51 protein-coding genes (2 of these 51 only partly in view) are annotated in these 55,296 nt (G+C 67.4%); 24 read left to right on the top strand and 27 right to left on the bottom strand.

The annotated features are described in order from the left end of the window. Together ACXAD2_RS10560 and ACXAD2_RS10555 are read right to left on the bottom strand one after the other, a co-directional pair. Positions 1-767, bottom strand: partial view of an NAD-dependent epimerase/dehydratase family protein gene (locus tag ACXAD2_RS10560; protein WP_475169663.1) — the 5' portion only. Its footprint begins 232 nt before the window's first position; 767 of the gene's 999 nt are visible here — the first part of the coding sequence; its start codon is at positions 765-767; its stop codon lies off the left edge, out of view. Beyond that, the gene (locus ACXAD2_RS10555; RefSeq protein WP_475169659.1) at positions 755-1,882 is read right to left on the bottom strand and encodes a Gfo/Idh/MocA family protein; all 1,128 of its coding nucleotides are present in this window, start codon (positions 1,880-1,882) and stop codon (positions 755-757) included. Before ACXAD2_RS10555 ends, ACXAD2_RS10560 begins: the two co-directional genes overlap by 13 nt. A gap of 337 nt (positions 1,883-2,219) precedes the next feature. Here ACXAD2_RS10555 and ACXAD2_RS10550 point away from each other — a divergent pair, with 337 nt between their 5' ends. Further along, on the top strand, positions 2,220-2,984 hold the full coding sequence (locus tag ACXAD2_RS10550) for a WecB/TagA/CpsF family glycosyltransferase (protein ID WP_224901940.1): 765 nt from the start codon (positions 2,220-2,222) through the stop codon (positions 2,982-2,984). Here the strand turns inward: ACXAD2_RS10550 and ACXAD2_RS10545 are convergent. From ACXAD2_RS10545 to ACXAD2_RS10535, 3 genes are read right to left on the bottom strand one after another with little or no spacing between them, the layout of a single operon-like run. Further along, a complete protein-coding gene (locus ACXAD2_RS10545) occupies positions 2,981-3,754 on the bottom strand; it encodes an SDR family oxidoreductase (RefSeq protein ID WP_475169656.1) in 774 nt (257 codons plus the stop codon). The genes ACXAD2_RS10550 and ACXAD2_RS10545 overlap by 4 nt on opposite strands. Beyond that, positions 3,751-5,319, bottom strand: a complete 1,569-nt coding sequence (locus ACXAD2_RS10540) for a GMC oxidoreductase (RefSeq protein WP_475169654.1) — start codon at positions 5,317-5,319, stop codon at positions 3,751-3,753. Before ACXAD2_RS10540 ends, ACXAD2_RS10545 begins: the two co-directional genes overlap by 4 nt. Beyond that, positions 5,316-7,322, bottom strand: a complete 2,007-nt coding sequence (locus ACXAD2_RS10535) for an acyltransferase family protein (RefSeq protein ID WP_475169650.1) — start codon at positions 7,320-7,322, stop codon at positions 5,316-5,318. The genes ACXAD2_RS10540 and ACXAD2_RS10535 overlap by 4 nt, the downstream gene beginning before the upstream one ends. Positions 7,323-7,611: 289 nt before the next feature. Between ACXAD2_RS10535 and ACXAD2_RS10530 the strand changes: the two genes are divergently transcribed. Continuing rightward, the gene (locus tag ACXAD2_RS10530; RefSeq protein WP_475169648.1) at positions 7,612-8,199 is read left to right on the top strand and encodes a serine O-acetyltransferase; all 588 of its coding nucleotides are present in this window, start codon (positions 7,612-7,614) and stop codon (positions 8,197-8,199) included. On the opposite strand, the gene ACXAD2_RS10525 is transcribed toward ACXAD2_RS10530, so the two are convergent. Then, positions 8,111-9,406: a glycosyltransferase family 4 protein gene (locus ACXAD2_RS10525; protein WP_475169646.1), complete on the bottom strand. Its 1,296-nt coding sequence runs from the start codon at positions 9,404-9,406 to the stop codon at positions 8,111-8,113. The two genes, ACXAD2_RS10530 and ACXAD2_RS10525, sit on opposite strands and share 89 nt — an antisense overlap. A gap of 22 nt (positions 9,407-9,428) precedes the next feature. Further along, a complete protein-coding gene (locus tag ACXAD2_RS10520) occupies positions 9,429-10,823 on the bottom strand; it encodes a hypothetical protein (RefSeq protein ID WP_475169644.1) in 1,395 nt (464 codons plus the stop codon). Between the two features lie 308 nt (positions 10,824-11,131). Here ACXAD2_RS10520 and ACXAD2_RS10515 point away from each other — a divergent pair, with 308 nt between their 5' ends. From ACXAD2_RS10515 to ACXAD2_RS10495, 5 genes are all read left to right on the top strand, one after another. After that, positions 11,132-12,352 (top strand): glycosyltransferase family 4 protein, encoded by a 1,221-nt coding sequence (locus ACXAD2_RS10515; protein ID WP_475169642.1) that lies wholly within the window; start codon positions 11,132-11,134, stop codon positions 12,350-12,352. Between the two features lie 119 nt (positions 12,353-12,471). Then, a complete protein-coding gene (locus ACXAD2_RS10510) occupies positions 12,472-15,258 on the top strand; it encodes a molybdopterin oxidoreductase family protein (protein ID WP_475169640.1) in 2,787 nt (928 codons plus the stop codon). 82 nt (positions 15,259-15,340) lie between these two features. Next, positions 15,341-16,090, top strand: coding sequence for a 4Fe-4S dicluster domain-containing protein (locus ACXAD2_RS10505; RefSeq protein WP_475169638.1), 750 nt, complete (start codon positions 15,341-15,343; stop codon positions 16,088-16,090). 2 nt (positions 16,091-16,092) lie between these two features. Further along, the gene (locus tag ACXAD2_RS10500; RefSeq protein ID WP_224901911.1) at positions 16,093-16,986 is read left to right on the top strand and encodes a dimethyl sulfoxide reductase anchor subunit family protein; all 894 of its coding nucleotides are present in this window, start codon (positions 16,093-16,095) and stop codon (positions 16,984-16,986) included. 2 nt (positions 16,987-16,988) lie between these two features. After that, positions 16,989-17,939 carry a nuclear transport factor 2 family protein gene (locus tag ACXAD2_RS10495; protein ID WP_475169636.1) on the top strand — a complete coding sequence of 317 codons (951 nt, stop codon included), beginning with the start codon at positions 16,989-16,991 and terminating at the stop codon, positions 17,937-17,939. A gap of 34 nt (positions 17,940-17,973) precedes the next feature. Here the strand turns inward: ACXAD2_RS10495 and ACXAD2_RS10490 are convergent, their stop codons facing one another. The 4 genes from ACXAD2_RS10490 to ACXAD2_RS10475 all read right to left on the bottom strand — a co-directional run bounded on the left by ACXAD2_RS10490 (position 17,974) and on the right by ACXAD2_RS10475 (position 22,464). Next, a complete protein-coding gene (locus tag ACXAD2_RS10490; protein WP_224901905.1) occupies positions 17,974-18,399 on the bottom strand; it encodes a DUF805 domain-containing protein in 426 nt (141 codons plus the stop codon). 97 nt (positions 18,400-18,496) lie between these two features. After that, a complete protein-coding gene (locus ACXAD2_RS10485) occupies positions 18,497-19,123 on the bottom strand; it encodes a DUF1523 family protein (protein ID WP_066103165.1) in 627 nt (208 codons plus the stop codon). Between the two features lie 204 nt (positions 19,124-19,327). Next, positions 19,328-20,548 (bottom strand): aminopeptidase P family protein, encoded by a 1,221-nt coding sequence (locus tag ACXAD2_RS10480; RefSeq protein ID WP_475169633.1) that lies wholly within the window; start codon positions 20,546-20,548, stop codon positions 19,328-19,330. 440 nt (positions 20,549-20,988) lie between these two features. Then, on the bottom strand, positions 20,989-22,464 hold the full coding sequence (locus ACXAD2_RS10475) for an NAD-dependent succinate-semialdehyde dehydrogenase (RefSeq protein ID WP_475169631.1): 1,476 nt from the start codon (positions 22,462-22,464) through the stop codon (positions 20,989-20,991). A gap of 99 nt (positions 22,465-22,563) precedes the next feature. Between ACXAD2_RS10475 and ACXAD2_RS10470 the strand changes: the two genes are divergently transcribed. Beyond that, the gene (locus ACXAD2_RS10470) at positions 22,564-23,361 is read left to right on the top strand and encodes an alpha/beta hydrolase (RefSeq protein ID WP_475169629.1); all 798 of its coding nucleotides are present in this window, start codon (positions 22,564-22,566) and stop codon (positions 23,359-23,361) included. 42 nt (positions 23,362-23,403) lie between these two features. On the opposite strand, the gene ACXAD2_RS10465 is transcribed toward ACXAD2_RS10470, so the two are convergent. Further along, positions 23,404-23,952 (bottom strand): putative pterin-binding protein, encoded by a 549-nt coding sequence (locus ACXAD2_RS10465; RefSeq protein ID WP_475169627.1) that lies wholly within the window; start codon positions 23,950-23,952, stop codon positions 23,404-23,406. Between the two features lie 269 nt (positions 23,953-24,221). Here ACXAD2_RS10465 and ACXAD2_RS10460 point away from each other — a divergent pair, with 269 nt between their 5' ends. Continuing rightward, positions 24,222-26,381, top strand: a complete 2,160-nt coding sequence (locus ACXAD2_RS10460; RefSeq protein WP_475169624.1) for an esterase-like activity of phytase family protein — start codon at positions 24,222-24,224, stop codon at positions 26,379-26,381. 115 nt (positions 26,382-26,496) lie between these two features. On the opposite strand, the gene ACXAD2_RS10455 is transcribed toward ACXAD2_RS10460, so the two are convergent. Then, a complete protein-coding gene (locus ACXAD2_RS10455) occupies positions 26,497-27,396 on the bottom strand; it encodes a LysR family transcriptional regulator (protein WP_475169622.1) in 900 nt (299 codons plus the stop codon). 109 nt (positions 27,397-27,505) lie between these two features. On the opposite strand from ACXAD2_RS10455, the gene ACXAD2_RS10450 reads away from it, so the two are divergent. After that, positions 27,506-28,537 carry an NAD(P)-dependent alcohol dehydrogenase gene (locus tag ACXAD2_RS10450; RefSeq protein ID WP_475169620.1) on the top strand — a complete coding sequence of 344 codons (1,032 nt, stop codon included), beginning with the start codon at positions 27,506-27,508 and terminating at the stop codon, positions 28,535-28,537. Positions 28,538-28,577: 40 nt separating this feature from the next. After that, entirely contained in the window at positions 28,578-29,621 is a 1,044-nt protein-coding gene (locus ACXAD2_RS10445; protein WP_475169617.1) for an endonuclease/exonuclease/phosphatase family protein, read from the top strand. 85 nt (positions 29,622-29,706) lie between these two features. On the opposite strand, the gene ACXAD2_RS10440 is transcribed toward ACXAD2_RS10445, so the two are convergent. From ACXAD2_RS10440 to ACXAD2_RS10415, 6 genes are all read right to left on the bottom strand, one after another. Further along, positions 29,707-30,183, bottom strand: a complete 477-nt coding sequence (locus ACXAD2_RS10440) for an Hsp20 family protein (RefSeq protein ID WP_066103139.1) — start codon at positions 30,181-30,183, stop codon at positions 29,707-29,709. A 158-nt stretch (positions 30,184-30,341) separates the two neighbouring features. Beyond that, positions 30,342-31,172, bottom strand: a complete 831-nt coding sequence (locus ACXAD2_RS10435; RefSeq protein ID WP_475169613.1) for a trypsin-like serine peptidase — start codon at positions 31,170-31,172, stop codon at positions 30,342-30,344. After that, positions 31,169-31,912 carry a trypsin-like serine peptidase gene (locus ACXAD2_RS10430; RefSeq protein ID WP_066106814.1) on the bottom strand — a complete coding sequence of 248 codons (744 nt, stop codon included), beginning with the start codon at positions 31,910-31,912 and terminating at the stop codon, positions 31,169-31,171. Before ACXAD2_RS10430 ends, ACXAD2_RS10435 begins: the two co-directional genes overlap by 4 nt. Positions 31,913-32,041: 129 nt before the next feature. After that, entirely contained in the window at positions 32,042-33,346 is a 1,305-nt protein-coding gene (gene glcF / locus ACXAD2_RS10425) for a glycolate oxidase subunit GlcF (RefSeq protein WP_475169611.1), read from the bottom strand. Between the two features lie 14 nt (positions 33,347-33,360). Next, positions 33,361-34,449: an FAD-binding protein gene (locus tag ACXAD2_RS10420; protein WP_475169608.1), complete on the bottom strand. Its 1,089-nt coding sequence runs from the start codon at positions 34,447-34,449 to the stop codon at positions 33,361-33,363. Positions 34,450-34,523: 74 nt separating this feature from the next. Next, on the bottom strand, positions 34,524-35,972 hold the full coding sequence (locus ACXAD2_RS10415; protein ID WP_164178663.1) for an FAD-linked oxidase C-terminal domain-containing protein: 1,449 nt from the start codon (positions 35,970-35,972) through the stop codon (positions 34,524-34,526). A gap of 131 nt (positions 35,973-36,103) precedes the next feature. On the opposite strand from ACXAD2_RS10415, the gene ACXAD2_RS10410 reads away from it, so the two are divergent. The 3 genes from ACXAD2_RS10410 to ACXAD2_RS10400 all read left to right on the top strand — a co-directional run bounded on the left by ACXAD2_RS10410 (position 36,104) and on the right by ACXAD2_RS10400 (position 37,636). Beyond that, on the top strand, positions 36,104-36,514 hold the full coding sequence (locus ACXAD2_RS10410) for a CopD family protein (protein WP_475169603.1): 411 nt from the start codon (positions 36,104-36,106) through the stop codon (positions 36,512-36,514). A 2-nt stretch (positions 36,515-36,516) separates the two neighbouring features. Then, the gene (locus ACXAD2_RS10405) at positions 36,517-37,221 is read left to right on the top strand and encodes a DUF599 domain-containing protein (protein WP_164178665.1); all 705 of its coding nucleotides are present in this window, start codon (positions 36,517-36,519) and stop codon (positions 37,219-37,221) included. Positions 37,222-37,282: 61 nt separating this feature from the next. After that, on the top strand, positions 37,283-37,636 hold the full coding sequence (locus ACXAD2_RS10400) for a hypothetical protein (RefSeq protein ID WP_475169600.1): 354 nt from the start codon (positions 37,283-37,285) through the stop codon (positions 37,634-37,636). Here ACXAD2_RS10400 and ACXAD2_RS10395 read toward each other — a convergent pair whose 3' ends face one another. From ACXAD2_RS10395 to ACXAD2_RS10380, 4 genes are read right to left on the bottom strand one after another with little or no spacing between them, the layout of a single operon-like run. Further along, positions 37,637-39,679, bottom strand: a complete 2,043-nt coding sequence (locus ACXAD2_RS10395; RefSeq protein WP_475169598.1) for a glutamine amidotransferase — start codon at positions 39,677-39,679, stop codon at positions 37,637-37,639. It lies immediately after the preceding gene. Between the two features lie 37 nt (positions 39,680-39,716). Beyond that, positions 39,717-42,518, bottom strand: a complete 2,802-nt coding sequence (locus ACXAD2_RS10390) for a DUF4159 domain-containing protein (protein WP_475169595.1) — start codon at positions 42,516-42,518, stop codon at positions 39,717-39,719. Next, positions 42,515-43,390, bottom strand: coding sequence for a DUF58 domain-containing protein (locus ACXAD2_RS10385; RefSeq protein WP_475174818.1), 876 nt, complete (start codon positions 43,388-43,390; stop codon positions 42,515-42,517). Before ACXAD2_RS10385 ends, ACXAD2_RS10390 begins: the two co-directional genes overlap by 4 nt. Continuing rightward, positions 43,390-44,391 carry an AAA family ATPase gene (locus tag ACXAD2_RS10380; protein WP_066103111.1) on the bottom strand — a complete coding sequence of 334 codons (1,002 nt, stop codon included), beginning with the start codon at positions 44,389-44,391 and terminating at the stop codon, positions 43,390-43,392. Before ACXAD2_RS10380 ends, ACXAD2_RS10385 begins: the two co-directional genes overlap by 1 nt. A 69-nt stretch (positions 44,392-44,460) precedes the next feature. Here ACXAD2_RS10380 and ACXAD2_RS10375 point away from each other — a divergent pair, with 69 nt between their 5' ends. Then, on the top strand, positions 44,461-45,051 hold the full coding sequence (locus ACXAD2_RS10375; RefSeq protein ID WP_475169592.1) for a DUF1285 domain-containing protein: 591 nt from the start codon (positions 44,461-44,463) through the stop codon (positions 45,049-45,051). Positions 45,052-45,054: 3 nt separating this feature from the next. Here ACXAD2_RS10375 and ACXAD2_RS10370 read toward each other — a convergent pair whose 3' ends face one another. Further along, entirely contained in the window at positions 45,055-45,810 is a 756-nt protein-coding gene (locus ACXAD2_RS10370) for an SDR family oxidoreductase (protein WP_475169590.1), read from the bottom strand. A gap of 77 nt (positions 45,811-45,887) precedes the next feature. Here ACXAD2_RS10370 and ACXAD2_RS10365 point away from each other — a divergent pair, with 77 nt between their 5' ends. Next, complete coding sequence (locus tag ACXAD2_RS10365; RefSeq protein ID WP_475169588.1) at positions 45,888-46,532, top strand: TetR/AcrR family transcriptional regulator; 645 nt, start codon at positions 45,888-45,890, stop codon at positions 46,530-46,532. Between the two features lie 3 nt (positions 46,533-46,535). On the opposite strand, the gene ACXAD2_RS10360 is transcribed toward ACXAD2_RS10365, so the two are convergent. Continuing rightward, the gene (locus tag ACXAD2_RS10360; protein ID WP_475169587.1) at positions 46,536-47,354 is read right to left on the bottom strand and encodes a sulfotransferase family protein; all 819 of its coding nucleotides are present in this window, start codon (positions 47,352-47,354) and stop codon (positions 46,536-46,538) included. Between the two features lie 136 nt (positions 47,355-47,490). Between ACXAD2_RS10360 and ACXAD2_RS10355 the strand changes: the two genes are divergently transcribed. Together ACXAD2_RS10355 and ACXAD2_RS10350 are read left to right on the top strand one after the other, a co-directional pair. Further along, on the top strand, positions 47,491-49,068 hold the full coding sequence (locus ACXAD2_RS10355) for a DUF5928 domain-containing protein (RefSeq protein ID WP_475169585.1): 1,578 nt from the start codon (positions 47,491-47,493) through the stop codon (positions 49,066-49,068). 20 nt (positions 49,069-49,088) lie between these two features. After that, entirely contained in the window at positions 49,089-49,457 is a 369-nt protein-coding gene (locus ACXAD2_RS10350) for a histidine triad nucleotide-binding protein (RefSeq protein WP_164178694.1), read from the top strand. Positions 49,458-49,674: 217 nt separating this feature from the next. On the opposite strand, the gene ACXAD2_RS10345 is transcribed toward ACXAD2_RS10350, so the two are convergent. Beyond that, the gene (locus ACXAD2_RS10345; protein ID WP_066103089.1) at positions 49,675-50,601 is read right to left on the bottom strand and encodes an ABC transporter ATP-binding protein; all 927 of its coding nucleotides are present in this window, start codon (positions 50,599-50,601) and stop codon (positions 49,675-49,677) included. 71 nt (positions 50,602-50,672) lie between these two features. Between ACXAD2_RS10345 and ACXAD2_RS10340 the strand changes: the two genes are divergently transcribed. The 6 genes from ACXAD2_RS10340 to ACXAD2_RS10315 all read left to right on the top strand — a co-directional run bounded on the left by ACXAD2_RS10340 (position 50,673) and on the right by ACXAD2_RS10315 (position 54,734). Beyond that, positions 50,673-50,852 (top strand): zinc-finger domain-containing protein, encoded by a 180-nt coding sequence (locus ACXAD2_RS10340; RefSeq protein WP_066103086.1) that lies wholly within the window; start codon positions 50,673-50,675, stop codon positions 50,850-50,852. A 29-nt stretch (positions 50,853-50,881) separates the two neighbouring features. After that, positions 50,882-51,808 carry an AEC family transporter gene (locus tag ACXAD2_RS10335; RefSeq protein WP_475169580.1) on the top strand — a complete coding sequence of 309 codons (927 nt, stop codon included), beginning with the start codon at positions 50,882-50,884 and terminating at the stop codon, positions 51,806-51,808. Positions 51,809-51,895: 87 nt separating this feature from the next. Then, positions 51,896-52,726 carry an S-formylglutathione hydrolase gene (fghA, locus tag ACXAD2_RS10330; protein ID WP_475169577.1) on the top strand — a complete coding sequence of 277 codons (831 nt, stop codon included), beginning with the start codon at positions 51,896-51,898 and terminating at the stop codon, positions 52,724-52,726. After that, positions 52,723-53,172 (top strand): YaiI/YqxD family protein, encoded by a 450-nt coding sequence (locus tag ACXAD2_RS10325; protein ID WP_224901817.1) that lies wholly within the window; start codon positions 52,723-52,725, stop codon positions 53,170-53,172. Before fghA ends, ACXAD2_RS10325 begins: the two co-directional genes overlap by 4 nt. Before the next feature lie 3 nt (positions 53,173-53,175). Further along, a complete protein-coding gene (locus ACXAD2_RS10320) occupies positions 53,176-53,796 on the top strand; it encodes an HAD family hydrolase (RefSeq protein ID WP_475169575.1) in 621 nt (206 codons plus the stop codon). Further along, a complete protein-coding gene (locus ACXAD2_RS10315) occupies positions 53,793-54,734 on the top strand; it encodes an alpha/beta fold hydrolase (protein WP_475169573.1) in 942 nt (313 codons plus the stop codon). The genes ACXAD2_RS10320 and ACXAD2_RS10315 overlap by 4 nt, the downstream gene beginning before the upstream one ends. Positions 54,735-54,762: 28 nt before the next feature. Here the strand turns inward: ACXAD2_RS10315 and ACXAD2_RS10310 are convergent, their stop codons facing one another. Further along, on the bottom strand, positions 54,763-55,296 hold the final stretch of the coding sequence (locus ACXAD2_RS10310; RefSeq protein ID WP_475169572.1) for an MFS transporter. The gene runs 705 nt beyond the window's last position; 534 of the gene's 1,239 nt are visible here — the last part of the coding sequence; its start codon lies off the right edge, out of view — the gene reads right to left on this strand; its stop codon occupies positions 54,763-54,765.

Raw genomic sequence — 55,296 nt, 5'->3', positions numbered from 1 at the left:
GACCCCGCATGGGCGCGTAGAAAGCGGGTGCGGTCGGGACGGTCGGGGTCGACGATATTGAGCACCTGCGTGGCACCGGGCGCGCGGCGCGCCGCCTGCAGCAGTCGCTTGGCCACATGGCCGACATGGGCCAAGGGCAGCTCGCCTTTGGTGCCGACGCGGATCAGCAGCGGCCCCAGCGCCGGGCCAATATGGGCGTTCCACGTGCGCCCCTCGCCAAAGATCGTGCCGGGGCGCAGGATCCACAGCGGCAGACCGGAGGCGCGGCAGAGATCCTCCTGTGCCAGCTTGCCCGCGACATAGGGATCGCGCGCGGTCTGCATGGCCTCGAGCGGCAGCTTCTCGGTCACCGCGTCGCCGGGGGAGAGCCGCGCCGTGTCGTAGACGACGATGGAACTGACCAGCACGAGGTGCAGCGGCAGCCCGTCGAGCGCCTGTAGCAGATGCCGCGTGCCGTCGATGGTGGCTGTCTCGACCGCCTCGGCATCGCCGCCCAGATGCGCGGCGGCATGGATCACCGCGCTGCAGCCCTCGGCGGCCTTGCGCAGCGCCGCAACGCAGGCGGGGTCCGACAGATCGGCGCGGCAGAGCGTGACGCCTTTCATCTGCGCCCAGCCCTCGGGCGGGGCCGCGCGCAGCACCGCGACCACCTCGACCCCCTGCGCGCGCGCCTCGGCCAGCACCGCGCGCCCGACGAAGCCGGTGGCGCCGGTGAGCAGGATGCGCGCGGTGCCCGCGCCCACGCTCTGGCCGCTCAGCGCGCCCATGGCATCGGCTCCAGCGGTGCGCAGCGCGTGGTCATCACCTGCGCGCCCGCGTCTTCGCCGGCATTCTGGATCGCCAGCGTGACCTCGGTCAGATGCAGCGCGAAATCCGACGACAGGCGGCACGGACGGTTCTCGCGCAGCGCGTCCAGCATCTCGGCGGGGCCAAGCATGAAATTCATCGCCGCCGCGCCCCAGCGTTTCACCTTGGGGTGGGTGGGCTGTTTCAGCCGGATGCGACGCGGGAAGGGGCTTTCCACCAGCCGCCGCCGCAGGCTGCCGCGCCTGGCGAATTTCACTTTGGCGGCATTGTCCCACGAGGCATCGCAACTGAGCACGCCGCGGTCGCCGAAGATGCGGATGCCGTGGCCATGGCTGGCGACGATCGAGCAGGTGAGCCGGGTCACCGGGCCGTTCTCGAAGAACAGCGTGGCCACCGAAAGGTCGGGCGCGGTCGGGCCGAGGCCCGCCTTATCGGGCAGCACTTCGGCGGAGGCGGCGACAACCTTGCGCACCGTGCCGAACCAGCCGATCAGCCACGTCAGGTAATAGCCCGCATGTTCCAGCGTGCAGCCGACACGGAACTCGTCCTCATAGGGCCATGGCGCGCCGCTCTCGCTGGTCCAGCCCTGATAGGGCGCCTGTGGGATGAAACCGTCGTCAAGCTCGGCATAGATCGCGCGCGGCGTGCCTGCGGTGCCCTTGCGCAGCGCGTGGCCCAGCGTCTGCGCCGCCTCGCCCAGCACCGAACAGGGCGCCGAGGCCAGCATCACGGCCCGCTCTGCGGCCAATGCGTGCAAGGCGCGCGCCTGTTCGATCTCCATGGCGAGGGGCTTTTCGCAATAGACGTGGTGCCCGGCCTCCAGCAGCCGCCGGTTCAGCGCGTAATGCTCTGCCGGGTTGGTCAGGTTGAGCACGATGCAGTCGGCGGGCAGGGCGCTTATGAAGGCCTGCAGGTCCGGCTCGGCGCGCAGCTGCCAATGGGCGCAGAAACGGCTCAGGCGGGCGGCGTCGCGGTCATGCACCGAGTGCACGGTGATGCCCGCCATCGCCTGCAGCGAGCGCAGGTAGAGATCCGCCACGAAGCCGCAGCCGAGAAGGGCGATCTGTCCCGTCATCGGCACCCTGCCAAGCGGCGGGGCGCACCGGCGCATGGCGCGGGGCGGGGGACGGGAAACAGCATCATTCGGCAACCTGGTTACGGATCATGAAAACGACGTCACGGTCATTCACCAGAGAAATTTGACCGAAATTCGGCGCGTTGCAGGAGAGTTTGCCGCTTTGCCGGGAAATCGGCGGATTTGCTTTGCGGGTGCGGCACGGCGGCCACGGTCGCGGGCAAATTGGCACCGGCAACTAGGATACCCATGCGGCTTGCGGCAGGGTTCGCGCCGGGAGCAGAGGTGAGACCCAAGCCCGGGCCAAAGGGGAAAAGACGCGCCGATGGATCCGCGCATGGAATTCAAGATTGCCGGATACCGGGTGGCGGTCAACGTGCCGACCTGGGCCGCGCTGCAGGCGCGGGTGACCGAAAGGCTCGCCCAGCGTCAGGGCTTTGCGCTGGCGACGATCAACCTCGATCATCTTGTGAAACTGCGCACATCGGCGCCGTTCCGTGCCGCCTATGCGGCGCAGGATTTCGTTGTGGCCGACGGCAATCCCATCGTCTGGATGTCGCGGCTTGCGGGGCGTCCGGTCGAGCTGATCCCGGGCTCGGATGCGATCCTGCCGCTGGCGCGGATCGCCGCGCGGCTGGGCGTCGGCGTGGCGCTTGTCGGCAGCACGCCTGCGGCGCTGTCGCGCGCCAAGAGCTTCCTCGAACGCGAGGTGCGGGACCTGAGCGTCGTCGCAATGATCTCGCCGCCCATGGGATTCGATCCCGAAGGGCCCGAGGCCGAGGCGGTCTTCGATGAGATCACCGCTGCCGGTGCGGGCCTGTGCTTTGTCGCGCTGGGCGCGCCCAAGCAGGAAATCTTTGGCGCGGCGGGACGGCGGCTTGCGCCCGGTGTCGGCTTTGCCGGGATCGGCGCGGGGCTGGATTTCTTTGCCGGAACGCAGGCGCGGGCCCCGGAATGGACCCGGCAGATGGCGCTGGAATGGCTGTGGCGCGCGGCAAGCAATCCGCGGCGGCTGGGCCTGCGTTACCTGCGCTGCCTTGCGATCGTACCGGGGCAGACTGTGCGCGCGCTGCTGCTGCGGCTGTTTTCGAAACAGGCCTAGGGCGTGATCCGGCGCGGGCGGCGCCTTTGAAAACGCAGCGCATCCTTCAGCTTGCCCTTCAGGCCGCGCGGCGGCAGCACTTCGCGGTCCATCTCGAACACAGCGCCGGTCAGCGCCGGATCGGCGTCGAGCGCCAAGGCCACGCCCCAGCGCGCCGCCTGCTCGGGCGCGATCCCATCCGGAATGCCCATCGCCGTGTCCAGCATGCCGGGCATCCAGTCGCCGATAACGATCTGCGGGAAACGGTCCGACAGATCGGCAATCAGCGCGCGGGTGAAGATGCGCGCCGCGCCCTTGGAGACGGAATAGGCCGAGGCCGCGGGCAGCGGCGCGAGATCGGCGAAGGTGGCGACGTTGAGAATGCGTCCGCGCCCGCTCTCCACCATGTCCTGCAGCGCGGCGCGGCTGCAGGCGATGGTGCCGCCAAGGTTGGTGGCGATCGTCTGCATGAAGCTCGTCGCGCTTTCGTCGAGGATATCGCGGCGCGGATAGCTGGCGGCGTTGTTGATCAGCAAGACCACCGGCCCAAGCTCGGCGCGGATGCGGGCGAAGGCCTGATCGACCTCTGACGGGTTCGAGACATCGCAGGCAAAAAGGTGGAACCGCCCCGGCTCGGCACGGGCGCGGGTTTCCTCCAGCGCGGCGCGGCGGCGGCCAAGGCCCGCGACGGTAAAGCCGCGGCGGGTCAGCTCGATCGCCATGGCGCGGCCAAGGCCGGATCCGGCGCCGGTGATCACGGCGATGCCTTCGGAGGGGCGAAGCTGGGTCATCGGCGGGGTTCCTTGAGCAGCGAGTTGGCCACCCGCAGGGCGTTGGCGGCGATGGTCAGCGAGGGGTTCACCCCCATCGAGCTGGGCATGAAAGACGCATCGGCCACGCGCAGGTTGCGCAGCCCATGGGCGCGGCACTCGGCATCCAGCACCGAGCGGGCCGGGTCGGTGCCGAACCGCAGCGTGCCCGAGGGATGCCCGAAGTTCAGCTCTGGCGAGACGCCGAGAAACGCGCGCCGCTGGCCTTTCAGGGCACGACTGATGGCGCGGCGAAACGCGCGGCGGCGCTGCAGCAGTTCGGGGTGCAGCGTGTAGTCGATCGACAGGCGCTGCGGCTGCGCCGGATCATAGGTCACGCGGTTTTCAGGATAGGGCAGGTCCTCGAGCAGGCCGACAAAGATCTGCGCGTGACCGAACATCTGCGCGGCAATGGCGGCGGGCAGGCGGGTCAACTGCGCCGCGCCGGGCAGGTGGCGCAGCCTTGAGCGGGCCAGCATCCGGTTGAGGTAAAAGACAATCTCGCCGTAAGAGGCGCGGATGCCCATGGCCTGCACCGTGCCCATGCGCGTGCCCCCCGCGTGGTAGAGATCGCGCAGCGAGATCGCCTTGGTCGCCCCGGCGTCGGGCGTGCCGCGCGGCGGCCAGAGCGCAAACATCTCGTTGAGGTGGAACATCAGGTTGCGCCCGACGAGGCCCGAGCCGTTGGTCGCCCCCTCGGGCCATGCCTCGCAGGCCGAGGCCAGCAGCAGGCGCGGCGAGTTGAGCGCCCCGGCGGCCAGCACGTAGCTGCGGGCGCGGACCACAAGGGTCTCGCCGTCGCGGCGCAGTTCCACACCTTCGACCGTGTCGCCTGCCCCCAGCAGCCGCGTCACCTCGGCCCGGTCCAGCAGCATGGCGTTGCCGGTCTTCAGCGCCGGTTCGACCCCGGCAGAGCGCCCGTCCATCTTGCAGTGGCGCGGGCATTTGGTGCCAAGGCAGCCAAGGCAATCGGGCGTGCGCGCGATGGCGGTATGGGCGTGATAGGGATGCAGCCCGGCGCGCTGCAGCGCCTCCATCAGCGCCTCTTCGGTGCTGGTGAGCGGCGGCGGCACTTCCAGCGGCAGAGGCGGCTCGGGCGAGAGCGGATCGGGAGTGCCGTGGATATGGTAGAGCCCCGCGGCGCGGTCGTACCACGGGCGCATGGCGTCAAAGCCCACCGGCCAGCCGCCCGCCGGATGGGGCAGGCCGGGCAGATCGTCGAGATCATGCCGCTCGGGCCGTTCCAGCGTGGCGGCGTAGAACACCGAACTGCCCCCCGGCCCGGCCCCGAGCGGGGCGTAGAAGGCGCTTTCCACCCCGTCCACCGTGGCGTGCAGCGGTTCGGGCCAGAGCCCGCGCGCCAGCCGCGCCTCGGGGATGAACACCTCGGACAGGCCGTTGCGGGCGCTGCGCGGCCCGGCGGGGCCGCGTTCGACAAACAGCACCTTCTGCCCCGCCTCGGCCAAGGCCCGCCCCAGCGTGCCGCCGCCGATGCCGGTGCCGATGACCACGGCATCCCAGAGCGTTTCGGTCAGCGGATGGCTCACAGCCCGGCCACCTTGGTGCCGAAGATAGGGCCAAAGAGATCGCGCAGCGCCAGCGCGGCAGAGTTGGTGATGTGGTTGGTGTCGAAATACCAGCCCTGCCCATCGTGCAGCGCGTGGCAAGCCTCGGCGTCGCAGAAGCGCGGCCATGTGTCGATCCAGCGGATCTGTCCGGCCTCGGCCATGGCGCGCCACGGCGCTTCCGCCTCGGCGCTGCGCTGCGCCAGAGCGCTGCGCGGCACGTCCGGCGCGGTGACCGGGGTCTTGGCCAGCGGCCAGCCCGCATGGGCGGCCTCGCGCGCGGCGAGGCGGCTGTCATAGCCGGGGATCTCGGGCGGCTGGCGCAGCACCACAACCTCGGGCACGAGGTCGCGCAGCTCGGCGACGGTGGTGCGCTCCGCCTCGGCGAGGATGCTTGCCTGCGGCACCCCGGCGGGGGTCGGCGCATCGCTGGGGGTGACGGTGATCCTATTGCCCGCGTCGAGGCCGATGCCGCTGCCATGGGCGTAATAGGTCCAGCGTCCGATCAGCGCCACGCGCTGCAGGCTGCTTAGGCTGGGCAGCGCCTGACGGATCTGCAGATTGGCCTGCGTGCAGGCGTGGTTCCGCGCCGGGGTGGCGAAGCTCTCGCTTTTGCGCAGGCCAAAGAGCGGCGGACAGCCCGCGCGCCAGATGATCAGACCGGGCACATTGGCCTCATGCGCGGCCAGATCGAGCCCCTCTTTGAAGGCGCGCGCATGGCTGTCGCCCCAGACCAGCACCTGCGGCGCGCCCTCCGGGCCGATCGGGCAGGTCTCGATCCCCATGAGCGGGCCGCTTTCGGGGGTGGTGCAGCGGCTCCAGTCCTGCAGGAAATCCGCCGAGGCGGCGATATGCGGGCGCACCGATGGGCCGAACCGCTCTGCCAGCCCGTTGCCGAGGTAGAGCCAGCCGCCCACCGCCAGCGCCGCCGCCGAGGCCAGCGCCGTGCCGCCGAAGACCAGCGGCGGGGCGAGGCGGGCGCGGCGGACGGGCATTTCGATGAACCGCCAGGAGAGCCACGCAAGTACCATCGACAGCGCGATCCATGCGGCGGCCTCGAGCGGGCCGCTGTAGCTGCCGCGCAGGTAGAGCGAGAGCGTCACAACCGGCCAGTGCCAGAGGTAGAGCGAGTAGGAGATGCGTCCGAAGAACAGCGCCACCGGGTGCGACAGCGCGCGGTTGACCGGGTTTGCGCCGGTGCCATTGGCGATCAGCAACACCGTGCCCAGCACCGGCGGCAGGGCGAGCAGACCGGGGAACATCGGCCCCGCCGGGATCAGCGTCACGCTTATGGCGATCAGCGCCAGCCCGGCCCAGCTGCGCGCCGCGCGGCCGCGCCAGACCTGCCCGGTCTCCAGCCCCCAGATCGCCAGAAGCACGCCCGACAAAAGCTCCCACGCGCGGAACGGGAAGAGGTAGAAGGCCGCGCCGGGATGGCTGGGCGTGGCAAGTATCGACGAGACCAGAGAGGCGCCCCAGACCGCCACCAGCGCCATCAGCAGCAGTTGGCGATGCCGCGACAGCAGCGCGATCAGCAGCGGCAGGAAAAGATAGAACTGCTCTTCGACCGCCAGAGACCACGTGTGCAGCAGCGGCTTCATCTCGGCGCCCGTGTCGAAATAGCCCGCCTGTTTGTAGAAAAGCACGTTCGACAGATAGACCGTGGCGGCGATCAGCGACTTGCCGAACTCGCGGAACTCGAAGGGCAGCAGCAGCGCGGCGCCAAGCGCGGCGGTGACCAGCGCCATGGCAAAGAAGGCCGGGGCGAGGCGGCGGAAGCGGCGCAGGTAAAAGGCGCCGAGGCGGATGCGCCCCTCGGCCTCATGCTCGCGCCAGAGGATGCCGCCGATCAGAAAGCCCGAGATCACGAAGAACACGTCGACGCCGGTGAAGCCGCCGCCGAGCCACGGCAGTCCGAAGTGATAAAGCACCACCGCCAGCACCGCGACGGCACGCAGCCCGTCGATGTCGGGGCGGTAGGGCATCGGAGAGTGCAGCGGCTGTGGCGCGCCCGATCCGGGCGGTGCAGCATTGGAAAGTGGGGCGGGTTCTGACATGAGAAAACCGGGTCTCGACAATGACATACTCGCCTCACGCCCCCGCATGAGCCCCGCATGAACACAGCGCCAACTATAAGGGCGGCGCTGTCCGGGCTGCAAAGGAAAAGGCGGCTTGGGGTATCCTAGCCTCATAAGTGTTGCGAAACTGCGAGCCGAGGGCAAGAATGTCGGCTGGTCGGGCAGACCTGTGGCGTTTGAGTGGGGTAGGGCCGTCATGGCAGGTGAGAGGATTTCGGCGCAGGTGCCGGACTGGACGCGCGAGGACCTGCGCGGGGTCTGGGATCCGGGGCAGAAGCTGCTGCGCGCCATCCGCCGTTACAGCGCCGCGCGGGCCCGCGGCGGGGTGTTTGGCAAGCTGGGGTCGAAATACTGGGTGCTGGTGCACCGAGTCTGGTCGGTCGTCACGCAATGCGAGATTCATCTGGGCACCGAGATCGGTGGCGGCCTGCGGATGCCGCATCCGCAGGGCATCGTGGTGCATTCGGACGCGGTGATCGGGGTCAACTGCCTGCTTTTTCATCAGGTCACGCTGGCCGGGGCGGTGACGCTGGGCGGGCATGTGGACGTGGGCGCGGGGGCCAAGCTGATCGGTCCGCTGACCGTGGGCGATCACGCGGTGATCGGCGCCAATGCGGTGGTCACCCGCGATGTGCCCGCCGGGGCCGTGGTGGCCGGGGTTCCGGCGCGGATCATCTCGTGGCAGCCCGAGGCGGTCACAGGAGATCCGGCGGCGCACCCGGGCCCCCCTGCAGAACCCACTCATAAACCTGCGCCATCTGCTGCGCCTTCCGGCTCCATGTGAAGCTCTGCTCGACACGCGCGCGCGCCGCATCGGCCATGGTGGGCAGTGCCGAGGGATCGCGCGCCAGCCGCCCCAGCGCGGCGGCAAATCCGGCGACGATCCCGGCGCGATCCTCGCAGGGCAGCTTGAAGCCGGTGCCGGGCGTGACCAACTCGCCCGGGCCGGCGTAATCCACCACCATCGGCACCACCCCCAGTGTCATCGCTTCGAGCACGACACCGCCGCCGAACTCGCGGATCGAGGGGAAGGGCAGCAGGTGGCAGCGGCAGAGCACATCCTGCACCGCGCGGTGATCGAGCCAGCCGTGGAAGGTGACCGCATGGGCGATGCCCAGATCCGCCGCCTGCGCTTCGAGTGTGGCGCGCATCGGCCCGTCGCCGATCATCTCGAGCACCATGCGCCCGTCGCGCAGCAGCGGCGCGGCGGCCTCGAGCAGCATATCCGGCCCTTTGTAGGGCACCAGCCGACCGACGAATGCCGCGCGCAGCGGGCCCGGCGCGGGGGTGGCGCGCTTGTTGAACCGCGCGGGGTCGATGGCGTTTTCGGGCAGGTAGACCAGCTTGCCTGCATGGCGCGCGGGCACTTCCGAGGCGGTGTGCCGCGAGCCGGCGAGGATCGCGCTGGCGTGGCGCAGCGTGGCGCCGCGTCCGGGCATCAGCTTATAGGCGCCGCGCAGGTAGCTCAGCCATTCGCGCTCGCGCCGCCGCTCGGCGTCGAATCCCTTGGGCCATGGCACGCCGCCGTTCAGAGGCCCAAGCACGAAGGGCACGCCCGCCCCGGCGCAGCGCCCGGCCAGCGGCGAGGCGGTGGTGGGGCTGAGCGGGGTGATGCGGTGCACGATGTCCCACTCGCCCGCGGTGATCTCGGCGCCGAAGCGCTGCCAGACCAGCCGCTCGAACCAAGGATAGCTCAGCGCGCTGATCGCCTGCACCATGGTCCAGCCCTTGCCCTCGCCCATGCGCAGAGCCTCGGCGAGCTTCCACATCGGGCGGGCGAAGGCTTCGGAGTCGATCGCGGTGAACTCGCGGCCCTCGGTCAGCCCGGCGCGCAGCAGTGCCTCGCGGTTGCGCACCTGCGTGACCAGATGCACCTCGGCCACCTCGCGCAGCGCATCTGCCAGCGACCAGCCGACCAGCGGCACGCTGACCCACTCGGGGTTGGCGGCCTCGGCGATGGCCAGAACACGGGGTTTGCGGGAGGAGGACATCACAGGGAGCTTGGGCATCAGGTCAGAGAATGGACTGCCATTTAAGGGCGCGGGCCCGCTCGACCGAAGCGCGGTTCAGCCGCCCGGCGCGCAGCGCCTCGGCATAGCCGGTGAGCGAGCCTGCGACGAGCCATGTGAGCGGCGTGAGCGTGGCATTGGGCACCATGTCCGACAGGTTGATCGCCAGCAGCAGCGACAAGGGTGCGATGAAGGGGGTGATGATATCCTCGTTCGCGGCGGTGCTTTCGCGCCAGAGCAGGATCAGCGGCAGCAGGATCAGCCCGAACTCGGCAAGGAAACCGACCCAGCCATAGACGCCGATGACGATGATCCAGCGCCCGTCGGTCACCGTCAGGATATTGCCGCTGACCGGATCGAGGATGTGGTTGCGCCCCCAGCTTCCCCAGCCGAAGACGGGTTTCTCGTAGGCGCGCTCGAGCAGCGTGTTTTCATTGTCGAAGCGGAAGTCGAGCGAATAGGCGCGTTCCTGATCGATCTTGGCGATCTGGGTGAGCAGGCGCTCTTCGGGGATCAGATGCGTGCCCTTCATCACCGGGTAGGTGATCGCCACCATGCCGATCAGGATGGCGACGCGGATTTGCCCCAAGCGGCTCAGGAACAGCACCGAGGGGATCAGCACGATGGCAAAGATCAGCGCCCCCAGCGATTTCGCCAGCACGAGAATCAGCGTCAGCCACAGCGCGATCATCAGCATCTTGCCGTTGCGCTCGGTCCGCCACAGCGCCCAGGCCGAGACGGTGGCGGTCATCATGAAGAAGGCGACCCAGAGCCCATGGTAGAGGAACACCACGGGCCGGTAGCCGTCAGAGCGCACAGATTGGGCAAAGAGGTGCTGATAATAGCCGTAGACCCAGTTGTTCAGCTGCGGTGACATGCGCAGCTCGATCAGCATCGGCAGCGTATAGACCACCCCGCCCCAGATCAGCGCCACCAGAAGCCGCCGCTGCGAGCCGCCCTGCACGAGGAACTGCCGCGCCAGCAGGAAGGGCAAGACGATCAGGAACTGTTGCAGCACCAGCGCCACCGCGTCCTTGATGCCCAGCCCCGGCAGGCCGATCTGGCCGAAGAACACCGGCTCGGTGTTGGTCACCACGGTCATCACCGGCGAGAGCACATAGGTGATCAGCAGCACCTTCCCCACAATCGACTGCGGCAGCAGCCCGCCGGGCATGCCATAGCGCCAGAGGCAAAAGGCAAAGGCGGCGAGCGCCGGGATATTGTGCTTGGTCAGCGGCGGGAACATCGGCAGGTCGAAGACCGCCGGCGGCTCGGGCAGGAACAGATAGCCCACCAGCAATGCCAGGATCAGCGCCCGGTCGGGCGGCATGCGGCGGAACAGCACGATCGTCACGATCGGCCAAAGCGCCAGCATCAGAAAGGCAAGAGGGTTGGGCATACCGGGTCGCGATGCTCGTGAAACGCTTACTCTGGACAGGGACGGGCGGCACCCCCATGCCGCAAGACCATCCGCTCAACATATCAGTCCCGCGTGGCGCTGTCGCCTGCCACCGGGGCCTTGCCCTGCTCTAGCTGGCAGAATTGGCACAATCATGGCGGAGCTTGGGCCGGGGGGAGGTGTTTTGCGGCGCCGGGGTTTATTCAATCTCGGCAAAAGTCACCGGATTGTTCCCATAGCGCCGCGGTAACGCCCGATTGTTCGCTCAGGATTTGGGGGATATCCGGCTGACGTGTAGAACGAGACCCATGGCCCAACGCGCTCTCAAGATCGCCTATCTGAGTGATTTCTCGCCGCTCGACCGGAACCTCTATTCCGGCGGCAACGCGCGGATTCACGATGCGCTGCGCGACCACGCCGGAGAGGTGACCATCCTGCCCACCGGCTGGGGCGCCGCCGAACCGCTGCGCCGCGCGATCCTGCGCCTGCCCGACGCTCTCAGCCTGCGTTTGCGCTGGCGGGCACAGATGGCGCTGTCGTCGGTGGTGGCGCGCAATATCGAGGCGGCGCTGCGGCGCGAGCGTTTCGATGTGCTCTTCGGGGCCTATGCGTTTCAGGCGCTGAAAGACCTGCGGCTGCCCTATCCGATGACCGTCGCCTATACCTCCGATGCCACGCATAGCGTCTACCGCTGCTCGGAGATCGGGCAGGCCCACCCCGGGCTGATCCCCGGCGGGCGGCTGTTCGACGCTTGGGTCGAGCGTGCCGAGGCCGATGTCTTTCGCCGCGCCGACCTACTGCTCTGGCCGTCGCAATGGCTGATGGACGCGGCGCAGGCGCGCTATGGCCTGCTCGACGACAAGGCGCAGCTGGTGCCTTGGGGGGCCAATATTGCGCCGCCACCGGCTCCGGCGCCGCGGGCGATCTCGCGCTCGAAACCGGTGCATTTGCTGCTGGTCGGGCGCAACTGGTGGGCCAAGGGCGGGCCGCTGGCGCTCGAGGTGACCGCGCTGCTGCGCGCACGTGGCATCGACGCGAGGTTGACGGTGATCGGCTGCGTGCCGCCCGAAGGCAGCGCCCCGCCGCATGTGGAGGTGCACCCGCAGCTCGACAAATCCGTGCCCGCGCAGGCGGAGCTGTTCCAGCAGCTCTACGCCCGCGCCCATTTCGTGGTGATGCCGAGCTTCGAAAGCTACGGGTTCGCCTTCTGCGAGGCGTCGGCGCATGGCGTGCCCTCGCTGTGCCTGCGCATCGGCGGCGTGCCGGTGCGCGATGGGATCAACGGCTTTGCGCTGCCGCCGGGCAGTGGCGCCGAAGAGTTCGTAGCGCGGATCCTCGGCTGTCTCGATGCGCCCGGCCGCTACGCGGATCTGACGCGCAGCACCCGCGCCGAATACGAGCAGCGGCTGAACTGGGACGCATGGGGCGCGCGCGTTGCCGAGCTTTTGCAGGAACAGGTGGCCCGCAGACAGGGCGTTTCGCAGACCGCGCCCTCCGAGGCGGCGGGCGCCGCGCTCGCCGCCGGCTGAGCGCTTCGGGCGCCGCTTCGCCGGTCGCGGATCGGTGATCGGGAAAGTTCTGGTCAGGACAGGGGGCTGTGCCCTAGCGTCGTGTCAGGCAACGCATTTTACCCGCAGCTTGGATCCGCATGGCGCAGACCGAACGGCAGCTCGACACTTCTCCGCGGATCTCGGACGAGATCCGCAAGACCACCTGCTACATGTGCGCCTGCCGCTGCGGGATCGACGTGCATCTTAAGGACGGCGCGCCGGTCTATATCGAGGGCAACCGCGATCATCCCCTCAATCGCGGCGTGCTCTGCGCCAAGGGCGCGGCGGGGCTCAAGCAGGTCACCTCTCCGGCGCGGCTGCGCGCGCCGATGCGCCGGGTGGGTCCGCGCGGATCGGGCGAATTCGAGGAGATCAGCTGGGAGGAGGCGCTGCAGACCGCCGTGGACTGGCTGAAACCGCTGCGCGAGACGGCACCCGAAAAACTCGCCTTCTTCACCGGGCGCGACCAATCGCAAAGCCTCACCGGCTGGTGGGCACAGCAGTTCGGCACGCCCAATTACGCGGCGCACGGCGGCTTCTGCTCGGTCAATATGGCGGCGGCGGGGATCTACACGCTGGGCGGCAGCTTTTGGGAGTTCGGCAGCCCCGATTGGGAGCACGCCAAGCTGCTGCTGCTGTTTGGCGTGGCCGAGGATCACGACAGCAACCCGATCAAGATGGGCCTGTCGCAGCTCAAGGCGCGCGGCGCCAAGGTGGTGTCGATCAACCCGGTGCGCTCAGGCTATAGCGCCATCGCCGACGAGTGGGTCGGCATCACCCCCGGTACCGACGGGCTGCTGATCCTGTCGCTGGTGCACGAGCTGTTGCGGGCCGGGCGGATCGACCTGCAGTTCCTCGCGCATTTCACCAACGCGCCGGTGCTGGTGGACTGCGATCCAAAGTCCGAAAACTACGGCCTCTTTCTGCGCGACGCCGAGGGGCGGATGCAGGTGATCGACGCCCAGACCGGCCGCCCCGCGCCTTGGGATGCCGAAGGGGTGGAGCCCAAGCTGACCGGCCATCTGCGCCGCGCCGGGATCACCCACCGTTCGGTGATGCAGATGATCGCGGCGCGCTACATGGTGCCGGAATACGCGCCCGAGGCCGTGGCCGAGCGCTGCGGCCTGCCCGCCGAGCGCATCCGCTGGCTGGCCGCCGAACTCGCGCGCGCCGCGTTCGAGGCCCCGGTGGAGCTTGACCAGCCGTGGACAGATTTTCGCGGTCGGGCGCATCGCACGATGCCGGGACGGCCGGTGGCGATGCACGCGATGCGCGGCGTCTCGGCGCATTCCAATGGGTTCCAGACCTGCCGCGCGCTGCATCTGCTGCAAAGCCTTCTGGGCGCGGTGGAGACGCCGGGCAGCTTCCGCTTCAAGCCTCCCTATCCGAAACCGCCCGAGGCCCATGCCAGACCGCATGCGCAGGCCCGCCCCGGCCAGCCGCTGGACGGTCCGCCGCTGGGCTATCCGCTCGGCCCCGAGGATCTGGCGGTGGACGAGACGGGCGCCCCGCTGCGCATCGACAAGGCGTTCAGCTGGGAGGCGCCGCTTTCGGTACACGGCATGATGCATATGGTCATCGCCAATGCGGTGGCGGGCGATCCCTATCGGATCGACACGTTTTTTCTATACATGTCCAACATGGCGTGGAACTCGGCGATGAACACCGCCGGCACGATGGAGATGCTGACCGCGCAGGATGAAGAGGGCGACTATCTCATCCCGCGCATCATCTACTCGGACGCCTATCGGTCCGAGATGGTCGCCTATGCCGATCTGATCCTGCCCGACACCACCTATCTCGAACGGCACGACTGTATCTCGCTGCTCGACCGCCCGGTGTCGGAGCCGGATATGGCCGCCGACGCGATCCGCTGGCCGGTGGTGACGCCGGACCGCGATGTGCGGCCCTTCCAGTCGGTGCTGTTGGATCTCGGCGCCCGGCTCGGCCTGCCGGGCATGTGGAAGGATGGCGCGCCGGTCTATGCCGATTACGCCGATTACATCACCAACCACGAGCGCAAGCCCGGCATCGGCCCGCTGGCGGGGTTCCGCATGGGGCCGCACGGGCTGCAGGACGGGCGCGGCACACCCAATGCGGCGCAGCTCGACAGCTATATCGCGCAGGGCGGCGTGCACGGCATCCCGGTGCCGCCCGAGGCCGCCTATTACAAACCGTGGAACCGCGCCTATCAGGACTGGGCGGTAGCGACCGGCCTGCTGGAAACGCCCGCGCCCTATCTGGTGCAGCTCTGGTCCGAGCCGCTGCGCCGCTTCCAGCGCGCCGCCGAAGGGCAGGGCGCGCGGCAGCCTCCCGAGGCGCTGCGCCGGCGCATCGCCGCCGCCATGGAGCCTCTGCCGACGTGGAGCGCGCCGCTCTCGGAGGGCTTCGAGGATCCAGCCGAGTATCCGCTGCATGCGATCACCCAGCGGCCGATGGCGATGTACCACAGTTGGGGCAGTCAGAACCCGTGGCTGCGGCAGATCCACGGGGTGAACCCGCTCTATGTCCCCGGTGTCTGGTGGCGCGAGCTGGGGCTCTCCGAAGGCGACTGGCTGCGCGTCATCTCCGCCCATGGCGAGATCACCGTGCCCGCCGCCCGCATGGAGGCGCAAAGCGAGGGGGTGGTCTGGACGTGGAACGCCATCGGCAAGCGCAAAGGCGCATGGGGTCTCGATGCGGCGGCGCCCGAGGCCACCAAGGGCTTTTTGCTCAATCACCTGATCCCCGAGCTGCTGCCCGAGCGCGGTGATGGCCTTCGCTGGTCGAATTCCGACCCGGTCACCGGTCAGGCGGCATGGTTCGACCTGCGCGTCCGGCTGGAAAAAACGCCGCCGCCGCCCGAAGCGCAGCCCGCTTTCCCGCCGCTCTGGCGGCCCGCCTAGGCGCTTCGTCTAGACCCAAATATCCCGGGGTCCGGGGCAGCGCCCCGGTCCTTCGCCCGCCACTCAGACGAAACGCCGGATCATGACAGACCACCCCGACCACACGCACAGACAACTCGGCCTCGTGATCGACCTCGATACCTGCGTCGGCTGTCACGCCTGCGTGGTGGCCTGCAAGGGCTGGAACACCCAGAGCCAGCCCAGCCCGCTGTCGGATCAGGACCCCTATGGCGCCGATCCCTCGGGCACCTTCCTCAACCGCGTGCACAGCTACGAGGTGACGCCCGAGGCGGGTCCCGCGCAGCTGGTGCATTTCCCCAAGTCCTGTCTGCATTGCGCCGATGCGCCCTGCGTCACCGTCTGCCCCACCGGCGCCAGCTACAAGCGGGTCGAGGATGGCATCGTGCTGGTCAACGAGAGCGACTGCATCGGCTGCGGGCTTTGCGCTTGGGCCTGCCCCTATGGCGCGCGCGAGATGGACTCGGCGGCGGGGGTGATGAAGAAATGCACGCTCTGTGTCGACCGCATCTACAACGAGACCCTGTCCGAAGAGGATCGCGAGCCTGCCTGCGTGCGCACCTGCCCAGCCGGGGCCCGGCATTTCGGCGATCTTGCCGACCCCGAAAGCGAAGTCAGCCTGCTGGTCGAGGAACGTGGCGGGATCGAGCTGATGCCCGAGCAGGGCACCAAGCCGGTCAACCGCTACCTGCCGCCGCGCCCGCGTGATGCGTGGCAGGGCGAGGTGGACGTGCTGGCGCCCTTCCTCGCGCCGGTGGCCGAAGAGCCGCGCGGCCTGCTGGGCTGGATCGACCGCACGCTTGCGAGGCTCTGACCATGCATCCGGCGCCCTCGCTTCTGGTCTTCACCACTCTCTCGGGTCTCGGCTTTGGCCTGCTGTTCTGGCTCGGCATCGACCTCTCGCCGCCCACCGGCTGGACCGCCTTCGCCTTCCTCGCGCTGGCCTATGCGCTGGCGCTTGCCGGGCTCGCCGCCTCGGCCTTCCATCTGGGGCACCGCGAGCGTGCGCTCAAGGCGTTCAGCCAGTGGCGCAGCAGCTGGCTCTCGCGCGAGGCTTGGGCGGCGGTGATCACGCTGCTCTTGGGCGGCGGCTACGGTCTGACGCTGCTCATCGGCACCCCGGTCCTGCCGCTCGGCTGGCTTGCCGCGCTGGCGGCTTTGGCCACCGTCACCTCGACCGCGATGATCTATGCGCAACTCAAAACCGTGCCGCGCTGGCACCACCGCTCCACTCCGGCGCTGTTTCTTAGCTATGCGCTGGCGGGCGGTGCATTGCTGGCGGGGCAGGTGATCGCGGCGTTGGTGCTGCTGACCCTCACCGGCGCGCTGCAGGTCTGGGTGTGGATCGACGGCGACAGCCGCTTTGCGCGCAGCGCCAGCACCCTTGCCAGCGCCACCGGCCTGGGGCCGCAGGGCACGCCCCGCGCGCTCTTTGCGCCGCATACGGGCGGCAATTACCTGACGCGCGAAATGGTCTTTGTGGTCGCCCGCCGCCATGCGCTGAAGCTGCGGATCATCGCGCTGCTGCTGGCGGTGCTGCTGCCGGTGGCCGGTCTGCTCGCACTGTTGCTGCTTTCCCTGCCCGGCGCGGCGCTGCATCTGCTGGCCCTCATTTCCCTTGTCTCGCATGTGGCGGGCGTGCTTGTCTCGCGTTGGTTGTTTTTTGCTGAGGCCGAACATGTGGTTGGCCTCTACTACGGGAGTCGTTGAGTGTGCCGTTTCTCGCCGGGTTCGATACGCGCTGGCCGGATGTGGCCGCCTATCTCTCCGCGCTGACCGGCGATCTCGACGAGGCCCGGCGGCTCGACCGTCTCGCGGAATATCTGGCGCCCGAGGTGATCTCGCACGAAGGGGTCGGCGCGCTTGTGGAACCCGAGGTGCTGGGCGCCGATCTGGCGGCGCGGGCGGCGGCGCTGAGCGGAGCGGGCCTGCTCCCCGAAGAGCGGCTCTGGCAGGCCACGGCGCAGAACGCCTTTGTCGCCGCCGAGCGGTGTCACGTCACCGCGCGGCACGACGGGGCGGGGCTCTACGGTCCTCCGTCGCGCGCGCCCGTGCAGTTCACCCAGATGACCGAGCGGCACTGCGTGGCAGGGCAGCTGCACGAGCAATGGGTGCTGCGCGACGAGGCGGCGATCCTGCGGCAGATCGGCGTCGATCTTCTCGAAGGGGCGCGCTGGCGGCTGGCCGCCGCGCCGCGCGATACCTGCCCGCCGCGCTATACCGCGCGCGGCAACAACAGCCCGTGGGGCGCGGCGCTGACCGATCTGCTTGAGCGGGTGATGGACGGCGAACTGGCGGTGATGGCGCAGGAGTATGATCCGGCTGCCGAGCTTTTCCTTCCCGGCGCGGAGACCGGCTGCGGCCCGCGCGAGGCCGAGACTTTCTGGCTGGGGCTGCGCGCGGCCTTCCCCTCGGCGCGGTTCGAGGTGGACCACGCGCTCGGCGCCGAGGACCCGCTGTCGCCGCCGCGGGCCTGCCTGCGCTGGTCGCTCAGCGGCACTCATGACGGGCACGGCGCTTTCGGCGCTCCCACCGGCGCGCCGGTGCATATCCTTGGCATGACGCAGGTGGAGTTCGGCCCCGATGGCCTGCGCCGCGAATGGACGCTCTACGATGTGCCCGGCGTCTGGGCGCAGATCCTGCGCGCCACCGGCACCGCCTGAGCGTCTTTAGACAGGTGTGATCAGACTGGTTTAATCAGGCTGGCGGCGCGACCGCCCCAAGGGGGTCTTCACCGAAGCGATTGCGCCCCGGCGTGCCCTTCGAAGCAAGCCAGACGATCAGCACAATGATCCCGATCAGCGGGATCAGCGCCAGCCAGTACCACCAGCCGCTGCGGTCGGTGTCATGCAGCCGCCGGACGGTGACCGAGATGTAGGGCAGCACCACCAGCAGCCCGAAGACCGACGAGAACGGCGCGAATTGCGTCTGCGACGACACGGCGGCGCTGGTTTCGGTGGTGACGGTCGTGGTCTGCCCGAAGAGCGCCAGATCCAGCAGCCCCAGCAGCAGCCCGCCGCCATAGACGAAGAGCGCGAACCACCAGAACTCCGAGCGCGCGGCGCGGCCCGAGAAGGTCACATATTTGCTCAGGCAGGTCTTTACGGCTTGGGTGAACCCCATGGCGGTGCCTCCGTTCCTGTTTAGGCTCTGTTTCGGCGCAATCTAAGACACCTTAGAGCCGAAAGCCCCCTGGTGCGAGCCTTGTGCAAAGCGGGCCTCAGCCCTTCTTCTTGCCGCCAAAGAACCCGCGAATGCGCCCGCCCGCCTCGTCGAGATTGTCGCCCATCTCTTCCAGCGCCGGGTCGATCCGGGCGCGGCGGAACCGCCGCCAGCGCACCCAGACCGCCCATGCGAAGGCCGCCAGCAGCGTCAGCACGATGATGTTGGTCCAAGGAATGATGCGCACGTCGGGCCCATCCACCGGGCGGATCGAGACGGCGTTGGGGTAGATCGACAGGAACTCGTTGCGCCAGCCGTAATGTTTGATCGCCACCCATTGCGGATCTGCCGCGCCCGAGCGCAGGTCGTTGGCTTCGGCCTGCAGGTTCGAGGTGTCGAATTTGAAATAGGGCGGCCAGCCCCAGCTGGTGTCCTCGTTGCGGTAGACCATCACCTTGTCGTTCGCCAGACGGGTCTGGATGAAGAACACGTCGCGCCCGCCGGTTGCGGCGGCGCTCTTGCTGCCCGCCTGGCTCCAGAACCAGCGGTTCACCGAACCCGGCGTCTCGCGCTTTTCGTAGGTGTCGGTGATGCGGGCGATGTCGTGCTGCGGCAGCGTGTAATGCAGGAAGGCGCCGACGAGCAGCCAGAAGAGCACGATGAAGGTCCATTTCACATAGGTCACTTGGGCTCTCCTGATGATGCGGCGCGCAGGCGCGGCGCGCCTTCTCCTCAGGTGACCTGTCGGCGCAGGAAAATCAACCGTCTGGCGGCAAAACAAGCCAAGCTCCGCCGCCGCACGGCCCGCGCGCGCGGCTTCGTCTAGACAGAAATATCCCGGGGGTGAGGCGCGCAGCGCCGAGGGGGCAGCGCCCCCTCGGACCAGAGCCTAGCCGACCACGTTGAACGCCGGACCGTAGGGATAGCCGGTGATGTTCTCCGCGCCATCCTCGGTGATCACCAGAATGTCGTGCTCGCGGTAGCCGCCCGCGCCGGGCTGGCCTTCGGGGATCGTCAGCATCGGCTCCATCGACACCACCATACCGGGCGCCAGCACCGTGTCTATGTCCTCGCGCAGTTCCAGTCCGGCCTCGCGGCCATAGTAATGCGACAGCACGCCAAAGCTGTGGCCATAGCCGAAGGTGCGGTACTGCAGCAGATCGCGTTCCGACAGGAAGCCGTTGAGCGTATGTGTGACCTCGGCGCAGCTCACCCCCGGCTTCAGCAGCGACAGGCCAAGCTCGTGGGTGGCGACATTGGCCTCCCAGATCGCAAGGGACTCGGCATCGACCTCGCCGACAAACAGCGTGCGCTCGAGCGCGGTGTAATAGCCCGAGATCATGGGAAAGCAGTTGAGCGAGAGGATATCGCCCCGCTGCAGCGCCCGCGCGGTGACCGGGTTATGCGCACCGTCGGTGTTGAGCCCCGACTGGAACCACACCCATGTGTCGCGATACTCGGCATCCGGGAAGCGCTTCGCGATCTCCAGTTCCATCGCATCGCGCCCGGCCATGGCAATGTCGATCTCGCGGGCGCCCTCCCGCACCGCCTCGCGGATGGCATAGCCGCCGATGTCGGCGACCTGCGCGCCATGGCGGATGAGCGCGATTTCGGCGGGGGATTTCATCATCCGCTGGCGCATGGTGGCGGGGGCGATATCGCGGCTCTGCGCCGGCGCGAGGAACTCATCGAGCAGCGCCTTCTGCGCCAGCGTCAGGTGATCGCCCTCATAGCCGATCACCTTGCCGCTGCCGGTGACCTGCCGCACCGCGCGCCACAGGTTGTTCCGCGCCCAGTCTGTATAGGTGATGTTGTCGCCATGGCAGCGCCGCCACGGCTGGCCAGCGTCGATGCCCGCGCTGATCGTGACGCTCTCGGTGGCGGTGACCACCAGCGCGTAGGGCCGCCCGAAGCTGCAATAGAGAAAGCCCGAGTAATAGGCGATGTTGTGCATCGAGCTGAGCACGCAGGCGTCTATGCCCTGCGCCGCCATCTCGGCGCGCAGCCCGTTGAGCCGGGCGTCATATTCCTCGGGCGCGAAGGGCAGCGGAGCCTTCTCGCCGTTGTGGAACCGGTAGCTGGCGGGGCGGGTGTTCACTTGGTGGTCCATATGGCCCTCCTTTGGATGCGGAGGGGCGGAACCCGACCCTGCCGCAGAGACAAAGCAAGGTCCCGGCGTTCAGGACGGTTGTGTCTTTGGATGATCGGATGTCACCCGGTGACAGGGCGTGCCAAACGGCACCGGCGACGCCATCGCCTGCCCGGTGCCGAAGATGCTGCGGGCAGGCGGGTTTGGCAAGAGCGCTGTTTCACGTGGAGCGTTCCGCTGCGTCCACCCGAGGCAGGCGCGCTGCTGAGGGAGCCGGGTAAGCGTCGGCCCGTGGGATGGCGCTGCGGCCTTCGGGGTCTGCACTTTATCGCAGCCACATCCGGATGATGCCTGTGCGGTCCCTGCCAACGCAAAAGCGCCAGCCCGTGGGGACGGGCCGGCGCTTGCCCGGCGGCTTCGCCTTGATTCCGGGCTGGCTCAGATAGGCTGCCCGATGCGCCTCAGACGCTCAGGCAGACGTATTTCATCTCGAGATAGTCCTCGATGCCGTGGTGGCTGCCCTCGCGGCCGAGGCCCGACTGTTTGACGCCGCCGAAGGGGGCAAGCTCGGTCGAGATAAGGCCGGTGTTGACGCCGACGATGCCATATTCCAGCGCCTCGGCGACCTTGTAGACGCGGCTCAGGTCGTTGGCGTAGAAGTAGGACGCAAGGCCAAAGATCGTGTCATTGGCCATCTCGATCACCTCGTCCTCATTCTCGAATTTGAACAGCGGCGCGAGCGGGCCGAAGGTTTCTTCGGTGGCGAATTTCATCTCGCGCGTGGCGCCGGTGACGATGGTCGGGCCGAAGAACTGCCCCTGCAGCTCATGCGCCTCGCTGCCGAGGATCACCTTGGCGCCCTTTTCCTTGGCGTCGGCGATATGCTCCTGCACCTTGTCGATCGCCTTGGCGGTGATCAGCGGGCCAAGATCGGTGCCCTCTTCCAGCCCGTCGCCGACCTTGAGCTTGGCCACCTCGGCGGCGAGCTTCTCGGCGAAGGCGTCATAGACCCCGGCCTGCACGTAAATGCGGTTGGCGCAGACGCAGGTCTGGCCGTTGTTGCGGAACTTGCAGGCGATGGCGCCCTGCACCGCTTCGTCGAGATCGGCGTCGTCAAAGACGATGAAGGGCGCGTTGCCGCCCAGCTCCATCGAGCATTTCATCACCTGATCGGCGCCCTGCCGCAGCAGGATGCGGCCAACTTCGGTGGAGCCGGTGAAGGTCAGCTTGCGCACCTTGGGGTTTTCGCAGAACTCCTTGCCTGCTTCCGAGGCCGAGGAGGTCGGCACCACGTTGAACACGCCCGCCGGGATGCCTGCGCGCTTGGCCAGCACCGCCAGCGCCAGCGCCGACAGCGGGGTTTCCGAAGCCGGGCGCGCGACGAAGGAACATCCCGCCGCCAGCGCCGGACCGGCCTTGCGGGTGATCATCGCGTTGGGGAAGTTCCACGGGGTGATCGAGGCGGCAACGCCAATGGGCTGCTTGAGCACCATGATGCGCTTGTCGCGGGCGTGGCCGGGGATCGTCTCGCCATAGACCCGCTTGGCCTCTTCGCCAAAGAACTCGATGAACGATGCGCCATAGGCGATCTCGCCCTTGGCCTCGGCCAGCGGCTTGCCCTGTTCGGCGGTCATGATGGTGCCAAGATCGTCTTGGTTCTCCATGATCAGGTCGAACCATTTGCGCAGCACCTGCGCGCGCTCCTTGCCGGTCCATTGCGCCCAGCTTTTCTGCGCGATGTAGGCGCCGTCGATGGTGCCGGCGATCTGGTCGCGGCTGAGGTCGGCGACCTTGGCGATCACGTCGCCGCGCGCGGGGTTGGTCACGTCAAATTCGCCGTCGGCGCCGGTGATCCATTCGCCGTTCACGAAGGCGCGGGTCTCGAGCAGCGTGGGATCCTTCAGCAGCCCGGGAAGGTTGGTGGTCTGGTCGAGCATGGGAGCCTCCTTGGTTCGTGTCGCGCTCCGCCGCGTTTTCTGCTGCGGAGGTCGGTGCATCTGTTATTCCCGAGTTTAGTACGAGAACGGAGAAAGACGATGGACCTTAGCGACGCATATGCCAATGCAGCTCATATCGAGGGCGCGGCGGATTACCCGCCACGCTGGTCGGCGGCAGCGGAGGTCTTTCGCGGCGAGATGCAGGCGGCGGGGCGGTTGCGCAGCCTCTCCTATGGCGAAGGCGAACGGCAGGCGCTCGATCTCTTCCTGCCCGCGGGCACGCCGCGCGGGCTCGTGGTTTTTGTGCATGGCGGCTACTGGCTGAAATTCGACCGCTCGGTCTGGTCGCATCTGGCCGCCGGACCGCTGGCGCAGGGCTGGGCGGTGGCGATGCCGTCTTATGATCTCTGCCCCGACGTGCGGATCAGCGAGATCACCCGGCAGATCGCCGCTGCGGTCACCGTCGTGGCGGGCGAAGTGGCCGGGCCGCTGCGTCTTACCGGGCATTCCGCCGGGGGCCATCTGGTGGCGCGGATGTTGGCGCCGGGCCTGTTGCCCGCCGCGGTGGCCGAGCGGATCGCTGGTGTGGTGCCGATCTCACCGCTCTCGGACCTTGCGCCGCTGATGCAGACCGACATGAACGCCGGGCTGCAGCTGGACGCGGCGGAGGCGGAGGCCGAGAGCCCCATCCACCAGCCTGCGCCGCAGGTGCCGGTGACGGTCTGGGTTGGCGGCGACGAGCGTCCGGTGTTTCTCGACCAGGCGCGCTGGCTGGGCGAAGCGTGGAGCGGCGGTGACTGCAACGTGGTGATCGACCCGGGCCTGCATCATTTCAACGTGATCGACGGGCTGGCCGAGGCCAACAGCCCGCTGTGCCGGGCAGTGACCGGAAACTGACGCAAGCAAGGGCGCGCGTGCCGCGCCCTCACTCTGCCCGCTTTATTCTGCCAGCTGCACGATCTGCAGAAGCTGCCAGACCGTCATATTGTGCACCGGCTCGATGTCCAACTCGGGATGCGCGCCATAGGGGAACATCACCCACAGCGGGCCATTGTTCTCGAGCGGGAAGGGCTCGCCGTTCACCCGTGTGGTGACGATCGGATAGGCGTCGGTCAGATATTGGGCGTTCTCGGTCAGGTCGATCTTTGCGTGATAGCCATCATCGGCGACAAACTCGATCATCCCACCGTTTGCCGGATCGGGCAGACCCGCTTCTTTCAGCACGTCGATCAGCAGCGGGCCGCTGAAGCTCTGCTCTTCCCACGTCCATTGGGTTTCGGTGCTGAACTCATGCTGCGGGAGCGCTTCCAGTGCTTCGCGGTCGAGCGCGGTTTCCACGCCCTCTGCGGTGATCACCGTGAGCAGGGTTTCCGATGCCAACGCGGGGACGGTGAGCCCCGAAAACGCGATAAATGCCGAAAATGCGGCAGCCGATTGCCGGAGGCTGGAAAAGCCGGCCAAAGGCGGGATGGGAAATGCAATGGACACATCAAATCTCCTTCGTGACTTCAAAAGTTTAGGATCAAGACTCGAGCCGTGGAACTGGGCGCCGCGCCGCACCCGTTAATTGATGTTAATTCCCCGAGTTGTAGCCTGATTCTTCGGCATTTTGAGGGCGTTCCGGAGTGTTGGGGCCCGGCAATATCGCGCTGACTTCCCTTAAGTCATCAGGGCGTCATGAAGCCGTCATCAGGACATCACGCGCGCGTTACATTGCGGCCCCATGGCGGTGCGGACCGATAACAGGGGGACGTCACATGACCATCCGCACGCTGTGCCTCACCTCGGCGCTGGCGCTTTTCGCCGGTGCCGCGCAGGCCGAGATGAATTTCAACCGCATTGCCAGCTTTGCCACGCCCGAGAACATGGCCGAGGGCGAGGACCGCGCGCGCGTGACCTCGGCCGAGATCATCTACGCCTCGGAAGACGGCAACACGCTGGTCTACACCGACAGCCCGCTTGGGGTGATCGGCCGTATCGACATCACCGACCCGCGCGCACCGAAGCCGCTGGGCAACATCGAGATGGGCGGCGAGCCGACCTCGGTGGCCGTTGCCGGTGGCATCGCTTTTGTCGGGGTGAACACCTCCGAGAGCTACACGGCGCCTTCGGGCAAGCTCGAGATGGTGAACATGCAGAGCGGCGAGATCGTCGGTGCGTGTGACCTTGGCGGCCAGCCCGACAGCGTGGCGCTGTCCAAGGACGGCAGCTTTGTCACCGTGGCGATCGAGAACGAGCGTGACGAAGATGCTGGCGATGGCCGGGTGCCGCAGATGCCCGCGGGCTATGTGGCGATCCTCGACGTGGTGGATGGCGCGGCGCAGTGCGACAGCCTTGTGAAGGCGGATGTCACCGGCCTTGCCGAGATCGCGCCGGAAGACCCCGAGCCCGAGTTCGTCGACGTGAACGGCGCCGGTGAGATCGTGGTCACCCTGCAAGAGAACAACCACATCGTGGTGCTGAACAAAGCGGGTGAGGTGCTTAGCCACTTCTCGGCGGGCAGCACGGATCTGACCGAGATCGACGCCACCGACGAACGCGGCGCGCTGATCTTCACCGAGAGCCAGAAAGGCCGCCTGCGCGAGCCCGACTCGGTGCAATGGCTGGACGATGATCACTTCGCCATCGCCAATGAGGGCGACATGGACGGCGGCTCGCGCAGCTTCACCGTGTTTGGCAAAGACGGCACCGAGGTCTACGACAGCGGCAACACCTTCGAACACGCGGTGGTGCAGGTCGGCCACTACCCGGACAAGCGCTCGGACGCAAAGGGCGCCGAGCCCGAGGGTATGGAGGTCGCCACTTTTGACGGCACGCCCTACATGATCCTGCTGTCCGAGCGCGGCTCGGTCGCCGGGGTCTATGACATGACAGACCCCGCCGCCCCGGTGCTGAAGCAAATGCTGCCCTCGGGCATCGCCCCCGAAGGCGCTGTGGCCATCCCGCAGCGCAACCTGCTGGTCACCGCCAACGAAGAAGACCTGATCGAAGACGGCGGCGTGCGCGCCCATGTGATGATCTACGAATACGCCGAGGGTGCGGCGATGTACCCGACGCTGACCTCCGAAGGCGCGGATGAGCTGATCGGCTGGGGCGCGATCTCGGGCATGGTCGCGGGCGATGACGGCATGATCTACGCGGTCAACGACAGCTTCTATGGCTTCCAGCCGCGCATCTTCACCATCGACCCCTCGTCGAAACCGGCACGCATCACCAAGGCGCTCGACGTGACCCGCGCGGGCCGTCCGGCGCAGAAACTCGACCTCGAAGGCATCACGCTCGACGGCGAGGGGGGCTTCTGGCTCGCCTCCGAGGGGCGCACCGACCGGCTGATCCCGCATGCGCTCTACCACGTGAGCGCCGAGGGGGAGATCGAAGAGGAAGTCGGCCTTCCGGCAGAGTTGCTGGCGCAGGAGCAGCGCTTTGGCTTCGAGGGCATCACCATGGTGGACGGCACGCTGTGGATGGCCGTGCAGCGCGAGTGGACCGGCGATCCGGAAAACCACGTGAAGCTCGTCTCCTACAATCCCGAGACCAAGGAATGGGGCGCCGTGCTCTATGCCAAGGCCGCGCCCGAAAAGGGCTGGGTCGGACTGTCGGAGATCACCGCGCATGGCGATTTCGTCTATGTGGTGGAGCGTGACAACCAGATCGGTGCCGCTGCGCTCACCAAGAAGGTCTATCGCATCCCGCTGGCAGAGATGGTGGCGGCCCCGCTCGGTGGCGATCTGCCGGTGGTGAGCAAGGAAGAGGTGCGCGACCTGATCCCCGACCTCAAGGGCTGGGGCGGCTATGTGGTCGACAAGGTCGAAGGGCTCGCCATTGCCGAGGATGGCACCGCCTATGTCTCGACCGACAATGACGGTGTCGACGACAGCTCGGGCGAGACCTTCTTCTGGAGCTTCAAGCTCGACTGATTCGGCGTCTTGTTGAGCTTGAAGGGCGCCGTGCGGGAGACCGTGCGGCGCCTTTTTCTATGCGTTGCGCGGCGTGGGGACGTCGCGCCATGCGTATTTTTAAAGAGAAGAAGCGTCAGGGGCTGCGCAGCAGCGGCGGGATCAGCTCGGCCAGCAGGTCGAAGACGAGGCGGATGCGGCGGGAGCTGTGCAGTTCGCGGTGCGCGACCAGCCAGACCGGGAAAGGGATCTCGAGATCGGGCAGGGCGCGGCGCAGGCGCGGGTCGGCGTCGCCGAGCCCAAGCGGGCCGACACCGATGCCGAGACCGGCGCGGGTCATCTCCCAGTGCACGAGGTGGCTGGAACTGATCAGGGGGAAATTCGCCTCGGTGACCGGGATGCCGAGGCGCTTCAGAAAGCTCATATGCGGGCCGGGATCCTCGAAGGCGATGAATTCGGCCGCCGCGAGATCGGGCAGCGCCTTGAGCGGCGGCAGCGCCTCGAGATAGGCCTTTGTGGCGTAGAAGCTGCCGCGATCCTCGGCGATCTTGCGGGCAATGAGGTCGGGCTGTTCGGGGCGGGCGTTGCGCAGGGCGATATCCGCCTCGCGCCGCTTGAGATCGCGGATGGCGTTGGAGGCGAGCACTTCGATGGTCAGCCCCGGCGCGGCGGCGCGGATCTGCGGCAGCACCTGCGGCAGCAGCCAGCCGGCGTAAATCTCGGAGGCGGTGATCGTCACATGACCCGCGATCTGCTGCTGCTGGCCGGAGGCGACCCGCGACAGGTGCTCTGCCGCTTCGCCCATGGCCCGCGCGTGTTCGGCCAGCTGCAGGCCTGCCTCGGTGAGCTGCAGTCCGGTGCCATGCCGTTCGAAGAGCGTGAGGCCAAGATCTGCCTCCAGCGCCGCCACCTGCCGTCCCAGCGTCGGCTGGCTCATCCCCAGCGCGCGGGCCGCCGCGGAGAGCGAGCCTTCCTCGGCGGTGGCCAGAAAGCCCCGCAGCCGGTTCCAGTCGAAACGCAATCCCTGCCAATCCATGCGTATTTGTATGGGGCGTCTGCGATATGGGTCAATATTCATGCGTCATCGCAGCGGGTAACCTGCGGGCATCTCGTCTCACCGCATCTCGCTTCAAGGAAGGCCCGACATGAAAGCCGTCACCGCCCGCCGTTATGGCCCCGCCGAAACCCTGCGTGTCGAAGACCTGCCGCGCCCGGTGCCGGGGCCGGGGGAGGTTCTGATCCGCGTCCATGCCGCCTCTGTCACCACCGCCGACTGGCGGCTGCGCGCGGCGGCGTTTCCCGGCGGGCTGGCGCTGATCGGGCGGTTGGTGGCGGGCCTTTGGAAGCCGCGCCATCTGGTGCCCGGCTCGGATGTGGCGGGTGAGATCGTCGCGCTGGGCGCGGGGGTGCAGGGGTTCGCCGTGGGGCAGCGCGTGCTTGCGGTGCTCGGCCACGGCGGCCACGCCGACTACGCGCTTGCCAAGGCCAGCGGCGCGCTGGTGCCGATCCCCGAGGGCATGGGCTATGACACTGCCGCCGCGCTGCCTTTTGGCGGGCTGACCACATTGGAGTTCCTGCGCGAGGTGGCGCGGGTGCAGTCCGGCCAGCGCGTGCTCATCCTCGGGGCCTCGGGCGGGGTCGGGGCCTATGCCGTGCAGATCGCCGCCGCGCTGGGGGCCGAGGTCACCGCCGTGGCGGGTCCGGGGCGCAGAGTTCTGCTCATGGGGCTCGGCGCGGCGGAGGTACTGGACTACACCTGCGACCGCCTTCGGGGACGGTTCGATCTGATCTTTGACACGGTGGGCGCGCTGGACTGGCCGCGCAGCCGCCACCTGCTTGCGCCGCAGGGGCTGTTCCTACCGCTGAACTTCGGCCTGCGCGAGCTGTGGCATTTGCTGCGCGCCAAGCTCGCGGGTGGCCCGCGGCTCCGGCTTCATGTCAGCGGCGACAGCCGCGCCGCGCTCGAGGCCTTGTTGGAGATGTGGCGCGCGGGGCAGCTGACGCCGGTGATCGGGGCACGCTTTCCGCTCGCGCAGATCGTGCAGGCCCACCAATTGGTCGAGACCCGGCATAGGGCGGGGGCGGTGATCCTGCAGGTGGGCGAAGAATTGTCCGGGTCCGCAAGCGGCGCTATGCTGGCAAAGACGCCCGCGCGTCTGCCGGATGAGGTGGCGTGACGCATCCGGGTTCACAGCGCTGCCATAAAGCCATCGTTCTATGGCAGTGATCTTGCCGTCGTATCTGGGAGCGGACGTGATGAAGGTGATGAACTGGAACATCGAATGGATGAACAACTGGTTCTCGGGAAATCACGAACCCAGATGGGGGAGCGGGTCGCTGAGCGCCGAGGAGGCGCAGCATGTGGCCGAGAAGGTCGCGCGGGTGATCCGGCGCACCAGTCCCGATATCCTCTGCGTGCAGGAAGGGCCGAGCGCCGCGCAGGAGATGCAGCTCTTTCTCGACGATCATCTGTCTGACGGCGGCGCGCCGCTCTACGAGGCGCTGATCGGCAAGGCGGGCGGGGCGCAGAAGCTCTATGTGCTGCGCAAGCTGGGCGGTGCCGCCGAGATCATCGACCATGCCACCGACCCGCTCACGCTGGCGCTGGAAGACGTGTGGCGGGCGGATGTGGATGGCGACCTGCTGCTGCAGCCCTATGATTTCACCCGCGTGCCGATGGTGGTGGATGTGAAACCGGCGGAGGGCGTGCCCTTCCGGATCGTGGTGCTGCATACGAAATCGAAATATGTGCACAACGGGCAGGTGCTGTTCAACGATCCGGCGCGGCGGCAGGAGTTCATTGCCGCGGCGATGAAGGCGCGGCGGCGGATCGCGGCGGAAGGCTTTCGCCTGAGAACCTATCTCGATGAGCTCATCAAGGCGAATGGTGACGAGCGGGTGATCGTCACCGGCGATTGGAACGATGGTCCGGGCCCCGATTTCTTCGAGCGGCAATATCTGTCGCACAATATCGCGGACATCGTGCTTGGAAGCACCTTCTACCCGGAACTGATCTTTCAGCACCCGATCCTGAGACATGTCTCTCCGGCGCTGCAGTTCACCGCGCGGTTTGACGATTTCGTCGACAACGTGCGGGACCGGCCGCTGCTGCTGGATCACTTCGCCGTCTCGCCAGCACTGGCCGCAGAGGTCGTGGGCGCAGGGATCGCGCATGACGCGTTTGAGGATGAGATCGACGGATCCGGTTCGGCGCGGGTGCAGCGGGCCAGCGATCACCGCCCAATCTGGCTGGAGATTTAGGCTGCGGCCAGAGTGCCCGCTCGCCAGAACATGCAAAAAGGCCCCGGTGCGTCCACCGGGGCCTTAGGGCGTCAGAGTGCGGTGATCAGTTCACCGACTTGCTGTCGACCACGTCCTTTTCGATCGCTTCGGTCCGCTGCGGGCGGGCGATGGCGATGCGGCGGGGTTTCAGCGCCTCGGGAATCTCGCGGCGCAGGTCGATGTGCAGCATGCCGTTCTCGTGGGTCGCGCCTTCGACACGCACGTGATCGGCAAGCGTGAAGCGGCGCTCGAAGGCGCGGGTGGCGATGCCACGGTGCAGATAGCTGCGGCCTTCGCCCTCGTCGGACTTCTTGGCCGAGACCACCAGCGCGTGATCTTTCACCTCGACCGACAAATCCTCGTCGGCAAAGCCGGCCACGGCGATCGAGATGCGATAGGCATCGTCGGCGGTCTTTTCAATGTTGTAGGGCGGGTAGCTGGGCTGGGCCACGTCACTGGCCAGAACCCGGTCCATCATGTCGGCGATCTGGTCGAAACCGACGGTGGCACGATAGAGCGGGGCAAGATCGAAATGTCGCATGGGAATCCTCCGTTGAGCGATACCATCAAGTCGCGCCTTTCCTTGGGGAACAGGCGCTTAGGTTGGCCGGAGCCCTGTCTCAGGCGCCCCGGTAAACTTCAGATGGGGAGGGATTTTGCCGCTTTCAAGACCCTCGCTAGCCGGTCTGACAAACGCCGCTAAGGCCGCACAAAGCGGGCCCCGGTGCCCTCGCGTCCGCCGCCCACGGTGATACGCCGCGCGCCGCTGCTGACGATCGGCCGCGCGTCCTCCCTGCGCAGCCGCGCGGCCAGCGCGGGCACCAGCGCCGAGATACCGGGACCGAAGGCGGTCGCGCCGCCAGAGGCCGAAATCCCGGACGCCGAAATCACCGACAGGATGCGCAGCCGACCGTTGTCGCGGTAAAAGACCGGCGCGCCGGAACTGCCGAAGGTCACATCGCAGTCGAACCCCAGCACGTCATCGGCGTAATGCGCGGTGATGGCGCAGGACGGCTCGCGCGAGAGCACCTCCTCGCGCCCCTGCCCGTAAGAGAGCACCGTCACCTCACTGCCGTCGGGTGCGTGATCGAGCAGCCGGAAGGGATCGGCCTCGGCGATGGTCACCGGCGCGTCGAGCTTCAGCAGCGCCACATCCAGCGCCACCATCTCATGGCTGGGTTTGGCGCGCTTTGCATAGCGCTCCGGCGTCACCCAGCGGCGCACGCGCTGCGCGACGATCTGCGTGCCGTGGTGATATCCGGCGCGAAAGGTCAGGCTTTCGGGCGGGCGCGGCGCGCCGTTTTCCTCATAAACGCAATGGGCGGCGGTCAGCACGATGTCGCGCGCAATCAGCGCGCCGGTGCAGATTGAATCCTTGCCCTCGACCCGGCCCACCGCTTCCCAGCCGAGCAATTCGCCCCGCCGGTCGAGCACGTCGAAATTGGCGCCGCCCCCGTTCGAGCCAGATTGCGCGCCGGCAAGCGCGGGCAGGCCGATCAGGGCGGCTGTCAGCAGGAAACGCAGCCTCATGGCTTGATGAACTTCGCGCCGGTGTCGCGGCGGCTGCCCGCGCTGAGCGGGTTGAACACGTCGTCCTCGTCAAGCGCCCCGCGCAGCCGCGCCAGAGGCGTATCAAGACCGGTGGCCAGCGACACCGGCTCGCCGCCCGCCTGCGCCTTGGCCGAGATCACCGACACGATGCGCGGCGTGCCTTCGGCAAAGGAAAACACCGGCGATCCGGAACTGCCAAAATCCACCGAGCAATCGAGCACCAACATGCTGTCTTGCTTGTCGAGAACGCCGCAATAGTCCTGCAGCGAGGGCGCCTCCGAGCGGTCATGCGCGTAGGACACCACGCCCAGTTCGTCACCGGCCTCGGGCAGCGGGCCAAGGCCGAAAGGGGCGATGGCGCTGTTGCGGATCGGCAGCTGCAATTCGATCACCGCCACGTCGTGCCGCACGCGCTCGGGGCTGGCGGGGGCCATGAAATCATAATCCTCCAGCGCCACCGCGCGGCGCACCCGGCGATAGGCGGCGGCGCGGCCATTGCGCCAGCCCGCGAGGAACTGGATCTGCTCGACCGGCACGCGCGCGCCAGTGCTGGCGTCGAACAGGCAATGCGCCGCGGTGAGCACGAGGTCAGGGGCGATCAGCGCGCCGGTGCAAAAGGCTTTGCCGCCGATCTCGAGCCGACCAACGGCCTCCCAGCCCCGGCCATCCTCGCGGCTTTCCATGGAGAAGAGACCGCCGCTCTGTGCAAAGGCCGGCATGGCCAGCAGCACGAGCAGCGCAATAAGGTATTTCACGCCGGTGACTCCCTGTTCGCCCCCTCACGCTAGGGAAAGTCTGAGGCGAAATTTGGGCGCAGGGCCGCTTTGGGCCGGTCCTCAGTCCGGCCCTCAGTCCGCCTCGGCCAGCGCCCTCGGTTTCGGCCCGCCGGTGGCCCAGTCCAGAAGCTCCACCGTATGCACCACCGGCACGCCGGTGCCCGAGCCGATCTGCATCATGCAGCCGATATTGCCCGCGGCGATCACCTGCGGCGCCTTCGCTTCCAGCGTGGCGACCTTGCGGGCGCGCAGCTGTTGCGAGATCTCCGGCTGCAGCAGGTTGTAGGTCCCGGCGCTGCCGCAGCACAGGTGGCTGTCGGCGGGTTCCACCACCTCGAAACCGGCCCGCTTGAGCAGATCCTTGGGGGCGGATTTGACCTTCTGCCCATGCTGCAGCGAGCAGGCGGCGTGATAGGCCACGCGCAGGTCTTTCGGCGCACCCGCGAGCATCTCGGCGGGAATCTCCAGATCGCGCAGCAGTTCGCTGATGTCCATCGCCTTGCCCGACACTTCCGCCGCCGCCGCTGCCAGCGGGCCATTGCGGAACATATGGCCATAGTCCTTCACCGTGGTGCCGCAGCCCGAGGTGTTGATGACGATGGCATCCAGCCCCGCGCCGTCGATCTCGGCCTTCCACGCGTGGATGTTGGCCTCGGCAGAGCCATGCGCCTCGGCCTCGCGCCCCATGTGATGGGTGAGCGCGCCGCAGCAGCCCGCGCCCTTGGCCACCACCACCTCGCAGCCAAGCCGCCGCAGCAGCCGGATGGTGGCGTCGTTGATGTCGGTGTTCAGCGCCTTCTGCGCGCAGCCGGTCATCAGCGCCACGCGCTTGCGCTGCGGCGCGGTGGCGGCAAAGCTCTGCGGATCGTCATTGCGGCTGACCGGCGGGATGCGCTTGGGGGCCATCTCCAGCATCGCCTTCAGCCGCGCGTCGGGGATCAGCGCGGCAAAGGGTCGGCCCAGCTTGGCCGCCGCCAGCGCGAGGCGGAAGCGCGTGGGATAGGGGATGATCCGTGCCAGCACCCAGCGCAGCGCCCGGTCCTGCCAAGGCCGGGTGTAGTTTTTCTCGATATAGGCGCGGGCATGGTCCACCAGATGCATGTAATGCACGCCCGAGGGGCAGGTGGTCATGCACGACAGGCACGACAGGCAGCGGTCGATATGCTTGACGGTCTTCTCGTCCGGCACCCGCTCGTTCTCGAGCATGTCCTTGATCAGGTAGATGCGCCCGCGCGGGCTGTCGAGCTCATCGCCCAGCACCGCGTAGGTCGGGCAGGTGGCGGTGCAGAACCCGCAATGCACGCAGGAGCGCAGGATCTCGTTGGAGCGCTCGATGGCCGGATCGCGCAGCTGGTCGGGGGTGAAATTCGTCTGCATGTCTCTTCCTCGGCTCAGGCCATCAGGCCGGGGTTGAGCACCCCGCGCGGATCGAAGCGGGCGCGCAGCCCGGCGCTCAGCGCGGCGACCGGCGCCGGCTCGGGGTGGAAGGCGGGGGAGGCCCCACTGCCGCGAAGGCGCGTGGCATGGCCCGCGAAAGCCCCCGCCTGCGCGCGCGCATCCGTGCCCTCGGGCATCAGCGCCCAGATCAGCCCGCCGCCCCAGTCGTAAAGCAGCGCCTCGGCGCCAAGGGTCGCGGCCAGGTCCGGCGCGTCCGAGGGCTTGCAGGAGATGCGCCAGACATCCCCGGCGCGGCCCTGAAGCGGCGCCACATCGCGGATCCCGGCCCAATGCGCGACGCCGTCTTCGGCCACATCGCCCGGAGTATCGGCAAACAGCGCGCGCAGCTGCTCCAGCCGGTAGGCGACGGATTTCTCGAACCCCTCGATGCGCAGCGAGGTCTGCCCGGCGGCGGGATCATGCGCCGCGCCGGTCACGTCGAAGGGCGAGCCGAGCGCTTTTGACATGGCCGCCACGGCCGCCGCATCCGAAAGCCCCTGCAGCACCAGCGTGGCCGAGGTTTCGGGCCGGGGCAGCACCTTGAAGCTCACTTTCGTCAGCACACCCAGAGTGCCATGGCTGCCCGCCATCAGCTTCACCAGATCATAGCCGGTGACGTTCTTCATCACCCGCCCGCCGTTCGACACCACGGAGCCCGCGCCATCGACAAACCGCACGCCCAGCAGGAAGTCGCGGCAGGCGCCCGAGGCGATGCGCCGCGGCCCCGAGGCGTTGGCGGCGGTGATGCCGCCAATGGTCGTTTCCCCAGAGCGCCCCAGCAGCGCGCGCAGGTCCGGCACTTCGAAGGGCAGTCGCTGGCCTTCGGCGTCCAGCGCGGCTTCGATCTCGCCAAGCGTCGTGCCCGCCTTGGCCACCAGCGTCAGCGCGCCGGGCTCGTAAAGCGTGATGCCGCTCAGCCCGCCGGTCTCCAATGCTTCACCCTCGGCCATGGCGATGGCGCGCGTGCCGCCACCACGGATCGACAGGGCGCCATTCGCACCGGCAATGGCCTCGGCTAAATCTCTTTCGGTCTCTGGTCTCATGCCACTTCGTCTAGATTAAAATATCCCGGGGGTGCGGGGGCTGGCCCCCGCTTTTCAGTGCGTGCGGGGCGCGCTCACTCGGCGGCCAGAGCCGCGCTGCGCCGCGCTTCCGAGGCGTCCAGCGGAAACACTTTGGCGGGGTTCAGCAGCCAGCCCGCGTCAAAGACATCCTTCACCGCCATCTGCGCCTCAAGATCGGCGGGCGCGTATTGCGTGTGCATCAGGTCGCGCTTCTCGATCCCCACGCCATGCTCGCCGGTCAGGCAGCCGCCGACTTCTACGCAAAGCTTCAGAATTTCCGCCCCGAGCCGCTCGCAGAGCTGCAGCTGACCTTCCTCATTGGCGTTGAACAGGATCAGCGGGTGCATATTGCCGTCCCCGGCGTGAAAGACATTGGCCACCTTCAGGCCGAACTGCTCCGACAGCTCGCCGATGCGGCGCAGCACATAGGGCAGTTCCGAGACCGGGATCGTGCCGTCGAGGCACATGTAATCGTTGATCTGCCCCATGGCGCCGAAGGCGGATTTGCGGCCCAGCCAGATGCGGCCCGCCTCATCCTCGTCCTTGGCTTCGCGCAGCTCCACCGGGTTGTGGCGCTTGGCGATTTCGATGATCTTCTCCAGCTGTTCGGCGATCTCTGCCTCCGAGCCCTCGACCTCGACGATCAGCAGCGCTTCGCACATCGGGTATCCGGCGTGGGCAAAGGCCTCGCAGGCCTCGATACAGGGGCGGTCCATGAACTCGATGGCCACCGGCAGCACGCCCGCCTTGATGATGTCCGACACGCAGGCCCCGGCGACCTCGTTCGAGGCAAACCCCATCAGCACCGGGCGCGCGCCCTCAGGTTTGCGCAGGATGCGCAGGCTGGCCTCGGTGACCACGCCAAGCTGCCCTTCCGAGCCGCAGATGACGCCCAGAAGGTCCAGCCCCGGCGCATCCAGATGCGCGCCGCCCAGTTCGATCACCGTGCCGTCCATCAGCACCATGGTGACGCCCAGCAGGTTGTTGGTGGTGACCCCGTATTTGAGGCAATGCGCGCCGCCCGAGTTCATCGCGATATTGCCCGCGATGGCGCAGGCCAGCTGCGACGAGGGGTCGGGCGCGTAAAAGAAATCCTCTTCGGCCACTGCGCCGCTGACCGAAAGGTTGGTGCGGCCTGTCTGCACGCGGATCACCCGGTTGGCGTAATCGGTTTCGAGCACCTGGTTCATCCGCGCCACGCCAAGGATCACCGAATCCGCGGTGGGCAGCGAGCCCCCGGCGAGCGAGGTTCCCGCACCGCGCGGCACCACCGGCACGCCTTCTTCGTGACAGATCTTCAGCACCGCCGAGACCTCTTCGGTGCTCGACGGCAGCACCGCGCAGAGCGGCGGGCAGCGGTAGGCGGTCAGCGCGTCGCACTCATAGGCGCGGGTTTCGGCCTCTTCCGAGATCACCGCAGTGGCAGGCAGCACCTCAAGCAGGCGCGCGACGATCCGCGCCTTGCGGGCGAGGATGCTGGCATTGGGGGCTGGCATCTCCATCGGGGTCTCCTCCTCGAAATTGGTAAACTCATATAACCAATTCCAGCCGAGGCCAAGAGATTTTGCCACAGCCCTTGCAGAGCCGCGTTGCGCCCCTTGCGCGGCGCGCGGGAATGGTAGCAGGTAAACCCATGGACTGGTTGAAGATCATACATATTCTCTGCGTCATGGGGTGGATGACCTCCATCTTTGCCGTGCCGCGCGCGCTGATCTACTGGAAGCGCGATTACGCCACGACCGGCGCCTTTGGCCCGCTCGGCGATCTGACCTATCGGCTGTACCGCTTCTCGGCGGGGCTGGCGGTGATCGCGGTGATCACCGGGATCTGGCTTGGCGTGCTCTGGGGCTTTCCGGCATGGCTGCACGCCAAGATCGGCCTCGTGGTGCTGCTGGCGGCGCATTACGTCTGGACCGGCGTTCTGGTCGGTCGCGCCAAGCGCGGCGAGTTCCGCGAGTTGGATATGTTCCTGCGCATCTTCAACGAGATCAGCGTGGTCGGCACGATCGCCATCCTGTGGCTGGTCGTGGCCAAGCCGTTCTGACCATGGGTCCTTGGCTCGACACGCTCACGTCGTTTTCGCCGGTTGATTTCGCCGGTGTGGCGCTGTTGCTGATCTGCTGGCTGGGCGGCTCGTGGTTCATCGAGAACCCGCCCAAGCGCCGGCCGTCGGTGACCGTGCTGATGGCGCGCTACCGGCGTCAGTGGATGAAGCATTTCGTCACCCGCCAGCCGCGCATCTTCGACTCGCAGATCGTCGGCAGCCTGCGCCAGAGCACCGCGTTCTTCGCCTCCACCTCGATGATCGCCATCGGCGGGATTTTCGCGCTTTTGGGCAATCCCGAGCAGGTGCGCGGCGTCGCCGAAGATCTCTCGGCGGGCGGTGATGCCCCGGCGATCGTCTGGGAAGCCAAGCTGCTGCTGATCCTCGTGTTCGCGGCAAATGCCTTCCTGAAATTCGTCTGGTCGAACCGGCTTTTCGGCTATTGCTCGGTGATGATGGGCGCCACGCCCAATGACAACAGCGCCACCGCCTATGCCCGCGCCGCCAAAGCCGCCGAGATCAATATCTTTGCCGCGCGCAGCTACAATCGCGGGCTGCGCTCGGTCTATTTCGGCATCGGATCGTCGGCATGGCTGCTGGGGGCTTGGCCGCTGGTGGTGGCGGCGCTGGTGACGCTTGGTGTGATCCTGCGGCGCGAGTTCACCTCGCAGTCGCGCGAGGTGCTGCTGGCGGCTGAGGACGAGTAGGCAAAAGCCTTCGAAGGCTTTTGCAAATCTCTTCGAAGAGATTTGTGCCATACTGCCGCGCATGAAACCGATCTTTGTCCTGCTGCTCAGCCTTGCGGCGACGCCGCTTGCCGCCGCTGACCCCGAGGTGCTGGCGGCCGAGGCCCGCCGCGCGGGGGAGGGTTGGAGCTTTGCGGTCACGCTGGCCCATCCCGATACCGGCTGGGAGCATTATGCCGATGGCTGGCGGATCGAAGATGAGGCTGGCACCGTGCTCGGCACCCGCATTCTGGCGCATCCGCATGAGACCGAGCAGCCCTTCACCCGCAGCCTGTCCGGTGTCGCTGTCCCCGCGGGGACAGCGCGCGTCTACATCCGCGCGCGCTGCCTGATCGATGGCTGGAGTGAAACCCGCCTGCCGCTGGATCTGCGCTGATCAGCGCCGGCCCTCGCGCAGCCACGCGCCGATGATGAAGCCCGCCGCCAGCAGCAGCGTCAGCCACGCGGGAAGCAGCGGAATGCGGGTCACATCCATGGTCTCGAACGCCTCGCGCGGGGTGATGCCCATCCAGCCGCGCCCGGCGGCGGGACGCCCGGCGCTGATCGTGCGGATGTTGGGCAGACCGTCTTCGATCCGCGCCTCGCCGCCGCGCAGCGAATCCACCACCGGCTGCAGCGCCTCACCACTGGCGATGGTCTGCTCGAACTCGCGCGGTGCCGCCGGTCCGAGGCCGATGACCGCCTCCTGCTCGCCTTCCTTGAGGCGGTAGAGCCCGATTTCCGGCCCCTGATAGATCGCCTCAAACCGTCCGGGCGAAACCTCTTCGAGCGGCACCTCCTCTTCGGTGCCATCGGGGCGGGTCACGGTGACCGCGCCGACGCCCTCTTCCAGCGTGCGGCGGATGATGCGCATGGACTGGCCGGTGGCCTCGGCCCAGAGCGCCTCTTCCTCGAGCTCGGGCTCTTTCATCATCCAATGCGCCAGACGCCGCAGCAGGTCGAGTTGCGGCCCGCCGCCCTCGAAGCCGCGCGACCAGAGCCACGCCTGATCGGAGGCGATGAGCGCCACGCGCCCATCGCCGACCCGGTCGAGCACCAGCAGCGGTTGGTCTTCGGCGCCGGACATCACAACCTCGGCGCCCTCGTTCGGCGTCACTTCGACCTGCCGCATCCAGCGGCCCCAGCTGTCCGCGCCGGTGAGACCGGCGGTGACCGGGTGACGTTCGCCAAGCTCGGTGACCGTTGGGCGGTAGCCTTCGTCGATGACCCGGGCGGTGGGCTCGGCGGGCAGAATCTCGGACAGCGGCGAGCGGTAGATGGAATCGGCGCTGGCGAAATCGGGGCCGGCCGCAACCAGCACGGCGCCGCCGTTCTCGACGTAGTTGCGCACGTTGTCGAGGTAGATGGCGGGCAGGATGCCGCGGCGCTTGTAGCGGTCGAAGATGATCAGGTCGAAATCCTCGATCTTTTCGAGGAAGAGCTCGCGCGTCGGGAAGGCGATGAGCGAGAGTTCGGTCACCGGCACGCCATCCTGCTTTTCCGGCGGGCGCAGGATGGTGAAATGCACAAGGTCGACAGAGCTGTCTGATTTCAATAGGTTACGCCATGTGCGACTGCCGGAGTGCGGCTCGCCCGAGACCAGCAGAACGCGCAGGCGGTCGCGCACGCCGTTGATTTGCACCAGCGCGGTGTTGTTGCGGTCGGTAAGCTCGCCCGCGCCTTCGGGCACGGTAAATTGGATCACGTTGAGCCCGCCATGGGGCAGGGTGACCGGCAGTTCGATGTCCTGACCGAGCGGCACGCGGAAGCTTTCGGGCTCGGCGCCGTCGACCGAGATCTGCAGGTCCGTCTCGCTCTCCCGTGGCGCGGCGCCATCATCCTCGACCCGCAGCGTCAGGGTGACCGGCTCGCCGAGGATGGCGAAGGCCGGGGCGTTCTTGACGATCAACCGGCGGTCCCAGTCGGTCTCGCGTCCGGTGAGCAGCAGGTGCAGCGGCGCGGGGAGCGAGGGCGCGCGTTCCAGATCGTGCAGCCGCCCGTCCGACAGCAGAAAGATACCGGCGATGCGGCCGCGTGGTTCTTCGGCCAGCGCCTCCGACAGGGCGGTCATCAGCAGCGTGCCGCTGTCGCCATCGCCGTCGGGCACGGTGATGCGCCGCACTTCGGTGTTGGGCCGGGCGGCGAGCCGCGCTTCCATCGCGTCGGCGGCCTCGGAGGTGGTCTCGAGCCGGTCGCCGAGGCGCTGCGAGGCGCTCTGGTCTTCGAGCATCAGCACGATGTCCGAAAGCGGCGCGCGGTCCTCTTCCTGAAATGACGGTTGGGTGAGGGCCGCCACCAGCACCAGCCCGGCGCAGAGCCGCAGCGCCCAGCCGGGCATGCCGCGCCAGAGCGACAGCAGTACCGAGGCCAGCGCCAGAACGCCAAGCCCGGCGATCAGCGGCCAGGGCAGAAGCGGGTCGAAGACGATTTCGCCGGTCATGAAGCCTGCCTGTTCATTGTCCCATCTGCCGCGCGCATCATTGGCCGAGCCTGTCGAGCAGCGCCGGGACGTGCACCTGATCGGATTTGTAGTTGCCGGTCAGCACATGCATCACCAGGTTCACCCCGAAACGGTAAGCGATCTCGCGCTGGCGTTCGCCGGTAAAGCCCGAACCGATGCGCACCAGCGGGTTGCCGCGCGGGTCCACCGCCCATGCGGCGGCCCAGTCGTTGCCGCCGATGACCACCGGGGTGACGTTGTCGTTGAGGTTGCGGAAGGGCATCCCCTCGATCAGTTCGGCATCGGGCGGCGCGGCCTCGACCCAGACGTCGCGGCTGGTGTAGCGACCGGGGAAATCCTGCAGCAGATAGAAGGTGCGGGTGAGCACATGGTCCTGCGGCACCGGCTCCAGCGGCGGAATGTCGAGCGGGGCGGCGATCTCGCGCAGCTTGCGGCCCTCGGGCGATGCGGCGCCAAAGCCCGCCACATCGGCGTCGCGCGTGTCAAAGAGGATCATCCCGCCCGAGCGCAGATATTCGTTGAGCTTGGCATAGGCGGCGGGCGAGGGCGTGGGCTGCGACGGCACGATCGGCCAGTAGAGCAGCGGGAAGAAGGCCAGCTCGTCGGTCTCGAGATTGACCGCCATGGGATCGGAGGGCTCGACCGAGGTGCGGAAGAACAGCGTGTCCGACAGGCCGCGCAGCCCGGCCTGCGCCAGATCGTCGACCTTCGCATTGCCGGTGATCACATGCGCCAGCGTCAGCTCTCCGGTGGCGGCTTCGGCAAAGGCGTCCGCCTCGGCGCTGCTGCGCTGGCTCTGCTGGGCCTGCGCGGTTCCGGGCGCAGAGACCGCACCGAGTGCCAGCGCCAGAAGCACGGCGGCGGCGGTGCCGCTGGGCCGGGCGCCGCGCAGCCGTCCGGACAGCGCCAGCGAGGCGATGACGTCAGCCAGAAGCAGCGCGATGGCGAGGGCCAGAAGCCAGCCCGCGAGCGGGGTTTCCTGCGGGCGGCTCAGCCCTTCGACCGGCACCGTGTCGGGCCAAGTGGCGGGCTGCAGCACGGTCTCGGCGGTGACGACATTGCGCGCAAGGCTGCGCTCTTCGCCCTGATAGAGGCCGGGGCGCAATTCGGGGCCGAGCGGATCGGTGAGCAGCGTCTCGCCCGCGACGCCGGGCAGGGTGCCCGCGTCGGTGACCGCGCCGAAACCGTCGAGCACGCGCAGGGGCTGCCACATGGTGCCTGCAAGATCGGCGGGCTCGGGCGTGGCGGGCATGGCCGAGATCGCCAACCGCTCGAGCATCTGCACGAAGAGGCCCGAGAGCGGCAGGGTCGACCATTCGGCATTGGCGGTCACATGGAACAGCACCACTTGCCCGGCGCCGACGCGCTTACGGGTGACCAGCGGGGTGCCATCGGTCAGCTGCGCGATCACCCGGTCGGCCAGCGTGGGATCGGGCTGCGCCATGACCTGACTGGTGACGCTGACATCCTCGGGGATCTGCAGCCCTTCGAACGGGCTGCCAGCGGGGAAGGGGGCCAATGTCTTGGGCTCACCCCAGCTCATCGCGCCACCGACCGAGCGCCCGCCCGCGCGCAGGCGCACGGGCATCAGAGGGTCTTCGCGGTCGCGCGACAGGTTCGAGGCGGCGAGGCGCGGCCCGGCGAAGCGCAGCAGCGTGCCGCCGTTCTGCAGCCATTCGGTGACCCCGTCGGTTTCGGCGGGGCTGAGCGTGGCCACATCCGCAAGCGCGATCACGTCGGGATTGGCGGGCAGCACCTCGGTCAGCGCGCCGTCGAGGATATCGACATCCTGCTCCAGCGCTTTGTTCAGATAGTAGAGCGGCGACAGCAGCTCCAGCCCCTCGCGGTTCTCATTGCCAGCGATCAGCGCCACTTCGCGGCGGCGCAGGCTGTCGTCGGGCAGGCTGACCGCGCCGGCATTGCGGGCGCCGTCGATCTCGAACCTTGTGATGCGGGCGCGCAGTTCGGCGGGCAGCGAGAGGTCGAGCGTGCCCTCGGTGGCGCCATCCTCGAAGGTCAGCGGCGCGCGCACCAGAACGGCGGGGTTGCCCGCCGGATCGAGCCCATGCCCGGCGATCGAGATCTCGCGTTCCGCACCGCCATGCAGGCGGCGCGCGGTAATCTGCACATTGCCGTCGGCAAAACTGGGGGGCAGCAGGGCGGTGAGGTTGCGCGGGCTTTCGAAGACGGTGACCTGCCCGTGATCCATCAGCGCGTTCAGCAGCGGCTCGCGGCTGTCGCGGGCGAGCCCGTCGGACATCCAGTAACTGTCGAAATCCTCCTCGGGCAGCAGCGCCATGGCGCGGGAGGTCTGGGCGTCGCCCGGCTCCCAAGGTTCGGGCTGCAGGCCGCCAAGACGGCTGCGCAGCACGGCGGCTTCTTGGAACTGCGGCGCTTCGGGTTCGGTCAGGCGCAGGATGGCCACGGGGCGTGTCTCGCGCTCGGCCCGTGCCAGCAGCGCGTCAAGAGCCGCCTCGCGGGCGCGCCAGTCCGAGGCCGAGGACCAGCTGGCATCCATCACCACCAGCAGCGGCCCGGTGCCCGCAGCCTGCGCGTCGTCTTCGGGGTTCAGGATCGGCCCGGCGAGGCCGATGATCACCGCCGCCACCGCCAGCATCCGCAGCAGCAAAAGCCACCACGGCGTGCGGTCGGTGACCTGATCGTCATCCTTGAGACCCAGCAGCAGCACGACGCCGGGAAACAGCCGGCGGATCGGCGCGGGCGGCACCGCGCGCAGGATCACCCAGAGCACCGGCAGGGCCAGCAATCCAAGCAACAACCAAGGGGCCGTGAAGCCCAGGGGGCCGAGAACGGTCATCCGTGCCCTCCGTCCATCGCGCGGTACACCCACAGCAGGGCGTTCTGCGCGCTGTCACTGGTATGATGGCATAAAAACTGCCAACCCGTTAAGCGCGCAAGATGTTCAAGCCGCGCCTTGCGCTCGGCCAGCCGTTCCAGATAGCGCTCGCGAAGGTCGCCTGCCTTCAGCGTCTCATGCGTCAAGGTCTTGCCGACGCTTTCGAAAATCGTGCGTCCCTTGAATGGAAAGCTTTCCTCTGACGGGTCGAGCACCTGCAGCAGCACACCGCGCACGCCGCGGTCGGCGGCTTTGGTCAGCGCCGCCTCGACGGGGTCCAGATCGCTCAGGAAATCGGACACGAACATGGCGCGGGCGTGGGGGATCATGCCACGCGCCTCGGGTTCGGAATAATCCTCGGTGCCGTCTTCGCTCATCGCCTCGGCGAGCCGGAGGATCTGCACATCGCCATTGCGCGGCGGCAGCGACCAGCCGGTGAACCCCACACGCTCGCCGCCGCGGATCAGCAGGATGGCCGCCGAAAGCGCGATCAGCCGGGCGCGGTCGCCCTTGCTTGGCAGGTCCTTGTTCGACGAAAATCGCATCGACGCGCCGGTATCGACCCAGAGCTGCACGCTCTGCGCGATTTGCCATTCGCGCTCGCGCACGAACTGCTCGTCGCCACGGCCCGAGCGCCGCCAGTCGATGCTGCGATAGGTGTCGCCGGGACGCAGCGGGCGGTATTGCCAGAAGTCATCCCCCAGCCCCGAGCGGCGGCGGCCGTGTTCACCCAGCAGGACGGTGCCCGCCAGATGCTCGGCCCTTGCGAGCAGCGCGGGAAAGCGGCTGGCCTCTTCCTGTGCGCTCTGCCGGAGCTGGGCAATGGGCGTGATCAAGCCGCAGCCTCGGAGGGCGTGAGCGTGGCGCAGACCTCGTCGATGATCGCGCCCAGATCCTCGCCGCGGGCGCGGGCCGAGAAGGTCAGCGCCATGCGGTGGACCAGCACCGGGCGGGCCATGTCGATCACATCCGAGGGCGAGGGCGCGAGACGCCCCTGCAGCAGCGCACGCGCGCGCACGGTGAGCATCAGCGCCTGCGCGGCGCGCGGGCCGGGGCCCCATGCGACGGTGTCGCGCACGCGGGCCGAGGCCGAAGGATCGCCGGGACGGAAAGCGCGCACCAGGTCGAGGATCATCTCGACCACCGCATCGCCCACGGGCATCCGCCGCAGCAGATGCTGCGCGGCCATCAGCGCGGCGGGGTCGAACACCTGATGCGCCTGCGCCTCTTCGGTGCCGGTGGTGGCGAGCAGGATGTCTTTTTCGGTCTTGCGGTCGGGATAGGCCACGTCGATCTGCACGAGGAAACGGTCAAGCTGCGCCTCGGGCAGCGGGTAGGTGCCCTCTTGCTCGATCGGGTTTTGCGTGGCGAGCACATGGAACGGCAGATCCAGTGTGCGGGTCTCGCCGCCGATGGTCACCGATTTTTCCTGCATGGCCTGCAGCAGCGCCGACTGGGTGCGCGGCGAGGCGCGGTTGATCTCGTCGGCCATCAGCAGCTGGCAGAAGATCGGCCCTTGTAGGAACTTGAAGGCGCGGCTGCCGTCGGCGGCGGTTTCCAGCACCTCCGAGCCGAGGATGTCGGCGGGCATCAGATCGGGGGTGAACTGCACGCGGTTGCCATTGAGGCCCATCACCGTCGAGAGCGTTTCCACCAGACGCGTCTTGCCGAGGCCGGGCAGGCCGATGAGCAGCGCGTGACCGCCGCAAAGCAATGCGGCAAGGGTCAGGTCCACGACCCTCTCCTGTCCGATGAAGCGCCGGGTGATCGCCGTCTTGGCTTCGGCGAGCTTTTCTTCCAGCGCCTCGATCTCGGCAACCAGGTCTTCGGCCATGGGGGAGACTCCCTTGCGTAAATCCTTTACCAAGCGAGTGTATCGCGGGGGTGGAAAATGGCAAAAGTAATGCGCACACAAAATTACGTGACTCCCTCTGCCGAGGGCATAGCTGCTGCAGCGCGCGCCGCTTCGGGGCGTGGGCTGCCGCCCGTGGAGCGGTGGAATCCGCCGTTCTGCGGCGATCTCGACATGCGAATTGCCCGCGACGGCACGTGGTTTTACCTCGGAACGCCGATCGGACGCTTCGAACTGGTGAAGCTTTTTTCGTCGATTTTGAGGAAAGACGGCGAGAAATACTTCCTCGTGACGCCGGTCGAGATGGTCGGGATCACCGTCGATGACGCGCCTTTCGTCGCCATCGACTTCGAAGCAGAAGGCGCGGGCAGCGATCAGGTGCTGACCTTTCAGACCCATGTGGGCGATTTCGCCGTGGCCGGGCCAGAGCATCCGATCCGCGTGGTGCGTGATCCGCAAAGCGGCGAGCCGTCGCCTTATATCCACGTGCGCGCCAACCTCGAGGCGCTGATCGACCGCAAGAGTTTCTACCGGCTGGTCGAGCTTGGCGCCCACCATGAGCATGAGGGCGCGCGCTGGTTCGGGCTTTGGTCTTCGGGGGAGTTCTTTCCGATGATTCCGTCGGAGGAGCTTGAGGGCTGACGCTCAGGCTTCGATGCGGCGCATGAGGCCATGGGCCAGCGCGGGCGACAGGCGCATCACCCGGCGCAGCAGCTTGGTCTTGCCGATCCAGATTTCCGTCTTGCCCGCCTCGGCTCCGGCAAGGATCGCGGCGGCGGCCTCGGGCGCGGGCATCTTGCGCTCGGCCCTGCCGCGCGACAGCGAGGTGTTCACCGCCGGAAGCAGGGCCTCGCAAATGCCGATGTGCAGCCCGGCATCCTCGGCCTGATAGCGCAGGCTGCGGGTGAAGCTGCGCATCCCGGCCTTGGTGGCGCAATAGATCGGGGCATCGGTTTTCGGCGCGACCGCCAGCCCCGAGGTGACATTGACGATCCGCGCGCCTTTCTGCGCGGCAAGCCGGGGCAGCAGGGCGGTGGCGATCTGCATCGGCGCGATCATGTTGATCTGCACCTCTTCTTCGATGCCGACGTCGTGGTTGCTGCTGTCGGTGAGCAGCGGGTAGCTCATAACCGCCGCGTTGTTGATCAGCACCGAGCAGTCGGGATGCGCATCGGCCACCCAGTTCACCACGCCGCGCGGAATCTCGGGATCGCCGAGATCCGCCTCCAGCCCGTCGAATTGCGGGCCGAGTCGGCGTGTCATCTCCTCCAGCGCGGCGGTATTCCGGGCAACGCCAAGCACGGTCGCCCCTTCGGTGACCAGCGTTTCGGCCATGGCGCGGCCGATGCCGCGCGTCGCGCCGGTCAGCAGAACTTTGCGGCCTTTCCAATAGGCGGACATGGCGGTTTTCCTTTGTGCGAGCTTTGGGCCGCGATAGAATGCGAGCATTCCCTCAGGTTTCATACTCGCATTCCGCCATGACCCAAGCCGCCGCGCTATCCCCCCGAAAAACACCGCGTCAGACCCGGTCGCGCGCCTCGGTCGAGGCCATGCTGACGGCGGCGGCTCAGATTCTCGAGGCGGGCGGGATCGGTGCGCTGACCACCAATGCGGTGGCCGAGCGGGCGGGGGTGAGCATCGGCACGCTCTACCAGTATTTCCCCAACAAGGAGACGATCCTTGCGGAACTGGTGCGGCGGCAGAAGGCGCAGTTCTTCGAGGATATGGGACAGGCCGTGGCGGCGGCGCATGATCTGGACCTGCGCGAGGCGGCGCGGACGGTGCTGCACGCCTCGATCCGGCATCATGCCCGCGCGCCGGTGCTGTCGCGCGAGCTGGAAAAGGCAGAGATGCAGCTGCCGCTCGGCCCGGATGTCTGCGCGGCGGGATCCGAGGTGGATGCCGCGATGGTGGCGCTGCTCACGCATTTCGCGGTGCCGCAGCCCGAGGTCGCCGCGCGCGATCTTTCGGCGCTGTGCCGCGGCATGGTGCATGCGGCGCTGTTTGCCGAGGATTGCGACCTTGCGGCCATCGAGGCGCGGCTGCGCCCGGCGGTCTTTGGCTATCTGGGGATCGCGCCCGACGCACCTGCGCCCGATGCGCCCGCGCCCGAGGTGGCCTGAGCCTCAGTCGCCCAGCTTGGCGTGCACCTCGTCGAGGTCGATCTCGCCGATCGGCAGCTTGTTCGCCGGGTTCTCGAAATCATAGCGGAAGAGATCGAAGTCGCGCTTGTAGATCTCATAGACGAGATGCATCGACAGATCGTCGAAGTAATCTTCGACCGGATGCGCGCGCTTCGGGCCGTGGCCTTCGGATTCATTGAAGCGGGGGATCGCTGAAAGGTCGACCGGGTGGCGCGTCTGCACCTTATCCAAGACGCTCTGCATGCCCTCGTTGAATTTCTCGGTCCAGAAGATCTGATCGTAGCGCCCGCCGTTGACGATGAAGGTCGACACATGCCCCGAGACCGACGACCAGTGAATGTCGGGCTCCATCGGGCGGCGCCAGCGGATGCTGTCACGGGCGAACAGCAGGAACCGGCGGAACGAACGGATCTGGTCGAACTCTTCCTTGCCGTCCTCGCCGCCGACCTCGATCCCGTATTTCTGCACCAGCATCGGCACCATATTGCCGCGGTAGCGGTTGCCGTTGCGCTGGATGCCGCAGATCTTGTCGAAGAAGCTCGACAGGATGCGCGTGTAGGGATTGCGCACGCAGGTAAAGGCGGGCGCGTTGCGCGTCTTCACATTGGCCTTGATCGGGTTCTGGCTTTCGTCGCGGTTCCATTTGTGCAGCCCGCGCTCGGCGTCATGGATGTCGCCGTCAAAGAACGCGCCGTGGTCCGAGTAATACATGATCTGGCCGATGGTCGAGCAGGCGCATTTCGGCACGACCCGGTAGATCATGCTCTCGCTCTCTGTCATCCAGGTGCCCGGAAACCCCATTGTTCACTCTCCCCGCCTCGGCCCGGCTTGTCGCAGGCTCCATGGACATGCAAAAAAGCAAAAGACATCGGCCTGTTCAATGTCTTCGCCGGGGTAAAGGTGAAGAAGCAGGCGAAATTTGGGCGGACCTCATCCTTTGGCGAAGATTGCCTTCATACTGCTGTGCCACAAGGATCCGGATGCGATCATCAAGCAGGCGCAGAGCCTGACCGCCGCTGGCGACTGCATGGCGATCCATTTCGATGCGCGCGCGCCGCAGGCCGATTACCAGAAGATTCGCGACGCGCTGGCCGAGGATCCCAACGTGACCTTCGCGCGGCGCCGGGTGAAATGCGGCTGGGGGGAATGGTCGCTGGTGCAGGCCACGCTGAACGCTTTGGAGGCGGCGACCGAGGCTTTCCCACGGGCGACGCATTTCTACATGCTCTCGGGCGATTGCATGGCGATCAAATCGGCCCAGCACGCGCATGAGTTTCTGGACGCGCGCGAGGCCGATTACATCGAAAGCTTCGATTTCTTCAAATCCGACTGGATCAAGACCGGCTGGAAGGAAGAGCGGCTGATCTACCGCCACATGTTCAACGAGCGCACGCAGAAGCGCCGGTTCTATGCGATGTTCGAGGCGCAGAAGCGGCTGGGGCTGACCCGCCGGATCCCCGCCGATCTAGAGGTGATGATCGGCTCGCAATGGTGGTGCCTGCGGCGGCGCACGGTCGAGGCGATCCAGAGCTTCATCGCGGGGCGGCCTGACGTCCTGCGCTTCTTTCGCCACACGTGGATCCCCGACGAGACCTTCTTTCAGACGCTGGTGCGCCACCTCGTGCCGGAGCGCGAGATCGACAGCCGCACGCTGACCTTCCTGATGTTCTCGGACTACGGGATGCCGGTCACCTTCTATAATGATCACTATGATCTGCTGCTGGCGCAGGACTTCCTTTTCGCCCGCAAGATCAGCCCCGACGCGCAGGATCTGCGGCGGCGCTTGGGGGTGCTCTACGCCACCGAGGGGGCGCAGTTCCGGGTCTCGGACGAAGGCCGCTCGCTCTATCGCTTCCTCACCGACAAGGGGCGCATCGGCCGCCGGTTCGCGCCGCGCTTCTGGGAAACCGAAAGTTCGCTGGGGCGCGAGCGCGAATTGCTGATCGTGGTCAGCAAGAAGTGGCATGTGGCGAAACGGCTGATCGGGCATATCCGCGACAAGACCACGCTGCCCTGCGTCGATTACCTGTTCAACGAGGAAAGCTGCCCGCTGCCCGATCTGGGCGGCGTGCAGTCGACCATGGACAAGCGCCACCGCCACCGCCGGGCGCTGATGCGCATGCTCTTCGATTATTTCGGCGAAGAGAGGCTGGTGGTCTGCATCGACCCCGGCAGCCTCGATCTGATCGAGGATTTCTGCCGCGACCGCGCGGTGACGCGGCTGCTGCAGCTTGATTGCCAGTTCTCGGACGCCTTCCTTGCGGGCCATGCCACGCGCATCGGGCTGGCCGGGGAACGCACCTCCGAGGCGGCCATGGCGCGGCTGATCCCCACCATCCGCAACGACATCGAGCACGAAAGCGATCAGCTGCGCGACGCCAATCTTCCGGGCCACCTGCATCTGCGCGAGCAGGACCCTTTCGAGGCGCAGGTGCGCGCGCTGGTGCAATTCCTGTCGGTCGCCCCCGAGACAGCCCGGGCGATCGCCTCCGACGAACAACTCTTTTGCGACTGAGCAACCCATAGAGGACACCCATGGCCTACAGCTACGATGACCAGAATATCTTCGCCAAGATCCTGCGCGGCGAGATCCCCAACAGCACCGTGCTCGAAACTGAGCACAGCCTCGCCTTCCGCGACATCCGCCCGCAGGCACCGACGCATGTGCTGGTGATCCCGAAGGGCGCCTATGTCTGCTATGATGATTTCGCGCAGAACGCCTCGGACGCCGAGATCCTCGATTACACCCGCGCCATCGGCAAGGTCTGCGAGATGGAGGGCGTCGCCGCCGATGGCTTCCGGATGATCTCCAACGCCGGTGTCGACGGGGTGCAAGAAGTGCCGCATCTGCACGTGCATATCCTTGCGGGCCGTCCGCTGGGACGGATGCTGGAAAAGGGCTGAGGCGCTCAATTCTGGCAGGACGGCACGGGTGGCTGCGCCCGGACCGCCTCCGGCGGGCGTATTTTCAAAGAGAAGAAGCCAGACCGGGAAAAAAGCTAGGCCGGGAAGACCCCAGGCCGGGAGGACCCCAGACCGCAAAAGGGCGGCGCCGTTGGATCGGTGCCGCCCTTTCATCTTTCCGCAAATACTCCCGCCGGAGGCGTCTCAGGAACAGCGCTCAGGCGGCGGGGCGGCTGCGGGTCAGTTCGAGGAAGACATCTTCGAGGTCGGCCTGCTCGGTCCGCACGTCGCGCAGGCTGATGCCATGCGCCCGAACGAGGCCCAGCACGTCCTCGGCCGAGGTTTCGCGGCTGCGGTAGCTGAGCGCGATCAGCCCGCCGTCGCGGATCTCGGCGGTGATGCCGGGCGCCTCGGGCAGAGTCTCGGGCATGCTCTCGGGGGTGATCACCATGGTCTTGGCGTCGATCCCGCCCAGCAGGTTCGCGGTGCTGTCGCGGGCCACCAATGCGCCGTGGTTGATGATGGCGATCTCGTCGCACATCTGCTCGGCTTCCTCGAGGTAGTGGGTGGTGAGGATGATGGTCATGCCGCGCTCGCGGTTGAGACGGCGGACGTTGCGCCAGAGCATCTGCCGCAGTTCGATGTCGACCCCGGCGGTGGGCTCGTCGAGCACCAGGATATGCGGGTGGTGCACCAGCGCCTTGCCCAGCAAGAGCCGCCGCCGCATCCCGCCCGAAAGGGTGCGGGCATAGGCCTCGGCCTTGTCTTCCAGCCCGACCATTTCGAGGATCTCATCGGTGGTGCGATCGGCCTTGGGCACGCCGTAGAGCCCGGCCTGCACCTCGAGCGCGGCGCGCGGAGTGAAGAAGGGATCGAGGTTCAGCTCCTGCGGCATCACCCCGATCGAGGCGCGCGACTGGCGCGGGTTGCGATCCTGATCCCAGCCCCAGATCGACACTTTGCCAGCGGTTTTCGTGACCAGCCCCGCGAGGATGTTGATCATCGTCGATTTGCCGGCGCCATTGGGGCCGAGCAGGCCGAAGATCGAGCCCTGAGGCACATTCAGATCGACGCCCTTGAGCGCCTGTTTGCCCCCGGCGTAGGTCTTGGTCAGCCCTTCGATGCGGATCGCGTCGTCGCTCATGCGCCTTGCTCCTGTGCGTGACTTGTCTCATAACGCAGGTAGTGCAAAGCCAGTGAAAAGGGAACCGGAGCATGACCACCGAGGCGCCCGAGACCAAGCTCGTCGACAGCTACCGCATCGCCTGTGACGGCGGCGAGGGGGCGCTTGGCCACCCGCGCGTCTGGCTTTCGGTCTCGCATGAGACCGGTGTTGTGGAATGCCCCTATTGCGATGCGCGCTACGTGCATAAGGATTTCGAGGGCAAGGTCTGAGCGCCCGTCGCGCCCGCTGACCTTCATTCATGATTGCCGTCCTTCTCAAGGTTCTGCCGTTCTTCGCGCTGATCGGCCTCGGCTACGGGGCCGCGAAAGTGCGGTTCTTTTCCGAGGAGTCGGTGGCGGCGATCACCCGCTTCGTCTTTTACTTCGCGCTCTCGGCGATGCTGTTCCGCTTCTCCGCGACGCTGTCGTTCTCCGAGATCTTCGATCCCAATGTCGCCTCGGCCTATCTGCTGGGCACGGCGGCGGTCTATTCCGTGGCGACCGTGGCGGGATTCCTGCGGCGGCAGGACGTGCAGACCACCGCGATCGAGGCGCAATCGGCCTCGATCGGCAACACCGGCTTTCTCGGCGTGCCGATGCTGGCGGTGCTGCTGGGCCAAGAGGCGGTGGGCCCGATCATCCTGATGCTGTCGGTCGATCTGATCGTGTTCTCTTCGTTGCTGGTGATCCTCGTGTCGGGCGCGCGCGGCGGCGGGCTGTCGCCGGCCTTGCTGGGCACGGTGGCGCGCGGGCTGGTCAACAACCCGATGATCGTGTCGATCGTGGCGGGGCTGGCGGTCTCGGCCAGCGGTCTGCCGATGCCCGCGCCGGTGGAATCCTTCCTCACCACGCTGGGCAATGCCGCGACGCCGGGTGCCCTGTTCGCCATCGGAGCCTCGCTGGCAACCAAGAGCGCCGAGCGGCTGGCGGTGGCGGGCTGGATCAGCTTTTGCAAGCTGGTGCTGCATCCGGGCTTTGTGGCGCTGGCGGCCTATTTCGTCTTTCCGGTCAGCCCCTATCAGGCGGCGGTGATGGTCTCGGCCTCGGCGCTGCCGGTGGCGGGCAATGTCTTTATCCTCGCCCAGCATTACGGCATCGCGCCGCAGCGGGTCTCGGCGGCGATCCTGATTTCCACCGCCGCCAGCATCCTCACCGTCAGCGCGGTGATCGCCTGGGTGCATCCCTGAGCACGCAGTGCCGCCTGCGCCACGTTCGTCGGCCTTGCGCCAGCGACGCCCGGCACGGTAGCCCTTGCGTCAAACAGGAGTACCGCCATGGAAACCAAATCTGAAAACCGCTGCTTCGGCGGCACGCAGGGCGTCTATACCCATGCGTCCGAGGCCTGCGGCTGCGACATGACCTTCGGGCTGTTCCTGCCCGAACTGGCCAAGGACATGGAGGTGCCGGTGCTGTGGTACCTTTCGGGCCTCACCTGCACCCATGAGAACGCCATGACCAAGGCCGGGGCGCAGGCCTGGGCCGCCGAGGCGGGCATCGCGCTGGTCTTCCCCGACACCTCGCCGCGCGGCGAGGGCGTGGCCAATGACGAGGCCTATGATCTGGGGCAGGGCGCGGGCTTTTACGTCAACGCCACCCAAGACCCTTGGGCGCCGCATTTCCGCATGTGGGACTATGTGGCCGAGGAACTGCCCGCGCTGATCGGCGCCGAATTCGCGCTGGACATGGACCGGCAGGGCATCACCGGGCACTCGATGGGCGGCCATGGCGCGCTGACGCTGGCGATGAACTTGCCCGGGCGGTTCCGCTCGGTGTCCGCCTTCGCGCCGATCGCCAACCCGACGCAGAGCGACTGGGGCCGCAAGCAGCTGGGCGCCTATCTCGGCGAGGACGAGAGTGCATGGGCCAAGCATGATTCGACCCTGCTGATGCGCGAGACCGGCTTTGACGGGCCGGTGCTGATCGATCAGGGCGGCGATGACCAGTTCCTGCATCTGCTGAAGCCCGAGGCGCTGGCCGAGGCGATGGCTGCAAAGCGGCAGGAGGGCAGCTTCCGCATCCAGAAGGGCTATGACCATAGCTATTTCTTCGTCTCGTCTTTCATGGAAGAGCATGTCGCCTTCCATGCCGAGGCGCTGCTGGGGTGACGCTCTATATCGACGCCGATGCCTGTCCTGTGAAGGAAGAGGCCGAGCGCGTGGCGACCCGCCATCGTCTGCCGATGGTGCTGGTGGCCAATGGCGGGTTGCGCCCTTCGCGCAACCCGCTGGTGCAGGTGGTCACTGTCTCCGCCGGACCGGATGAGGCCGACAAATGGATCGCCGAGCGCGCGGGCAAGGGCGATGTCGTTGTCACCAATGACATTCCGCTGGCGGCGCGCTGCATCGAGGGCGGGGCGCGGGTGCTGCGCCCGGATGGCGAGATTTTCACCCCCGGCAACATCGGTGCGCAGTTGGCGATGCGTGACCTGATGCAAGATATCCGCGCTTCGGATCCATTCTACTCAGGCGGGAAAGTCAAAAGCTTTACAAAGAACGACCGAAGCCGTTTCCTAAATGCGCTAGAGCGCGAGGTACGCGCTGCAGGGGACTAGGAAATGACTATCCAAGCCGTCGTCTTCGACATCGGCAATGTGCTGATCGAATGGCAGCCAGAACGATATTTTGATCGCCTCATGGGAGAGGACGGGCGCCGCGCCATGTTCTCTGAGGTGGATCTGCACGAGATGAACGAGCGCGTCGACGCAGGGAACGACTTTCACGACGAAGTCTATGCCCTCGCCGAGCGCCACCCCCGGTGGCGGGACGAGATCCGCCACTGGCACGACAATTGGATCGAGCTTGCGAGCCCGGCGATCCCGCGCTCTGTCGAGATCCTGCGGACGCTGCGCGCCCGTGGCGTCACGGTCTTTGCACTAAGCAATTTCGGCATCGGCACCTTCGAGGTGGCGCAGAAGGTCTATCCCTTCCTGTCGGAGTTCGATCAGCGGTTTATCTCGGGCTATATGGGCGTGACCAAGCCCGACGCCGAGATCTACGCAAGGCTCGAGGCAGAGACCGGCGTTGCACCCGAGCAGCTGCTGTTCACCGATGATCGCGACGACAATATCGCCGCCGCCGCCGCGCGCGGCTGGCAGGTGCATCCGTTCCGTGGACCCGAAGGCTTTGCGGCCTGTCTGGTCGGCCACGGGCTCTTGCCGGAGCGCGATGCCGCATGAGCTACACCCTTGGCGTTATCGCCGCGGCGTTTCCCGTCATCGCCGCTTTGCCGGTCGTCGCCGAGCTTCGCCGCCGACCGCTCACCGATCTGCGCCGCTCGCAGGCGCCGGGCAAATGCGTCCGTCTCAGCCATGGCCGGACGCACTATCAGTTGCAGGGGCCCGAGGATGGGCCGCTGGTTGTGTGCATTCATGGGCTGACCGCGCCATCGGCGGTGTTCCACGCGCTGACCCGGCATCTGGTGGCGCAGGGCAAGCGCGTGCTGATCTACGATCTTTACGGACGCGGCTTTTCCGACCGTCCGCGCGGAGCGCAGACCCCGGCCTTCCTGATGCAGCAGCTCGAAGAGCTTCTGGCCGTGCTCGACCTCAAGGGGCCGATGACCATGCTGGGCTATTCGCTTGGCGCGGTGGTGGCGTCGGCCTTCACCGCCGAGAACCCCAAGCGCGTGTCGCGTCTGGTGCTGGTCGCGCCTGCGGGCATCGAGTTGGATCTGTCCTCGATGGTCGACTGGACGCTGCAGCACCCGATCTGCGGCAGCTGGCTGTTCCACATGGTGTTTCCCAAGGCGCACCGGCAGAACGTGATCGAGGGCTCTGACAATCGCAGCGAAGTGCCCGAGATCGACCAGTTGCACCTTGATGAGCTCAAGCGGCGCGGCTTCATACGCTCGGTCCTGTCGAGCCTGCGCGGCTGTCTGCAGGAGCCGCAGGAAGCCGTACACCAGCGCATCGCGAAGCTGAGCGTGCCGGTGATCGCGATCTGGGGGGCGCAGGACCGGATGGTGCGCGCGGGGGCGGTCGAACAGCTCGACGCGTGGAACCCGCGGGTCGAGCAGGACATCATCCCCGACGCGTGGCACGGCTTGCCGCACACGCATGCGCGTGAACTGGCGGCGCTGATCGCCGATCATGATGCGGCGTTGAAGCGGGCCTGAGCGGCCCGCTTCGGCGTTTGCTTGGGGCTTAGGCCGGCTGTGTCGCCGCAAGACGCGGGCTCTCGCGCACCGGCAGATGCAGCACCGCGCTCAGCGCGCCGACGCCGACGCCGATCCACCACACCAGCGTGTAGTCGCCGTAGATGTCGTACATCCGCCCGCCCAGCCAGACACCGAGGAAGCCGCCAAGCTGGTGGCTGAAGAACACGATGCCGTAGAGCGTGCCCATGTAGCGCAGCCCGTAGAGATGCGCGACGAGGCCCGAGGTCAGCGGCACGGTGGCCAGCCACAGCGCGCCCATGACGACCGAGAAGACCAGAACGCTGACCGGGGTGATCGGCAGCATGATGAACAGCGCCGCGACGATGGTCCGCCCGGTGTAGATCAGCGCCAGCAGATACTTGCGGGGCCAGCGCTTGCCTGCCCAACCGGCCAGCAGCGTGCCGCCCACATTGGCCACGCCGATCACCGCGATCGACACCGCGCCGAGCGCCGAGGTGGTGGTCACCCCGATGTTGTGCAGCACGCTTCCGGCGGCGATCGGGCTGCAGAGCTCGGTGAC

This window comes from Salipiger sp. ABN3_019 (assembly GCF_056158605.1).
The sequence above is the reverse complement of the archived record's forward strand: the minus strand, read 5'-3'. Positions and strand labels throughout refer to the sequence as shown.

What these genes read in the sequence shown, in the direction of transcription:
- ACXAD2_RS10380 (WP_066103111.1), bottom strand. Translation starts at nt 44,391, where the DNA reads ATGGCCGAAGACCTGGTTGCCGAGATCGAGGCGCTGGAAGAAAAGCTC.
- ACXAD2_RS10340 (WP_066103086.1), top strand. Translation starts at nt 50,673, where the DNA reads ATGACCACCGAGGCGCCCGAGACCAAGCTCGTCGACAGCTACCGCATC.
- ACXAD2_RS10390 (WP_475169595.1), bottom strand. Translation starts at nt 42,518, where the DNA reads ATGACCGTTCTCGGCCCCCTGGGCTTCACGGCCCCTTGGTTGTTGCTT.
- ACXAD2_RS10455 (WP_475169622.1), bottom strand. Translation starts at nt 27,396, where the DNA reads ATGGATTGGCAGGGATTGCGTTTCGACTGGAACCGGCTGCGGGGCTTT.
- ACXAD2_RS10320 (WP_475169575.1), top strand. Translation starts at nt 53,176, where the DNA reads ATGACTATCCAAGCCGTCGTCTTCGACATCGGCAATGTGCTGATCGAA.
- ACXAD2_RS10515 (WP_475169642.1), top strand. Translation starts at nt 11,132, where the DNA reads ATGGCCCAACGCGCTCTCAAGATCGCCTATCTGAGTGATTTCTCGCCG.
- ACXAD2_RS10415 (WP_164178663.1), bottom strand. Translation starts at nt 35,972, where the DNA reads ATGGAGATGCCAGCCCCCAATGCCAGCATCCTCGCCCGCAAGGCGCGG.
- ACXAD2_RS10475 (WP_475169631.1), bottom strand. Translation starts at nt 22,464, where the DNA reads ATGCTCGACCAGACCACCAACCTTCCCGGGCTGCTGAAGGATCCCACG.
- ACXAD2_RS10460 (WP_475169624.1), top strand. Translation starts at nt 24,222, where the DNA reads ATGACCATCCGCACGCTGTGCCTCACCTCGGCGCTGGCGCTTTTCGCC.
- ACXAD2_RS10400 (WP_475169600.1), top strand. Translation starts at nt 37,283, where the DNA reads ATGAAACCGATCTTTGTCCTGCTGCTCAGCCTTGCGGCGACGCCGCTT.
- ACXAD2_RS10535 (WP_475169650.1), bottom strand. Translation starts at nt 7,322, where the DNA reads ATGCCCTACCGCCCCGACATCGACGGGCTGCGTGCCGTCGCGGTGCTG.
- ACXAD2_RS10435 (WP_475169613.1), bottom strand. Translation starts at nt 31,172, where the DNA reads ATGAGGCTGCGTTTCCTGCTGACAGCCGCCCTGATCGGCCTGCCCGCG.
- ACXAD2_RS10335 (WP_475169580.1), top strand. Translation starts at nt 50,882, where the DNA reads ATGATTGCCGTCCTTCTCAAGGTTCTGCCGTTCTTCGCGCTGATCGGC.
- ACXAD2_RS10470 (WP_475169629.1), top strand. Translation starts at nt 22,564, where the DNA reads ATGGACCTTAGCGACGCATATGCCAATGCAGCTCATATCGAGGGCGCG.
- ACXAD2_RS10445 (WP_475169617.1), top strand. Translation starts at nt 28,578, where the DNA reads ATGGCAGTGATCTTGCCGTCGTATCTGGGAGCGGACGTGATGAAGGTG.
- glcF (WP_475169611.1), bottom strand. Translation starts at nt 33,346, where the DNA reads ATGCAGACGAATTTCACCCCCGACCAGCTGCGCGATCCGGCCATCGAG.
- fghA (WP_475169577.1), top strand. Translation starts at nt 51,896, where the DNA reads ATGGAAACCAAATCTGAAAACCGCTGCTTCGGCGGCACGCAGGGCGTC.
- ACXAD2_RS10450 (WP_475169620.1), top strand. Translation starts at nt 27,506, where the DNA reads ATGAAAGCCGTCACCGCCCGCCGTTATGGCCCCGCCGAAACCCTGCGT.
- ACXAD2_RS10395 (WP_475169598.1), bottom strand. Translation starts at nt 39,679, where the DNA reads ATGACCGGCGAAATCGTCTTCGACCCGCTTCTGCCCTGGCCGCTGATC.
- ACXAD2_RS10525 (WP_475169646.1), bottom strand. Translation starts at nt 9,406, where the DNA reads ATGTCCTCCTCCCGCAAACCCCGTGTTCTGGCCATCGCCGAGGCCGCC.
- ACXAD2_RS10505 (WP_475169638.1), top strand. Translation starts at nt 15,341, where the DNA reads ATGACAGACCACCCCGACCACACGCACAGACAACTCGGCCTCGTGATC.
- ACXAD2_RS10365 (WP_475169588.1), top strand. Translation starts at nt 45,888, where the DNA reads ATGACCCAAGCCGCCGCGCTATCCCCCCGAAAAACACCGCGTCAGACC.
- ACXAD2_RS10420 (WP_475169608.1), bottom strand. Translation starts at nt 34,449, where the DNA reads ATGAGACCAGAGACCGAAAGAGATTTAGCCGAGGCCATTGCCGGTGCG.
- ACXAD2_RS10530 (WP_475169648.1), top strand. Translation starts at nt 7,612, where the DNA reads ATGGCAGGTGAGAGGATTTCGGCGCAGGTGCCGGACTGGACGCGCGAG.
- ACXAD2_RS10315 (WP_475169573.1), top strand. Translation starts at nt 53,793, where the DNA reads ATGAGCTACACCCTTGGCGTTATCGCCGCGGCGTTTCCCGTCATCGCC.
- ACXAD2_RS10350 (WP_164178694.1), top strand. Translation starts at nt 49,089, where the DNA reads ATGGCCTACAGCTACGATGACCAGAATATCTTCGCCAAGATCCTGCGC.
- ACXAD2_RS10555 (WP_475169659.1), bottom strand. Translation starts at nt 1,882, where the DNA reads ATGACGGGACAGATCGCCCTTCTCGGCTGCGGCTTCGTGGCGGATCTC.
- ACXAD2_RS10520 (WP_475169644.1), bottom strand. Translation starts at nt 10,823, where the DNA reads ATGCCCAACCCTCTTGCCTTTCTGATGCTGGCGCTTTGGCCGATCGTG.
- ACXAD2_RS10490 (WP_224901905.1), bottom strand. Translation starts at nt 18,399, where the DNA reads ATGGGGTTCACCCAAGCCGTAAAGACCTGCCTGAGCAAATATGTGACC.
- ACXAD2_RS10405 (WP_164178665.1), top strand. Translation starts at nt 36,517, where the DNA reads ATGGGTCCTTGGCTCGACACGCTCACGTCGTTTTCGCCGGTTGATTTC.
- ACXAD2_RS10480 (WP_475169633.1), bottom strand. Translation starts at nt 20,548, where the DNA reads ATGGACCACCAAGTGAACACCCGCCCCGCCAGCTACCGGTTCCACAAC.
- ACXAD2_RS10360 (WP_475169587.1), bottom strand. Translation starts at nt 47,354, where the DNA reads ATGGGGTTTCCGGGCACCTGGATGACAGAGAGCGAGAGCATGATCTAC.
- ACXAD2_RS10345 (WP_066103089.1), bottom strand. Translation starts at nt 50,601, where the DNA reads ATGAGCGACGACGCGATCCGCATCGAAGGGCTGACCAAGACCTACGCC.
- ACXAD2_RS10410 (WP_475169603.1), top strand. Translation starts at nt 36,104, where the DNA reads ATGGACTGGTTGAAGATCATACATATTCTCTGCGTCATGGGGTGGATG.
- ACXAD2_RS10440 (WP_066103139.1), bottom strand. Translation starts at nt 30,183, where the DNA reads ATGCGACATTTCGATCTTGCCCCGCTCTATCGTGCCACCGTCGGTTTC.
- ACXAD2_RS10510 (WP_475169640.1), top strand. Translation starts at nt 12,472, where the DNA reads ATGGCGCAGACCGAACGGCAGCTCGACACTTCTCCGCGGATCTCGGAC.
- ACXAD2_RS10375 (WP_475169592.1), top strand. Translation starts at nt 44,461, where the DNA reads ATGCGCACACAAAATTACGTGACTCCCTCTGCCGAGGGCATAGCTGCT.
- ACXAD2_RS10500 (WP_224901911.1), top strand. Translation starts at nt 16,093, where the DNA reads ATGCATCCGGCGCCCTCGCTTCTGGTCTTCACCACTCTCTCGGGTCTC.
- ACXAD2_RS10550 (WP_224901940.1), top strand. Translation starts at nt 2,220, where the DNA reads ATGGAATTCAAGATTGCCGGATACCGGGTGGCGGTCAACGTGCCGACC.
- ACXAD2_RS10370 (WP_475169590.1), bottom strand. Translation starts at nt 45,810, where the DNA reads ATGTCCGCCTATTGGAAAGGCCGCAAAGTTCTGCTGACCGGCGCGACG.
- ACXAD2_RS10545 (WP_475169656.1), bottom strand. Translation starts at nt 3,754, where the DNA reads ATGACCCAGCTTCGCCCCTCCGAAGGCATCGCCGTGATCACCGGCGCC.
- ACXAD2_RS10430 (WP_066106814.1), bottom strand. Translation starts at nt 31,912, where the DNA reads ATGCCGGCCTTTGCACAGAGCGGCGGTCTCTTCTCCATGGAAAGCCGC.